General features: G+C 34.5%; 55 protein-coding genes and 2 tRNA genes (1 of these 57 running past the window's edge). 22 read left to right on the top strand and 35 right to left on the bottom strand.

The features are described 5' to 3' along the window. Positions 1–90 precede the first annotated feature (90 nt). From KO493_RS01335 to KO493_RS01345, 3 genes are all read right to left on the bottom strand, one after another. Positions 91–285, bottom strand: a complete 195-nt coding sequence (locus KO493_RS01335) for a hypothetical protein (protein WP_216066157.1) — start codon at positions 283–285, stop codon at positions 91–93. 323 nt (positions 286–608) lie between these two features. Next, on the bottom strand, positions 609–1409 hold the full coding sequence (locus KO493_RS01340; RefSeq protein ID WP_216066158.1) for a TIGR00266 family protein: 801 nt from the start codon (positions 1407–1409) through the stop codon (positions 609–611). A gap of 249 nt (positions 1410–1658) precedes the next feature. Further along, positions 1659–2114 carry a DUF4442 domain-containing protein gene (locus KO493_RS01345; RefSeq protein WP_216066159.1) on the bottom strand — a complete coding sequence of 152 codons (456 nt, stop codon included), beginning with the start codon at positions 2112–2114 and terminating at the stop codon, positions 1659–1661. A 147-nt stretch (positions 2115–2261) separates the two neighbouring features. Here KO493_RS01345 and KO493_RS01350 point away from each other — a divergent pair, with 147 nt between their 5' ends. From KO493_RS01350 to KO493_RS01365, 4 genes are all read left to right on the top strand, one after another. After that, on the top strand, positions 2262–2699 hold the full coding sequence (locus KO493_RS01350; protein ID WP_216066160.1) for a DUF4870 domain-containing protein: 438 nt from the start codon (positions 2262–2264) through the stop codon (positions 2697–2699). 141 nt (positions 2700–2840) lie between these two features. Beyond that, positions 2841–3185, top strand: a complete 345-nt coding sequence (locus KO493_RS01355; protein WP_216066161.1) for a PadR family transcriptional regulator — start codon at positions 2841–2843, stop codon at positions 3183–3185. Next, positions 3178–4911: a PspC domain-containing protein gene (locus KO493_RS01360; RefSeq protein ID WP_216066162.1), complete on the top strand. Its 1734-nt coding sequence runs from the start codon at positions 3178–3180 to the stop codon at positions 4909–4911. The genes KO493_RS01355 and KO493_RS01360 overlap by 8 nt, the downstream gene beginning before the upstream one ends. 111 nt (positions 4912–5022) lie before the next feature. Then, entirely contained in the window at positions 5023–5745 is a 723-nt protein-coding gene (locus tag KO493_RS01365; protein ID WP_216066163.1) for a head GIN domain-containing protein, read from the top strand. A gap of 110 nt (positions 5746–5855) precedes the next feature. Here the strand turns inward: KO493_RS01365 and KO493_RS01370 are convergent, their stop codons facing one another. The 11 genes from KO493_RS01370 to KO493_RS01450 form a co-directional block, all read right to left on the bottom strand. After that, positions 5856–6665, bottom strand: coding sequence for an HAD family hydrolase (locus tag KO493_RS01370; RefSeq protein ID WP_216066164.1), 810 nt, complete (start codon positions 6663–6665; stop codon positions 5856–5858). 269 nt (positions 6666–6934) lie between these two features. After that, positions 6935–9403, bottom strand: a complete 2469-nt coding sequence (locus KO493_RS15980; RefSeq protein ID WP_216066165.1) for an Ig-like domain-containing protein — start codon at positions 9401–9403, stop codon at positions 6935–6937. A gap of 321 nt (positions 9404–9724) precedes the next feature. Continuing rightward, positions 9725–14176, bottom strand: a complete 4452-nt coding sequence (locus KO493_RS15985) for a chondroitinase-B domain-containing protein (protein WP_289846504.1) — start codon at positions 14174–14176, stop codon at positions 9725–9727. Positions 14177–14676: 500 nt separating this feature from the next. Next, the gene (trxB, locus tag KO493_RS01415; RefSeq protein ID WP_216066166.1) at positions 14677–15657 is read right to left on the bottom strand and encodes a thioredoxin-disulfide reductase; all 981 of its coding nucleotides are present in this window, start codon (positions 15655–15657) and stop codon (positions 14677–14679) included. Positions 15658–15804: 147 nt separating this feature from the next. Beyond that, entirely contained in the window at positions 15805–17934 is a 2130-nt protein-coding gene (locus tag KO493_RS01420; RefSeq protein WP_216066167.1) for a peptidylprolyl isomerase, read from the bottom strand. 131 nt (positions 17935–18065) lie between these two features. Further along, positions 18066–19355: a hemolysin family protein gene (locus KO493_RS01425; RefSeq protein ID WP_216066168.1), complete on the bottom strand. Its 1290-nt coding sequence runs from the start codon at positions 19353–19355 to the stop codon at positions 18066–18068. Next, positions 19355–19549, bottom strand: a complete 195-nt coding sequence (locus tag KO493_RS01430) for a hypothetical protein (protein ID WP_216066169.1) — start codon at positions 19547–19549, stop codon at positions 19355–19357. Before KO493_RS01430 ends, KO493_RS01425 begins: the two co-directional genes overlap by 1 nt. A 64-nt stretch (positions 19550–19613) precedes the next feature. Beyond that, positions 19614–20165, bottom strand: a complete 552-nt coding sequence (gene lptC, locus KO493_RS01435; protein WP_252723129.1) for an LPS export ABC transporter periplasmic protein LptC — start codon at positions 20163–20165, stop codon at positions 19614–19616. Beyond that, positions 20165–21544, bottom strand: coding sequence for a hypothetical protein (locus KO493_RS01440; RefSeq protein WP_216066170.1), 1380 nt, complete (start codon positions 21542–21544; stop codon positions 20165–20167). The genes lptC and KO493_RS01440 overlap by 1 nt, the downstream gene beginning before the upstream one ends. A 16-nt stretch (positions 21545–21560) precedes the next feature. Then, positions 21561–22871, bottom strand: coding sequence for a hypothetical protein (locus KO493_RS01445; protein ID WP_216066171.1), 1311 nt, complete (start codon positions 22869–22871; stop codon positions 21561–21563). Further along, positions 22868–23599 (bottom strand): type III pantothenate kinase, encoded by a 732-nt coding sequence (locus tag KO493_RS01450; protein WP_216066172.1) that lies wholly within the window; start codon positions 23597–23599, stop codon positions 22868–22870. Before KO493_RS01450 ends, KO493_RS01445 begins: the two co-directional genes overlap by 4 nt. Before the next feature lie 180 nt (positions 23600–23779). On the opposite strand from KO493_RS01450, the gene KO493_RS01455 reads away from it, so the two are divergent. Beyond that, positions 23780–23852: transfer RNA gene (locus KO493_RS01455), tRNA-Phe, on the top strand. Between the two features lie 60 nt (positions 23853–23912). Here the strand turns inward: KO493_RS01455 and KO493_RS01460 are convergent. The 5 genes from KO493_RS01460 to KO493_RS01480 form a co-directional block, all read right to left on the bottom strand. After that, positions 23913–24884 (bottom strand): glycoside hydrolase family 25 protein, encoded by a 972-nt coding sequence (locus KO493_RS01460; RefSeq protein WP_216066173.1) that lies wholly within the window; start codon positions 24882–24884, stop codon positions 23913–23915. Positions 24885–25222: 338 nt separating this feature from the next. Continuing rightward, on the bottom strand, positions 25223–25660 hold the full coding sequence (locus KO493_RS01465) for a hemerythrin domain-containing protein (RefSeq protein ID WP_216066174.1): 438 nt from the start codon (positions 25658–25660) through the stop codon (positions 25223–25225). 69 nt (positions 25661–25729) lie between these two features. Continuing rightward, complete coding sequence (locus KO493_RS01470) at positions 25730–25930, bottom strand: hypothetical protein (protein ID WP_216066175.1); 201 nt, start codon at positions 25928–25930, stop codon at positions 25730–25732. Between the two features lies 1 nt (position 25931). After that, positions 25932–26279, bottom strand: a complete 348-nt coding sequence (locus KO493_RS01475) for a hypothetical protein (protein ID WP_216066176.1) — start codon at positions 26277–26279, stop codon at positions 25932–25934. 3 nt (positions 26280–26282) lie between these two features. Further along, positions 26283–26654 (bottom strand): YtxH domain-containing protein, encoded by a 372-nt coding sequence (locus KO493_RS01480; RefSeq protein WP_354667413.1) that lies wholly within the window; start codon positions 26652–26654, stop codon positions 26283–26285. A 204-nt stretch (positions 26655–26858) separates the two neighbouring features. On the opposite strand from KO493_RS01480, the gene KO493_RS01485 reads away from it, so the two are divergent. Both KO493_RS01485 and KO493_RS01490 read left to right on the top strand, forming a co-directional pair. Then, the gene (locus tag KO493_RS01485) at positions 26859–28220 is read left to right on the top strand and encodes an NAD-dependent succinate-semialdehyde dehydrogenase (RefSeq protein ID WP_216066177.1); all 1362 of its coding nucleotides are present in this window, start codon (positions 26859–26861) and stop codon (positions 28218–28220) included. Positions 28221–28259: 39 nt separating this feature from the next. Further along, a complete protein-coding gene (locus KO493_RS01490; protein ID WP_216066178.1) occupies positions 28260–29783 on the top strand; it encodes a GH3 family domain-containing protein in 1524 nt (507 codons plus the stop codon). On the opposite strand, the gene KO493_RS01495 is transcribed toward KO493_RS01490, so the two are convergent. Both KO493_RS01495 and KO493_RS16020 read right to left on the bottom strand, forming a co-directional pair. Beyond that, entirely contained in the window at positions 29780–30358 is a 579-nt protein-coding gene (locus tag KO493_RS01495; RefSeq protein WP_216066179.1) for a hypothetical protein, read from the bottom strand. The two genes, KO493_RS01490 and KO493_RS01495, sit on opposite strands and share 4 nt — an antisense overlap. A gap of 176 nt (positions 30359–30534) precedes the next feature. After that, entirely contained in the window at positions 30535–30612 is a 78-nt protein-coding gene (locus tag KO493_RS16020; protein ID WP_354667415.1) for a four-helix bundle copper-binding protein, read from the bottom strand. Positions 30613–30874: 262 nt separating this feature from the next. Here KO493_RS16020 and KO493_RS01500 point away from each other — a divergent pair, with 262 nt between their 5' ends. The 5 genes from KO493_RS01500 (at position 30875) to KO493_RS01520 (ending at position 36348) form a co-directional block, all read left to right on the top strand. Further along, complete coding sequence (locus KO493_RS01500; protein WP_216066180.1) at positions 30875–31018, top strand: hypothetical protein; 144 nt, start codon at positions 30875–30877, stop codon at positions 31016–31018. A 193-nt stretch (positions 31019–31211) separates the two neighbouring features. Next, the gene (locus tag KO493_RS01505; RefSeq protein ID WP_216066181.1) at positions 31212–31721 is read left to right on the top strand and encodes a peroxiredoxin-like family protein; all 510 of its coding nucleotides are present in this window, start codon (positions 31212–31214) and stop codon (positions 31719–31721) included. A 173-nt stretch (positions 31722–31894) separates the two neighbouring features. Then, the gene (locus KO493_RS01510; RefSeq protein ID WP_216066182.1) at positions 31895–32347 is read left to right on the top strand and encodes an arsenate reductase family protein; all 453 of its coding nucleotides are present in this window, start codon (positions 31895–31897) and stop codon (positions 32345–32347) included. Between the two features lie 451 nt (positions 32348–32798). Further along, complete coding sequence (locus KO493_RS01515) at positions 32799–33515, top strand: DUF547 domain-containing protein (RefSeq protein WP_216066183.1); 717 nt, start codon at positions 32799–32801, stop codon at positions 33513–33515. Between the two features lie 16 nt (positions 33516–33531). Next, a complete protein-coding gene (locus tag KO493_RS01520) occupies positions 33532–36348 on the top strand; it encodes a TonB-dependent receptor domain-containing protein (protein ID WP_216066184.1) in 2817 nt (938 codons plus the stop codon). A 144-nt stretch (positions 36349–36492) separates the two neighbouring features. Here the strand turns inward: KO493_RS01520 and KO493_RS01525 are convergent, their stop codons facing one another. The 10 genes from KO493_RS01525 to KO493_RS01570 all read right to left on the bottom strand — a co-directional run bounded on the left by KO493_RS01525 (position 36493) and on the right by KO493_RS01570 (position 45457). Continuing rightward, positions 36493–37521, bottom strand: coding sequence for a helix-turn-helix domain-containing protein (locus tag KO493_RS01525; protein ID WP_216066185.1), 1029 nt, complete (start codon positions 37519–37521; stop codon positions 36493–36495). A gap of 33 nt (positions 37522–37554) precedes the next feature. After that, positions 37555–37698: a lmo0937 family membrane protein gene (locus tag KO493_RS01530; RefSeq protein WP_216066186.1), complete on the bottom strand. Its 144-nt coding sequence runs from the start codon at positions 37696–37698 to the stop codon at positions 37555–37557. Between the two features lie 18 nt (positions 37699–37716). After that, positions 37717–37860, bottom strand: coding sequence for a hypothetical protein (locus tag KO493_RS01535; RefSeq protein WP_216066187.1), 144 nt, complete (start codon positions 37858–37860; stop codon positions 37717–37719). Between the two features lie 278 nt (positions 37861–38138). Next, on the bottom strand, positions 38139–40733 hold the full coding sequence (locus KO493_RS01540) for an ATP-binding protein (RefSeq protein WP_216066188.1): 2595 nt from the start codon (positions 40731–40733) through the stop codon (positions 38139–38141). Between the two features lie 5 nt (positions 40734–40738). Then, a complete protein-coding gene (locus KO493_RS01545) occupies positions 40739–41185 on the bottom strand; it encodes a response regulator (protein WP_216066189.1) in 447 nt (148 codons plus the stop codon). Between the two features lie 15 nt (positions 41186–41200). After that, a complete protein-coding gene (locus tag KO493_RS01550) occupies positions 41201–41725 on the bottom strand; it encodes a helix-turn-helix domain-containing protein (protein ID WP_252723130.1) in 525 nt (174 codons plus the stop codon). Between the two features lie 293 nt (positions 41726–42018). After that, positions 42019–42348, bottom strand: coding sequence for a hypothetical protein (locus KO493_RS01555; RefSeq protein ID WP_252723131.1), 330 nt, complete (start codon positions 42346–42348; stop codon positions 42019–42021). A gap of 112 nt (positions 42349–42460) precedes the next feature. Beyond that, positions 42461–43354: a mechanosensitive ion channel family protein gene (locus KO493_RS01560; RefSeq protein ID WP_216066191.1), complete on the bottom strand. Its 894-nt coding sequence runs from the start codon at positions 43352–43354 to the stop codon at positions 42461–42463. A gap of 247 nt (positions 43355–43601) precedes the next feature. Beyond that, a complete protein-coding gene (locus tag KO493_RS01565) occupies positions 43602–44243 on the bottom strand; it encodes an NADPH-dependent F420 reductase (RefSeq protein WP_216066192.1) in 642 nt (213 codons plus the stop codon). Between the two features lie 188 nt (positions 44244–44431). Beyond that, positions 44432–45457, bottom strand: a complete 1026-nt coding sequence (locus KO493_RS01570) for an AI-2E family transporter (RefSeq protein ID WP_216066193.1) — start codon at positions 45455–45457, stop codon at positions 44432–44434. 300 nt (positions 45458–45757) lie between these two features. Here KO493_RS01570 and KO493_RS01575 point away from each other — a divergent pair, with 300 nt between their 5' ends. Then, complete coding sequence (locus tag KO493_RS01575; RefSeq protein WP_216066194.1) at positions 45758–45943, top strand: CsbD family protein; 186 nt, start codon at positions 45758–45760, stop codon at positions 45941–45943. Positions 45944–46054: 111 nt separating this feature from the next. Here the strand turns inward: KO493_RS01575 and KO493_RS01580 are convergent, their stop codons facing one another. The 3 genes from KO493_RS01580 to KO493_RS01590 all read right to left on the bottom strand — a co-directional run bounded on the left by KO493_RS01580 (position 46055) and on the right by KO493_RS01590 (position 49275). After that, entirely contained in the window at positions 46055–46942 is an 888-nt protein-coding gene (locus KO493_RS01580; RefSeq protein WP_216066195.1) for a YihY/virulence factor BrkB family protein, read from the bottom strand. Beyond that, positions 46943–48286 carry a dihydrolipoyl dehydrogenase family protein gene (locus tag KO493_RS01585; RefSeq protein WP_216066196.1) on the bottom strand — a complete coding sequence of 448 codons (1344 nt, stop codon included), beginning with the start codon at positions 48284–48286 and terminating at the stop codon, positions 46943–46945. It abuts the gene before it with no gap. Positions 48287–48372: 86 nt separating this feature from the next. Continuing rightward, entirely contained in the window at positions 48373–49275 is a 903-nt protein-coding gene (locus tag KO493_RS01590) for a DUF4421 family protein (RefSeq protein ID WP_252723132.1), read from the bottom strand. A 457-nt stretch (positions 49276–49732) separates the two neighbouring features. Here KO493_RS01590 and KO493_RS01595 point away from each other — a divergent pair, with 457 nt between their 5' ends. Both KO493_RS01595 and KO493_RS01600 read left to right on the top strand, forming a co-directional pair. Next, a complete protein-coding gene (locus tag KO493_RS01595) occupies positions 49733–50737 on the top strand; it encodes a sugar kinase (protein WP_216066198.1) in 1005 nt (334 codons plus the stop codon). Between the two features lie 104 nt (positions 50738–50841). After that, complete coding sequence (locus tag KO493_RS01600; RefSeq protein WP_216066199.1) at positions 50842–51489, top strand: PliI family lysozyme inhibitor of I-type lysozyme; 648 nt, start codon at positions 50842–50844, stop codon at positions 51487–51489. A gap of 122 nt (positions 51490–51611) precedes the next feature. Here KO493_RS01600 and KO493_RS01605 read toward each other — a convergent pair. Then, a tRNA-Pro gene (locus KO493_RS01605) sits at positions 51612–51686 on the bottom strand. A gap of 190 nt (positions 51687–51876) precedes the next feature. Here KO493_RS01605 and KO493_RS01610 point away from each other — a divergent pair. The 7 genes from KO493_RS01610 to scpA form a co-directional block, all read left to right on the top strand. Next, positions 51877–52998 (top strand): PQQ-dependent sugar dehydrogenase, encoded by a 1122-nt coding sequence (locus KO493_RS01610; RefSeq protein ID WP_216066200.1) that lies wholly within the window; start codon positions 51877–51879, stop codon positions 52996–52998. Between the two features lie 8 nt (positions 52999–53006). After that, positions 53007–53408, top strand: coding sequence for a c-type cytochrome (locus KO493_RS01615; protein WP_216066201.1), 402 nt, complete (start codon positions 53007–53009; stop codon positions 53406–53408). Positions 53409–53475: 67 nt separating this feature from the next. Further along, complete coding sequence (udk, locus tag KO493_RS01620; RefSeq protein ID WP_216066202.1) at positions 53476–54081, top strand: uridine kinase; 606 nt, start codon at positions 53476–53478, stop codon at positions 54079–54081. 1 nt (position 54082) lies between these two features. Next, positions 54083–54406, top strand: coding sequence for an FtsB family cell division protein (locus tag KO493_RS01625; RefSeq protein WP_216066203.1), 324 nt, complete (start codon positions 54083–54085; stop codon positions 54404–54406). Then, positions 54399–55760, top strand: coding sequence for a methylmalonyl-CoA mutase subunit beta (locus KO493_RS01630; protein ID WP_216066204.1), 1362 nt, complete (start codon positions 54399–54401; stop codon positions 55758–55760). The genes KO493_RS01625 and KO493_RS01630 overlap by 8 nt, the downstream gene beginning before the upstream one ends. Beyond that, entirely contained in the window at positions 55750–56394 is a 645-nt protein-coding gene (locus tag KO493_RS01635; protein ID WP_216066205.1) for a hypothetical protein, read from the top strand. The genes KO493_RS01630 and KO493_RS01635 overlap by 11 nt, the downstream gene beginning before the upstream one ends. A 36-nt stretch (positions 56395–56430) precedes the next feature. After that, positions 56431–57671, top strand: the 5' portion of a protein-coding gene (gene scpA / locus KO493_RS01640) for a methylmalonyl-CoA mutase (RefSeq protein ID WP_216066206.1). 928 nt of this gene lie beyond the right edge of the window; the window shows 1241 of its 2169 coding nt (coding positions 1–1241); its start codon is at positions 56431–56433; the stop codon falls past the right edge of the window.

Consider the following 57671-nt stretch of genomic DNA (forward strand, 5'->3'; position numbering starts at 1 on the left):
AAGTTTTATGGTTGAGCCGTTTCTAGCTAGTCACAGTATAAATAGTATTTTTTTCTCCATAAAAAAAGCGACCAGATGGTCGCTTTTTTTTTATTTTAAATAAATTAAACATTGATTTAATTCTGGATTTTGAAGCACTAACGAATGAATGAATATTTTAAGCTCTTCTATTTCGTAAGGTAATAATCTTTGTAGTGCCTTTTGCACTTCTTTGCAAAATAGATTAGTATCAAAACTAACTTTATCGAGTACAATTTTCGTGTACTCCATCATTGCTCTAGCCATAATTGTTTTAAAAGTTTAGGTTGTGTAATAGTAAATTTGTTATATAGGCTTTGTAATTGTATTATTAAAAATAACATCTAAATTTAATAAAAAATTTATTACACAGCCCCTTTTAATCTTTTTTTAACATTAAGATAAAATGTAGCTAAAATACCGCCTAAACACACGCTGAATTTAAAAAAATCTAACTTACAAAAAATCACAACCCATAAACAACTGAAAGTCTTAGGTTTGCAAAAACCTTACAGCTTATTAGCCCAGTTAATCTTCTTTAAGTTTAGATTTTCACTCCTTCAAATTCAATCTAGTCTTTTAATTAAATTCTAAAAGCGATTATCACCATCAAGTAAATCGCCTAAACCACCTAAAACACTGCCTTCTCCCTTACTTTTCCCGCCAGTTTGTGGTGCAGAGGCCAAAACCCGGCCAGCTAAACGGCTAAATGGTAATGACTGAATATAAACGGTTCCTGGACCTTGTAACTTAGCAAAAAACAAACCTTCGCCTCCAAACACCGTATTCTTAATACCTCCAACAAATTCGATATCATAATCTATGGTATGATCAAAACCAATAATACAACCTGTATCAACACGTAAAACTTCGCCGGCTTTCAATTCTTTCATGGCCATGGTACCTCCCGCATGAACAAAGGCCATGCCGTCACCTTCCAGTTTTTGCATGATAAAACCTTCGCCTCCAAACAAACCACGCCCCAAACGCTTAGAAAACTCAATACCAATACTTACCCCTTTCGCAGCACATAAAAAAGCATCTTTTTGGCATATAAACTTCCCACCAAAGCGTGTTAAATCAAGGGGGATAATTTTACCTGGATATGGTGAAGCAAAAGATACTTTACGTTTTCCTACAAGATTATTATAAAAGGCGGTCATAAATAAACTTTCACCTGTTAGAATTCGTTTTCCTGCCCCTAATATTTGTCCTAAAAATCCAGAATCATTTTTAGACCCATCTCCAAAAATCGTTTCCATTTTAATCCCGTCTTCCATCATCATAAAGCTGCCTGCTTCGGCAACAACGCCTTCTTGTGGATCTAACTCAATTTCTACGTATTGCATTTCCTCACCGTAGATTCTATAATCAATTTCGTGTGCTATCATTTTATTAGATTTTTTGATTTTACTATATGTTGCTTAGTTTTAGTTTTTGTTACACTGTTATTACGCAGAGATTCGCCGAGGTTTCACTGAGACACACAGAGAGTTTCATTTAGACACTAATTTTCACGAATATTTACGTTATACATCTTTGCGTCCTTGCGACTCTGCGAGAGATTAATTTTAGTTGTTGGTTACTTACTCTTGTTAGTATTACACAGCGCTACTCAGAGGGTTCACAGAGATTCTGTGTTATAACTTCAGCTTCACACTCCACTCAAAATTAAAGGTCGAAACCACATCTCCAGCTTCATCAACACCAACAGACTGCATGCTTAAAGTTTCACCAGCTTCCGATTTAATCGCCTTTTCTAATAATTCATCTACAAGTAGTCCATCGTGGCAAGTAAACGTAATTTTCCCCGTTGCCTTTTTTGTATAGGTCGCGCTATTGGCTGTAACAAGCATGGATATTTTTTTACCCGTACTTTGTACTTTCGACATCATTAATGCCCCAGTTGTAAACTCTGCCGCCATGCCCTGCACTGCCCAAAACATAGACTTAAAAGGATTTTGATTAATCCAACTGTGTTTAACCGTAACAATACATTTTTCTGAATCAACATAACGTGTTCTCACACCACACAAATACGCCGACGGCAACTTAAAAATTATATAACTATTTAATTTACTAGGAGTTATAACCATGATATCCGATTTAAGGTTTCACTAAGTTAAAAAATAAATCGACAGTCTAAAATGTTAATATTATGTTAAACTTAGGTACTATGCGTAACATAATACCTTTCTAAAGACATATATTTGCATAAGAAACTATTATACGTTTGTAAAATCATGATAAATAATCATCAAAAAAACATAGCAACCTTTATTCATTTATCTACGTTTAGTAGGTTTATTATTCCTTTCGGAAATTTTATTGGGCCGGTCATATTATGGCTCGCAAATAAAGAAAAATCGGAATTCATAGACAAGAACGGTAAGCAGGTTATTAACTTCCAGATTAGCATATTACTTTATGCTGTTATTATCGCATGCATCGCGATTCCTTTCTTTCTATTAAATATTATTAGTGGTCTGGCTGTTAATAATTTCGAAGATTTTAACTTTAGCCTTAACCAACCGGCGGTGATTATATTTTCAGCATTAGGTTTAGGTGCTATAGCCATTTTGGGCTTCATCTTAGAGCTCGTTTTAATAATCATTGCGAGTTTAAACGCCAGGGACGGCAAAATCTATAATTACCCATTAACCATTCAATTTTTAAAATAACGCTGAATTATTTTTCAGCCATCATCAATAAATAACCAATCAAATCAAAAAACGAATTGTTTCATCATATTAAAAAAGCTTTGAATTCCTATTGAAATTAATCACCTCAGTTATTCTATTTAAAGCAAAAAAGTACAACACATGAAAATAGAAAACACAAAAGCCCAAATGCGTAAAGGCGTTTTAGAGTTTTGCATTCTATCGGTATTAAAAGATGAAGACGCCTATGTGGCTGAAATTTTAAGCACCCTAAAAGACGCAAAACTACTGGTAGTAGAAGGGACTATTTACCCATTACTTACCCGACTTAAAAATGCAGATCTATTAAGCTACCGTTGGGAAGAATCTACTTCCGGACCCCCAAGAAAATACTATAGTTTAACCGAAACGGGACACCTGTTTTTAACCGAACTAAGTAGCACCTGGAATGCACTACAAAACGCAGTAAACATCGTAACAAGCCAAAAAAACAACAAAAATGAATAAAACAGTCAATATAAATTTAGCAGGTATCTTTTTTCATATTGATGAAGACGCTTACTTAAAACTGCAAGGTTACTTAGAAGCCATAAAACGCTCCTTAGCAAACTCTCAGGGCAGCGATGAAATTATAGCTGACATTGAGGCCCGTATTGCCGAACTATTTAATGAACGTGTTCAAAACAACAAACAAGTTATTAGACTCAAGGAGGTTGATGAAGTGATTTCTATCATGGGACAACCTGAAGACTATGTCGTTGATGATGAAATTTTTGAAGATGAACCACATACCAATAGCAGTCAGAAAACCCATACTAAAAAGAAGTTATTCAGGGATGCTGATAATGCCTATATAAGTGGTGTTTCTTCTGGAGTCGCACATTATTTTGGTATTGATGCTATTTGGGTAAGATTGGCCTGGATTCTTCTAGTTTTTGGATTAGGAACAGGCGTTTTACTATATATTCTGTTGTGGATTTTGGTGCCTGAAGCTAAAACTACGGCCGAGAAAATTATGATGACTGGTGAGCCTGTGAACATTAGCAACATTGAAAAAAAAATAAAAGACGGCTTTGAAAACGTGTCTCAAGCAGCAAAGAATGTCAGTGATTCGGTTTCTCAAGCAGCAAAAAATGTAGATTTTAAAAAAAGCACTAATTCCATAAAATCAACGTCAAGAACATTTTTCGATAGTCTTGCCGATGCCGTGATGTTACTTTTTAAAATATTCTCCAAGTTTATTGGTATACTACTTATATTTATTGGAGCGGTAACATTAATTGCTCTTATTATTAGCCTATTTTCGGTTGGCGTAGCCGATATTATCCATATCCCTGGATTTGAAAATATCGATATATTAAATATTGGAAACACCCCTATTTGGTTAGTGTCGCTGTCTATATTTTTTGCGGTTGGTATCCCATTCTTTTTCTTATTCTATTTAGGGCTAAAAATATTAATCAATAACTTAAAATCTATAGGCAACATTGCAAAATTCACCCTTTTAGGTGTATGGATTATTTCCATAATTTGTTTAATTGTATTCGGAATTAGACAAGCTAGCGAGCATGCTTTTAATGAGAGTTATATTAAAAAGACGGCCTTACCCATTACGGCGAAGGACACCCTAATTGTAAAAATGGTACATAGCCATAAATTCAATTCAAAACGAAGACATAATGATTTTAAATTAACCCATGATGACCATGGAAACAAAGTATTGTACTCCTCTGATATTCGAGTTATGGTAAAATCTACCACCGATACCATCGCCACTTTATCAGTAATAAAAAATGCCGATGGCCGAAGTTTTGACGCCGCCATTGCACGCGCTAAAAACATCGATTATCATTATGCATTTACCAATGGTACTTTGCTTCTAGATTCCTACTTAACTACAAATGCTAAAAATAAATTTAGCGATCAAGAAGTAGATCTTGTTCTATATCTACCAGAAAATACCGTAGTATATTTTAATAGTAACACTAAAGATTTTATTCATTACAGAACGCATGATGACCATCTTGTTTCCAGCAAAAACACCAATCATTTTATAAAAATATTAGATAACAACTCGAAATGCTTAGACTGTCCAGATTGGGAAGAAGATGACATCAATATCGAGGTGAGCACCCCCGAAATTAAAATTGATAACAACGGCATAAAAGTAGATTCTGATGAGATAAAAATTAACATCAATAGCGAAGGCATCAACATCAAATCAAACCATTAACAATTCAGCATTAAAAATCAACAATTCAGATATTTAAGTTATTAATCAGCAAACATTTAAAGGATATTTGAATTATTAATTAATCCATTCATCATCAAAAAACGACCAATTATGAGCACATTAATCAAAATCATTGTAAGCACGATATTAAGCTTTATGCTATTATCATGTAATTTCTCTATCCATTCAGGTATTGAAGGTAATGGCAATGTTACGACAGAAGACCGCCCAATTAACGCCCCTTTTTCGACCATAAAAGCTTCTCAAGGCTTAGATGTTTATTTAACCCAAAGTCATGAAGAAGGTATTCGTGTTGAAACAGACGAAAATTTACAAGAACTTATTTTAACCGAAATTAGCGATGGGGTTTTAAATATTCACTTGAAGGAAAACATTGGTGGTTCAAAATCTAAAAAAATAACGGTGCGTTTTAAATCCATCTCAGAAGTTATATCCTCAAGCGGTAGTGATGTATACAGCACCAATACCATTTCTGTTGAAACATTACATTTAAAATCAAGCAGTGGTAGTGATATGGAATTGGACGTAAATACTCAGAAATTATCATGTAAATCTTCCAGCGGTAGTGATATAAAAGTTTCTGGAAAAACTATAAACCTCAGCGCAGAATCCTCAAGTGGAAGCGCTATAAAAGCGGCAGATTTATTTGCAGAATCTACCGAAGCCAAAGCTTCAAGCGGTTCGGACATCATTGTGAATACCTCGAAATCATTAATTGCAAAAGCTTCAAGTGGCGGCGATGTGAAATATTATGGAAACCCTGAAAAAGTAGAAAAAAGTAATAACCCATCTGGAACTATTAAGCAGAAATAACAACATGCGCGCTTGATTCGGCATCTCATTAAATCCAGTAATAGTCATGATGAGCCACTGAATCAAGTTCAGCTTGACGTAAAACTCACTTTAAAGTGAACACGATTTTTCTAACTTTCTTTAGAAACTAACAGTTTCTCTATAATGGTTTCTACGCCCTCTTCGGAATTACTTTTTGTTTCAAACCTAGCTACTTTTTTCACATCGGGGTGTGCATTCGCCATAGCGTAACTAAAGTAAGCCAGTTCTAACATTTGCAAATCATTGTTGTAATCTCCAAAAATTAAAGTTTCATCTTCCTTTATACCTAATCTATTTTGAAGCTTTGTTAATGCATAACTTTTATTAGCTTCTTTAGGAGAAATATCTAACCAATTTTGAGCAGAAACAGTCACTTGTAAATCTTTGGTGATGTCTTCAATATGTGGAAGCACACCTGTTTCTGAAGATTCAAAATGAAAAACGGCTATTTTCAAAAACGCATCATCAACCACTTTTGTAATATCTTCAACACGCTTATATGACGTATAATATTCACTAAATTTTGAAATAAAATTTTCATCTTGAGTTTCAACGTACGCGGCTTTATTACCACATAAAACAATGTTAGCTCCTTCAATATCCCGTAATTTTTCAATACATCTATTTATAGCATCTTGAGACAATTGTAATAACACCTCTAAAACATTATCGTGTCTCATAAAACCACCATTTTCGGCAATAACTGAAATCTCATTTTTAATAGGGTCTAGCTTATCAATGATACTATGATACTGTCTTCCGCTAGCGGCAACAAAATGAATATCATTGGCTTTAAACTTTTTAAACTGATTGAAAAAACGGGCACTCACTTCGTGATTTGGGTTGAGCAAGGTACCGTCCATATCGGATACAACTAACTTGACTTTTGAAAAATCCATAACATCTTTTTAATGCTAAAAGTACAATTTTATTGTGCCTTGATAAGCTTCGTATATGATTTTTAAATAGTTATGAAAACGTTACTATATATTTTGAAATATTATTAACTAAACACCTATAAGCTTCTAAAAATGACCATATACCCAAACAAGAAGTATGAATAAAGGCTATAAATAAGCTAGAAATTTTAACTTATAAATGAAATATAAGCAAAAAAAAGACAGGTGAAGAAAGCTCCACCTGTCTTAAAAGTTATTGATTATTGAGACTAATTTTTAATTATACGCTTTGTTACAGCATTATCTTTACCTGTAAGTCTGAATATATACATTCCAGACTTTAGGCTTGAAATATCAATTGAATCACCCTGTATCGCATGATTTAAAATAACCTTTCCAACTTGATCATAAACCGTTAACATATCATAACCATCGGCACCACTAATATTAACAGTATTAACCGCTGGGTTTGGCCATAATTTTACAGCAGCTGCGGCTTCGGCGCCATTTTTAGAGCTTCCTGATTTAGATGTTGCTGAACTTGCATATCCAAAAACTCTAAGTTCTTCAACACTTGTCCAGTCACCTGAATAACCATCGGCTCCAGTAATCGTAATTCTTACGTATCTGGCATCAATTTCACTAAATGAATCTGCAATTGGGTCTGAATTAGTTCCCGCTGTTGCGTTATTAGTACGATCTACGATTTCAGTATAGCTACTACCATCGGCTGAAGCTTCGATAGTATATTGGTAAGCACGGTCTTTAAAACAAATTACTTCAGTACTATTAATGGTATAAAGCCCTTCTAAATCGACAACTACCCATTCTGGAAACCCTTCAGCAGACCATCTTGAATCTGCATCACCATCTACTAAATTAGACGCAGGATTACTAGATTGTTCTTCAGAAGAAGACACTGATTTCTCTAAAGCTACATTTGTAGATTCTACTGGTTCTGAAGACCCACTTACTGTTACAGATGTAGTATCTGTATAATCGCCATCTTCGGTTGTTACCGTAATTGTCGCAGAACCTTCTGATATGGCTGTTACGACACCATTTGAATTTACGGTCGCTACAGAAGTATTACTACTGCTATAACTTACATCCTTATTTGAAGCATCACTTGGGCTTACAGATACAGAAAGTGCTTCTGTATTACCTGCATTTAAAGAAATGCTTGATGGTGATAATGATACTGAAGTTACATCAACCGTAGTTGGCGTTCCTGCTTCACCGAATACACGCAACTCTAATAAACTCACCCAGCTACCTGTGTATGAATCGGCGCCAGTAACTGTAATTTTCACATATCTCGCATTGACACTATCGAAGGCATCAATAATTGGACTTGAAGCCGTTCCAGGCGTTGAATTATTACTTCTATTTACAACCTCAGTATAGGACCCATTTTCCGAATTAGACACAGAAATGGTATATTGATAAGCACGATCACTGTAGCATACTAATTCTGTGCTTTCTAATGAAAACGCAGATCCTAAATCGATTGTAGCCGATTGAGGATAACCTGAAACAGACCATCGTGATCCTGTATCACCATCCACTAAATTCGAAACAACATTATCGCCATCGGCAGAACCGGTACCTGAAATCGTTTTATTCAAGGCTAAATTATCACCTGTAGAAGGCGCCACAACAGAAACTTCCATAGTATCCGTATAATTTCCATCTGCAGTGGTAACGGTAATGGTAGCCGTTCCTGCTGCGTTTCCTGATACTACACCTGTCGAACTTACAGATGCTACTGAAGCATTACTTGTACTGTAACTTACACTTTTATTTGATGCATCTGAAGGACTTACTGAAGCCGACAATTCTTGAGTACTTCCTAATGAAATACTTGCCGAACTAGGTGATAATGAAACTCCTGAAACAGCCACTGGATCTGGGTCTGGATCTACTACTCCACCACCATGCACCACAGCATAGTCATAAACGTAAACCTCACCATAATTATCTGGGTTATCAGTTTCGTCACCTTCTTTATCTGGATTACTTTGGGTATAGTTACCAACTTTAAAGTACGTTTCATCGTAACTTAAATCCATAAGCACCTCATTACCGTCATCTTTCACTAAATACTGAGAAGCGTTTCCGCTATTGTAGGCATCTAATAAGTTGCCATCTTCAGAATAGTAACAGTAATGTTTACCATCTTCAACTAAGAAAATAACTTCGTGTTTATCGCCTAAGTTATAATCAGATTTAATCGTAACATCGTCTCTTAATTTCCCACCGTTAAAGGATAAAAATAAGTGTGAACCTTCTAAACGCATCACCATAGAGTCATCGATACCATCATCCTTATTACCATGAATTTGTGTAGCCACTAAGTGTGACTTCACAATAGGTAAGTGTGTAATGGCCTGTTCTACATAAATCATGTGAGATCCATCGGTTGTCCAGTAAATATCTTTACTACCGTCTGCTTCTCTTTCACGTAGTTCAGAACGAATATAGCTTGAATTTGGAGTCGTACCATTGTCGCTACGAATAGGTGCAAAAAACACCAAGGCATCTCCGGCATCACTTACATGGAAGAATTCATTATTTGGTTCATCACAAAGTGTTTTGTCTTCTACACCATCTGGATACGTAATTTTCCATTGGTTACAGTTTGACATAAGATCTGAGGGGATTTGTGCCGAAGCGAACTGAAAAGCTCCTAAGAACACAGCGCTAAGCGCTAATCGGTTAAATAAAAAATGTTTCATTTAGTTTAATTTGTTAATTAATAAAATGGTTTAATTGGTAGATCACTTTGGTGTGTCAATCTGGTTAACCAAAATAATCGTACAGCAATGTATAAGAAATCTCACCAATTAACAACTGTAAATCAATAATTTAGATTAACTACACATGTTAAAATCGACGAAATACATGCGATAAACCATCGTTTAATATGGTTTAAAAAATACCCGAAGCTACCGGAAAGCTTTGCTACATCAACAAAAGACTGCCATAAACCTAATTATCGCATAAAAAAAGGCAGATGAATTTAATTCATCTGCCTTTAAATTATTTATAGTTAGTGACTACCTCTTGATAATACGCTTGGTCACTGCTTGTTCTTTTCCTGAAAGTCTGAAAATATACATTCCAGATTTAAAGTTAGAGATATCTACCGTTTCACCTTGAATAGGTTGATTTAAAATAACCTTACCTACTTGATCATATACGGTTAACATATCAAAACCACCAGCACCACTAATATTCACAGTATTTACTGCTGGGTTTGGCCATAACGATACGGCTTCCGCGACAGCGCTATTAACTTTTGAAGCACCTTCTTTTGAAGTTGATGAACTCTCGTATCCAAAAACTCTAAGTTCTTCAATACTTGCCCAGTCTCCTGAGTAATCATTAGCTCCAGTAATTGTAATTCTTACGTATCTGGCGTCTATCTCGCTAAAAGAATCTGCTATTGGCTCGGAATTAGATCCGGCTGTTGAATTACTTGTACGGTCTACGATTTCAGTATAATTACTACCATCAGTTGAAGCCTCAATAGTGTACTGATAAGCACGATCCTTAAAACAAATTACTTCAGTACTATTTATAGTATAAAGTCCTTCTAAATCTACCACAACCCACTCCGGATATCCTTCAGCAGACCATCTTGAATCTGCATCACCATCTACTAAATTAGACGCTGGATTACTAGATTGTTCTTCAGAAGAAGATACTGATTTCTCTAAAGCTATGTTTGTCGATTCTTGAGGCTCTGAGGTTCCATTAACTGTAACAGATGTTAAGTCGGTATGATTTCCGTCTTCAGTGGTAACTGTAATCGTAGCAGAGCCTTCTGATATTGCGCTTACTACGCCGTTAGAATTCACAGTCGCTACAGAAGTATTGCTACTGCTATAACTTACGTTTTGGTTGGTTGCATCACTAGGATTAATAGACACTGTTAGAGCTTCCGTTTCACCTTCATCTAACGAAATACTAGAAGGTGATAAAGCTACTGAACTCACATCTACGGTAGAAGGTGCACCTTCTCCTGCAAATACACTAAGTTCCAATAAACTTACCCAACTTCCTGTATATGAATCGGCGCCGGTAACTGTAATTTTCACATACCTAGCATTAACACTATCAAATGTGTCGATAATAGGGCTTGATGTAGAACCCGGTGTTGAATTATTACTTCTATCTACAACCTCGGTGTATGTTCCATTTTCAGAATCAGACACAGAAATAGTGTATTGGTAAGCGCGATCGCTGTAACATACTAATTCTGTACTTCCCAAGGTTAATTGTGCACCTAAATCAATAGTTGCCGACTGAGGAAAACCTGAAACAGACCACCTTGTACCAGTATTGCCATCAACTAAGTTTGCAACGACATTGTCGCCATCTGCAGAACCCGTTCCAGACACTGATTTGTTTAACGCTAAATTATCACCATCTGAAGGGTTTGACGCTTCTAAAACCGTAATTTCTACCGTATCGGTATAATTTCCATCTGAAGTAGAAACTGTAATTGTTGCAGTACCTTCAGAATTTGCTGTAACTACTCCGCTTGAGCTAACTGAAGCCACTGAAGCATTACTTGAACTATAATTTACACTTGTATTCGAAGCGTTTGAAGGACTAACTGTAGCCGACAATTCTTGAGTACCTCCTATAGAAAGGCTTGCTGAACTAGGTGAAATAGAAACACCAGTAACGGCTACAGGGTCTGTTCCCCCACCATCATTATCGCCGTGCTGTACAGTAAAATCATAAACTAAAACTTCACCGTAGTTATCAGGATCGTCTGTTTCATCGCCTTCTTTTTCAGGATTACTTTGTGTATAGTTACCAACTTTAAAGTAAGTTTCATCATAATTTAAATCCATCACATAATCATTCCCATCGGCTTGTACTAAATATGATGATGCATTACCACTGTTGTAAGCGTTTAATAAATTGCCATCTTCAGCATAGTAGCAATAGTGTTTACCATCGACAACAAGGAAAATAACTTCATGAATATCTCCTAAATTATAATCTGTTTTAATAGTAACATCATCTCTTAACTTACCACCATTAAATGATAAAAACAAGTGAGAATCTTCTAAACGCATCACCATAGAATCATCTATTCCATCATCTTTATTACCATGAATTTGTGTAGCAACTAGATGTGATTTCACAATGGGTAGGTGGGTAATGGCTTGCTTCACATATAACATATGAGATCCTTCTGTAGTCCAATAGATATCTGAATTACCATCTTCTGTTCTTTCTCTCAGTTCAGAACGAATATAATCCGAATTAGGCGTAGTTCCGTTATCACTTCTTACTGGCGCACGAAAAACAATGGCATCTTTGCTATCATTCACAAAGAAAAATTCGTTATCTTTTTCACATAACTGCTTTTCTTCTACACCATCTGGATAAGTAATTTTCCATTGGTCACAGTTTTCCATTAAATCTGAAGGATATTCTGCTGTACCACCACCGGTAGAACCACCTGTTACCGTTACCGAAATTGTATCGGTAAAAGAACCATCGTCGGTAGTTACCGTTACCGTTGCGCTTCCTGCAGCTTGAGCAGAAACCTCTCCATCACTATTAACGCTCGCTATGGCGTTGTTACTACTATTATAACTTACATCTTTATTAGTTGCATCTGAAGGACTTACCGTTGCATTCAATGATTCCGTTCCTCCAACAGTTAAGTTTATAGAACTAGTAGAGAATGAAACACCTGTTACGTCTATGTTTGCAGATGCCATACCTTCCTGGCTCACGTTAATCGTTTGATTTGAAACACCAGAACCACTTACTGTAACAGTTCCTGTTCGCTCTGACTCACTCGTGTTTTCTGAAACTGTAATTGAAATACTTCCATTTCCAGAACCAGAAGCTGGTGAAATAGAAATCCAAGATTGGTTATCTGTTACCGACCAACTTACATTAGACGTTACATTAACTGTTTTTGAAGATCCTTCTGAAGCGAAATCACTAACAGAAGATACCGTTAAATAATCTCCAGATGAATCATTTCCTGAGGCATCTAAAAAACTAGCTCCAACAGAAACGCCAACCATACCATTGGTATGTGGATAAAAAGTTGCTGAACCACTACCACCACTAACTTCATGAGCACCAGCATCCATGTTAGAATTTGGTCTTGTACGTCCTTCAACATCATTATTAACAGTAGTACTATAACCACTCCCTGCTGCATTTGCTGCTGGGCCCAAACCACTAGGTTTGAAGATTTCACCACTTGCAGAAAAATTGGCATTCGCCTCAGTAATTCCAGAATCCGAAATCCCTATTGAAGCACCTCCAAAAACATTCCCTTCATACGTCATACCTTGACCAGTACCAGAAATATCTCCACTAACAATATCAGAGCCTGTACTATATACCACGTTATGCGCTAAAACCCCTGTTGGGTCATAACTAGAACGATCATTATAATAAATTGGTGACTCAACATTATATAATGTATTAAATGCAACTACAATACCATCAACTTTTTGGTAACCATTAGTAATACCACCAGAAGTATCCGATCCACCAACTAAGGTAATTCCGTTGTTCCATTTATCACCCGAACTAATAACATCTTGAATGTAGTTATTCGTAATTACGTGGTAACTATCTGTGATTCTAATACCACCAGTACCTTCAATATTTTCACCTAAAAAATAATTTCCATCTACGGTAGCACGAGCACCATGTCGCATAACTAAAGACCCTCTACAGGCTCTAAAAGTATTGTTACGGTAGGTGTTATCTGCACTTTTGTTAGTTATAATTTCATTCTCACCATCAGCCTTGTAGAAATAGTTCCCTTCTACAGTAACACTAGCGCTTTTATCTTGAAATTCGCTAGTCCCCACACGAATGGTTTCACTATCACCAGAATGTGTTGTAGAGGGGTCACGTTTTATAAAATTGAAGAAATAATTATTTCTAATAATATGCCCAACTGGATTAAAGTCGTTATACTCTAACTCTACTAGTACTAAGGCACCAGGGCTATTTTTATTTAGGAATGAACAATTTTCAACCACATTGTTTGTACCATAAAGCACGATCCAACGGTGCTTGTCAGTTCCGCTAGGTGTTAAGTTGTTAAAACCGCAGTTTCTTATGGTCGAATTGTTCGCATAAGCGCTACTCTTTCTAAATTGAATGTGATTATTACTTCCTGGCCCACCGTTCCAGTAAAAGCCATCAATAATCACGTAGTCTCCAGAAACATCCATATTGGTTAATCCTGTAAAAATAACGCCACCAGGTGTTTCCGCTCTCAGAGTTATTGGGTTGGAAGCGGTTCCATTTGCGGTAAAGTTGATTCGTTGTTCACTACTGTATGAACCGTTGGTCCATGTTACCACATCTCCAGGAGAAAGGCTTAAATCGTTAAACTCATCGGCTGAGCTTACCGTATAATCTGCGCCAAAGGTTTGGAGGGCGCACAAAAACGTCATTACGCACATGGCCATACGGCTCATGCGTTTAAATAAAACATGTTTCATTTAGTTTAGTTTGTTAGTTTATAATATGGTTTAATTGGTAAATCACTTTGGTATATCAATCTGGTTAACCAAAATAATCTTAGGGCAATGTATAAGAAATACCACGAACTAACAACTGAAAATCAATATTTTAATAGAATCACTTGTGTTAAAATCGACGAAGTGCTGTCGATAAAACACCATTTTGTCAGGTTAAAATACGTGTGAAAACGCTGAAAACCGTTGCTATATCTGCAATTTTTATCCAATGAAAATGCTAAATACTCAAAAAACCAATCAAAAAATTAAACATATAAAATCAGTTAATTTTTAATTAAAATTGAAATAATATTCACTAATACCATTAAATCGGTATACCTAATCCATATCAATAAAAATAAAAGGGGTCAACTTACATTGAAAAAGTTTTATAAATAGGCAGAACAAACCAAATTAAAAAAAAGACATAAAAAAACCCGAAGCCTAAGCTTCGGGTTTTGTATATATTAAAATATATGTTATTAATTGTAAGTAGGAGTTGCCACTTCAAAATTAGCATCTTTAGAAGCTAAATAACGTTCGGCATCTAAAGCCGCCATACAACCAGTACCTGCAGCGGTAATGGCTTGTCTATACACATGATCGGCAGCATCACCAGATACAAATACACCTTCTACATTGGTTTTGGCTGTTCCTGGTACATTGATGATGTAACCGGTCTCATCTAAATCTAAGAAGCCTTTAAAGATATCGGTATTTGGTTTATGACCAATCGCTACAAAAAATCCAGTTGCAGGAATATCTTGTTTTTCTTTAGTCACTTTATTGTAAACACGCACCCCGTGTACCACTTGCCCATCACCTAAAACTTCATCAGTTTCAGTATTGAAAAGGATTTCGATGTTTTCGGTATTTTTAACACGTTGTGCCATAATTTTAGAAGCTCTAAACTCGTCTCTACGCACAAGCATAGTTACTTTTTTACAAAGTTTAGATAAGTAATGTGCTTCTTCACATGCAGAATCACCAGCCCCTACGATAACCACTTCTTGGTTTCTGTAGAAGAATCCATCACATACGGCACAAGCAGAAACACCACCTCCAAGTTTTAAATATTTTTGTTCAGAATCTAATCCTAAATATTTTGCAGAAGCCCCAGTTGAAATAATAACCGTATCGGCATGTATCTCCTTTTCTCCATTAACCCATACTTTATGCATATCTCCAGCAAAGTCAACTTTAGTAACCCACCCATCACGAACATCTGCCTCAAAGCGTTCGGCTTGTTTTTGCAATTCCATCATCATTTCTGGACCAGTTACGCCTTCAGGATAACCAGGGAAATTTTCAACTTCATTAGTTGTTGTTAATTGACCTCCAGGTTGTGTCCCTTGATATAAAACAGGACTCATATTGGCTCTTGCTGCATAAATCGCTGCCGTATACCCAGCAGGTCCAGAACCTATAATTAGGCATTTTACTCTTTCTATTGTATCAGACATAATCTTAACTTTTTAACATCACAAAAGTAGGTTTTTTGTTAGAAAACTTACAGTTAAGTTATCAACAGTTTTTATAAAGTCATAAAATAAAACTATAAAAAAAAGCCTCGACAACGAGGCTTTAATTTTAATCTATGCTTTTTAGGCTTATTGAACTTGCGTTGCAGCTCTATTATCTTCTATTTCTGCAGCTTCTTTTAAAGCATTATATAACCTAGCATTTACAATACCAGTTTTTTGTTGCTCTACACGATTAGCCGCAGCTTGGTAGTTATCTAATTTAACTGCAGGAGTTACCTTAGTAACTTGCACCACATACACACCTTTTACACCTTCTAATAAACCTGAAGTTTCACCCTCGTTTAAACCAAATGCAGCGCCCACAACATAAGGCTCTCTTCCTGCTCCTGAAATTGTTGGGTTTTTCATATTAACACCTGTAGCCGCTTTAACTGTAGTTTTTTCAGCCGCAGCAATATCATCTAAATTTTCAGAAGAAATTCTATCCTTAATCATTTCTGCTTTTTTCTCTCTTCTTAGAATTGGAAGTACCGATGCTGTAGCATCATCAACAGACATTAATCCTGCCTCATTTTGTGCGACTACTTGAGCAATGACATAACCGCCAGGAATATTAAAACGTTTAATATCTCCAACTTCAACTTGTTCTTCAAAAGCCCAACGTACAATTGGTCTTTGATTTCCAACTCCAGGAATACTTTCGTCTAAAACTTTAATTCCGTTTACCGGTCTTACCTTGAATTTATTTTCTTGCGCTACGGCTTCAAAATCACCCTCACCAGCTTTAATTTCAAAGTTAGATGCATCTCTAAACACTTTATCAGTTGTTGATTCAGATGGCTCAATTTTTCTAGCAATCGTTCCAACTTGAACTGCTTTTTTAGGTTCTGTAAGACCTTCGATTTCTATAATATGAAAACCGAATACTGTTTTAACCACACCTAAATCACCAACTTGACCTTCAAACTCAAAATCATTAAATTCTGGAACCATACTGTTGTATGGGTGCCAATCGTAACGACCTTCATTAGAAACGCTTCCTTGATCTGATGAGTATGCTGTAACAAAATCAGGAAATTTAGAACGATCTGATTTTAACACTGTCAATAAACTATCTGCAAGAACCTTAGCTTGTTCTTCTGTTTTACTTACTTCTGGCGTTGCACTTTGTGCTCCTAAATAAGGAATTAATATATGTCTTACTTTAGCAGAATCTGGAATTTGCTTTACCGCTATTACTTTAGAAATTTTAAAGAATCCAGCTTCTTTATAAGGCCCATAAACTTCACCTTCATTTAAGTTAAAAATATCATCTGCAAACTCAGTTGATAAACTACCTTTAAATAAGAAGTCATTATTGAATTTAATATCCGATGCGGCAACAGAGTTGATATAATCTTCATTATCTGTTGCTTGAGAAAATGCAGCAATAACGTTTTTTCTACCGTCTGCATCAACTAATTGACCGTTTTTATATCTATTTAATTCAGCTTTAATCGTTTTTTCGTCTTCTATAGAAGCTTCTTCTTTAAACTCTACAAAACGAATATCTCTTGATGCCTCAACTTCAAATTGATTTTGGTGGGCATTAATATAATCTGAAATATCAGATTTAGATACTTTAACAAGGCTATCTGAAATTGTAGAATATGCAATTTGTACATATTTAAGGTCAATTTTATTACCTTCTAAATTATGATCCAACTCACCTTCGGCTAATGTTCCAACTAATCCAGCTTTAACCATATTATAGTAATTTTGGTTAAGCGCATTTGCTGCGATTTGCTTTTCGTAGTTTACCCAACTTTGAAAACCAGATGGTGACGTTTCTTTTAGGTTAGCGATGTACTCGTTCAATTTATTTTCATCGAATATCCCAGCTTCATTTAAAAATTCTGGACTTGTAGCTAGAGAGGTTCTTAAAAGATCTCTCATTTGATCTTTCTCTACAGTAATCCCAAGTTCTTCAAATTGAGTTTCCATAATGGCTTGTCTTACTTCTTGTTCCCAAACACGGTTCATAACCTGAGTGTTAGTAGCAGAAGGTCCAGCTTGTCTTTGGGCTATTTCAACCTTTTGCAAAAAGGCATCACGCGTAATTTCTTTACCGTTAACCGTAGCTATAACGTTTTGGGATTTTGCTGTAAGTGCATCAGAGTTCTTGAACAAATCTGCCAATACAAAAGCAAAAAGCGCTAACGCAATAATTAATATTAAGAATAGTGAACGTTGTCTAATCTTGTTTAAAACTGCCATTTGTAAATTAAATTTTTAATATCCTTTTGGGGATTTCTAGTTAAGTTGCTGTCAATTACACACTAACTGACAAAAATATCGTGCGCGAAAATACCATTTTCCTTTTAATAATAAAAATAGAACTACGTATTTTAATCGTCATCTAACACAATAAGTTCGACCAAATCAATTTTAGTATTTGAGACCTCTAATATGGTGAATTGAAAGTTGTCTATTTTAACAATATCATTTTGAGCCGGAATTTCTTCGGTGCGATTTACTATTAAACCTCCAAGGGTTTCATAATTCTCACTATCAGGAAGTTCTAGTTTATAGGTTTCATTAATGTAATCGACTTCTAAACGTGCTGAAAACTTATACGTTTCATCGTCAAAAACATCTTCAATTAAATCTACCGAATCATGTTCATCTTCAATTTCTCCAAAAAGTTCTTCTACAATATCTTCTACAGTCATGATGCCTGAAGTTCCGCCATATTCATCTAAAACTACAGCAATACTACGTCGTTTTTTAGTGAGTACACTAAGTACATCTTTAACTAATACTGTTTCCGGCACAAATTCTACCGGTGTGATCATGGCCTTGATACTATTCGCTTTTTTAAACAGTTCGAAAGAATGGACATAACCAATCACATCGTCGATTGTTTCCTTATAAACAAGAATTTTGGTACGCCCAGTTTCGGTAAATAGAGCGTTTAGCGATTTTATAGAATCGTTAATTTCAACAGCAATAATTTCAGTACGAGGAATCATCACCTCCCGTGCTTTAACCTCTGAAAATTCTAATGCATTTTGGAAGATTTGAATTTCACTATCGACATCATCATGTGCTTCTACAGACTGCATTTGCTCACTGATATAGTTTCCCAATTCCACCTTAGTAAACGCTAATTGAATTTGATCACCTTCAGTCTTAAAAAACACTTTTAATAGAAAGTCCGAAATCCAAATCACAAAATCTGATACAAATGAAAAAAGGATATAAAAAAAGTATGCTGGAATCGCCAAAGCTTTAATCAAGCTATTCGCATAAATTTGAAAAAATACTTTAGGCAGAAATTCTGCTGTAATTAATATGACTATTGTTGAAATAACCGTTTGTGAGAGCAAACTTAATTCGGTTAATAGATAGTCTAAAAAAGTATAAGATGTTGGCACTAACGATTGAAACCAATCTACCAATAAATCGCCCATAAAAAACCCATAAATAACCAAGGCAATATTATTACCAATAAGCATGGTAGTAATAAATTTTGAGGGTTTTGCAGTAAGTTTACTTAGGGCTTTTGCGAGTAAACCATCTTGCTTTTTTTCAATTTCAATATGAATTTTATTGGAAGAGACATAAGCGATTTCCATTCCTGAAAAAAAAGCAGAAAGAATTAATGTAACTATTATAATAACAACAAAAACACTCATTAGTTTGAATGGTCTTTGTCTTGATATTTCTTTCTAAATTTTGTTCTAAAGAAATACATAAAAATGGCTAAACCTGCAAATGCCAAAGACATATAAGCCTGCCCCTGATCTTTATTCCATTTTGAAACGCCATCATATATAAACAATACTGCGAATACTAAATAAGCATAGTGAAAAATCTTAGAATATTTCATAGGAGTTGTTTAATTTATAAATGTAAAGGTAATTAAAATTGAGAAGTCGAATTTAATAATGAAATTATTCTTCAAGCGTAATAATTCCAGTAACTTCAAGAACTTCGGCGTTCGTAAATTTTGTGTTTGAATCAAAACCATGACCGTTGATAAGGTCTTGCTCAGATTTGAATGAAACGGCTTCATTCGTAAATAACCAATCATTTTTTTGATCGTAAAACAACTGATCGGTTTTTAAAACTTGGTTGTCATGCGTTGTGATCACGACATTACTTTGCATATCGATTAAGTCCGTTTCTGTATATATGATTGCGTAATCTGCAATTACAACACTTTTCTTATTGTCATCGAAGATATCCAATTCTACACCGTCTACAAATTCCCTGTAAGGAAAATCCCTGTTTGAATAATCTAACGCTTTGGTACTAATTAAATTAGCTGTTATTCGCCCAGAATCGGTATATTTTAAATTGAGGTTATAATCTACAGTGAAGGGTTCATTCTCAGAAATCCCGATCTTATGCACTTTATCAATATGATCACTACAAGAAAAAAACATAGCCACAGTAAAAACTGTGACTATGTTAAAAATTTTATATGCAATGTTCGTTTTCATTAGATACTTGGCACCTTAACAGAAGATCCAATCCAACAACCAATAGTAATAGTTTGACCCGCTCTTCCTGAACTAAAAATTTCAGCTTTTTGAGGCGCTTTATGCTTATAACTTGCAGCTGATTTTGCTGCGGCCTTAGACATTGTAGGATCTACACGTGCTGCTTTTTCAGCTTCTTGAGCTGCTAACCAGTACACGGCTCTTTTATCAAAAGTTGTTGTTCCACAATTATTTGCACTAGCGGCATACATAGCTGCAATAGCGATATAAGGTCTACCGTTTGATGGGTTAAGGCTAAGTGCTTTTCTATAATAATCTCTAGCCTTAGAATAACTATGTTTAGCTTTAAATTTGGTAGCTACTCTATAGTAAAGTTTAGACTTTTTAAATTTATCAGTTTCTAACCCAATAGCTTGCTCGTAAAACTTGATCGCTTCATTGGTTTTACCTTCCTTATCTTTTAAGATTCCTAAGTAATATGCCGAGTTCGCAGACGGACTAATGTCGTGATATGCATTTACTAATTTAAAGAATAATGGATCTGAAGTACATTCTTTCTCAGACATTTTCCCAGCAGCTCTTTGTAACCAAATCGCATTTGTTTTGTTAGCTTCAAAATCTTTAGTATATAAAGGAATTAGGTTTTCACAATTTGCTCTATCTCCTAATTTCTGATCGATACCTGAAGAAATTTGATCGTAAGCTTTTAAATAGCTCTCATAATACTTCTTGTATTTTTTTTCCTTTGAACTTAAAGCCGTTTTCGCTTCTTCTTTTTCGATAATTTTGTTTAAGTCTTCAGAGTAATTTTTAACTTCATCCTCAACTTTCTCAGCGATATCATCGTACTTATTAAATAAATCTGCAGATGGTTTTTTTCCAGCATCATATAAATCAACCATCAAAGAAAAATAAGTATATAAACTTTTTGGGTTTGTAAATGTTGCTTTATCTAAGTTATAAGCATCATCGAAACATTTGTATAAGTCATCATTCGTTTTCTTTAACACCACTTTATTATCATACATTAACTGACAAGCTTTTGCTGCATATTCACCTTTTGGAGTTTTAGAAGCAAAATGCAAAGCTCTTTCATCCCAAAGTTTAACAAGATCGTTAATAAAAGCAATCTGCTCTGCTCCAGTACTGTTATCAATCTTATGATTTAAGATTTTTTCTCCATCAATATAAATGGCATTACTGTATTTTGGACATTTGCTTCTTACTGCCATCCATGGCTCATAAGCCGCATCATAATTTTTAGCCTTTGTATACTCATGAAATATTGAAAGTTTTGAAATGCACTCTTCATCTTGCTGTGCAAAACCAAAATTCAATCCAATAAATAATAGTAATACTAATGTGATTTTTGTTTTCATAGTTAATTAATTCAGTTTAATCGTATTTTCTTTTCTGAAACCATCTATCGTTCAAAGATAGACTTATTTGGAAATTTATAAAATTCTCTTGTATCAAATTACTTTTTGTCGTGCCACGCTTACCAAACTCAAGGCCTAAATTCGCATTCGACAACAACCTAGCCTCTCCTACAGGTAGTCCAGCTCCAAAAGATATGCCAAACTCTTTTATCGACTGATCATTAATATTTAACCCTGTTTCTTCAAACCTCAAACCTCCTCGATAAACAACACGTTTATAATAGTCTGAATACGAATTATATTGAGGTATAAAAAACCCTCCTAAGGATAGCCTTGAACCATCTTCATATACCGTACCAGAACTTCTATATAAAGGATTTGAAAATTCGCTTGTATTTTGAGTCATGTATTCCGCTCCAAGAAACCAACTTCTAGGCTGACCAATACCTAGCCCAAAAGTAATTCTAGACGGAAGCGTTAATTCTGTTTCTTTTAATCCTGCCGCCTCTAAATCTGAGTCAACAGTATTAAATGCAGACTCCACATTTGTACTAGAATTGATTGTTATCGTAGAATAGCTACGCTCATTAATAGATGCCAAATTACTTTGTGCCGTATAAGTTAAACCAGAAACGACCTCTAACCTTTCGGTGATCATCTTTTTAAAAGAAGCCCCAACAGTCATACTAAAACCACTAAGATTAGACCGGTTATTTTCACGCGTTTGAAATTGTACAGGTGTATCACCGTCATATTGAAATTCAACAATACTACTTTGGATATTCCCGAAATTATATTGTAAATCTACGCCTATTGACAACGACTCTATAACCTGATAACCAGCACCAAGGAATACCTTATTCACACCACCTTCGCCTCTAAACCTATTTCCAACTTTGCCTTCGGTATTTAAATTATCTAATTTATAACCTACCGCTGTATAAGGCATGATCCCAAAACCAACCCCAAGTTTACCAATAGGAAAGGACATCGCTAGGTAATTAAATGTTGTAGCCGAAGTATTAGCTTCACTTTTTTCACTTTTCATATTGGTGTTTTGATAACCACCACCAACAGTATACTTTACAGGTCTACTTTCACCACCCCATGACGCTAAATTATTGCCACCATAAGATGCGGGGTTACGTAAATTAACATGAATACTATCGTTATAGATACTCAAACCTCCCATGCTCCTATTTTCAACAGTCCCCTTGAAATTTAAACTTCCAATACCATAATAAGAATATGGAGATGCTGTTGATTGCTGGCTATGACCTTCAATTGCAAAAATTACAATAAAAACTAATACAAGTTTTTTTATCATTCGTCTGAGTTAAGTTGTAAAATATAGTTTAATCCTTCTAATAAAAAATTAGAATTGGCAAATATGCTACTTTTTAATTGTTTAGACAAGAATTTAGCATCGCCTCCTGTTAAAATAACTGTTAAATCTGAAAATTTAGTTTTATACTGTACTATTATTCCATCTACTTCATTTATAACCCCGTTAACAACCCCTGAGTGAATGGAATTCGCTGTAGAGTTTCCAATTATGTTTTCTGGAACCGTCAATTCTAACAACGGTAATTTTGCTGTTAAATTATTTAATGACTTATAACGCATACTTAACCCGGGTGAAATCGCACCCCCTAAGTATTTGTTTTCTTTCGTAATAAAATCGTACGTAATACAGGTGCCTGCGTCAATAATTAAAACATTTTTGCTTGAAAATTGTTTAACCGAAGCACAAACCAAACCTATTCTATCGACACCCAAAGTTTGTGGTGTAGTATAACTGTTAATAAAAGGTAATTTAGTATTAGCGTCTAAAACTAATAGCTTGAACCCTTTTTTAATATTTTCAATTTGATTAATATTTAAATGCCCTACGGAAGAAATGATGGCATTTTTTAATAATGGAAATTCTGTTTTTAAAAGCGCTATGGCCTCTAAAAGTTTTTTTAGCTCTACAACTCTTCTTTCCTGAAGCTTATCTGCATTAAAAACAGCTAACTTTACAAAAGAATTTCCTACATCAACGACTAAATTCATCTATTTTTAAAAAAAGGATAAATTTACAAAAGAAGATGCAATAATAAAGCATTACCCTATTTAATTAACATTAAATTAGTTAGCTTTATATTTGAAAAAAAATTAAAAATATTTTATTTTTTTAGCCTTTAGATTTGGCAGAATCTAAAATAGGATATATATTTGCAACCGCTTTAGCGAGGTACCTTAGCTCAGTTGGTAGAGCAAAGGACTGAAAATCCTTGTGTCCCTGGTTCGATTCCTGGAGGTACCACACAAGTAAAAACCCTGAAAATTAATTTTCAGGGTTTTTTTTATGTATATAATTAGTGTTCTAGTGCTTATAATTTTTCCAATACTTTTTAGAATGATGGGTCTCACCAATACACATGCTTTGTAATTCTTTCATCGTCATATGAAAACTATTACCATCTACAGCCGTATCGATACCAGCAATTTCAACTTCTTCAGAGAATTGATGAAATGTCCACTCCACATCACTTACTCTACTTTTCCCTGAGTAAGCAGCAATCCATAATGGATAACCTTTTAAATACCCTTTTAAACGTGTATCATAAAAATGTTTCCCAGTATAAACTACGGGCTTCACCCCATATTTAGCTTCTGCTAATTTCAACCAGTTTAAAACACCTTCTCTTAACTTTTTATCACCAAATCTACTTGGCTCTTCAATATCAAGGATAGGAGGAAAATCGCCAGTTACTAAAGTTACCGTTGATGCGAAATTCTCGAATTGCTTGGTAGAATTCTCATTCGGACGATAATAATGGTAAGCACCTCTAATATAATCATGTTTTTTTGCATCGACCCAATTTGCATGATAGTGCGTATCTTTACCATCTACGCCCATAGTCGATCTAATAAAAACGAATTCAATCGGGTGGTCTGAAGCTTTTACTTCATCCCATTTTATTTCACCTTGATAATGGGAAATATCAATACCAAACAGGTAATGTTCATTTGTATGCGCTATATGCTCTAAGCTTTCAATCGCTTCAATCTCTTCAATACTTTTTATTCCTGCAGTATCCTCTAAACCATTCCCTTCATTAGAACCATTCAACTCTAAAGCAAAAACACCAGAAATTAGAGCTACTGCAATAATTAAGGTTGAATAAATTACGGTATTTGTCTTCCTAACGGCTACATGTCGATTGCTTAATTTCTTCCTTGTTTTTAATGTGAACAAAAACATTAAAAATACAAACATCAACACTATAAAAAACCACATTAAAAATTTAACAGGGTCTTCGACACCTATTAAACTACTCATTAAAACTTCCATGTCTTTATCATTTTACTTGAACAAAATTAGATCAAATAACATGTTTATATTATGACATATCATGTCTTGACTTTGCTAACAACCACCAAGACACTAATAAATAAGAACTTAAAAGTAGATCTCCCAAACAAAAGACAATTGCTTTAATACTTACGAACACCGTTTAAAAATCATAAATCAAAGAAAAACCCCGACTAAAACTAAAAAAAAGACCCCAGCTATAAGAAATATAGCCAAGGTCTTTAATACTAACCAACTAAGTCGAAGGTACCATATGTATATACATATTATGTTCTCAATACATTAAAAACTTAACTGTATTCATTTACTGTGAAAAATTAAATATTTTCAGCCATATAAGCTTGATATTCCTTTGCTAAATCTATTTTTTGTTTTTCTGTAAACACCTTCCCTGCTAATTGAAAAAAGGCATGTTCCTCATCTTCTAAATGATGCTCTACTTTATGCTGTAAATCTTTTGCCGTTTTTAACCAGGCAGAAGATGTATAATCTGTTTTTTCGAGAATTTCTATTAATTCATCAATCTCATGATGCTCTGCGATACCATGTCTCGCTTTCTCTTGCATCATATCACTAGTAATTAATGGTTTATAAAAGTGACGTTCTTCTGCGTTGGCATGCATATCAAGCTCGTGTTTTAATTGCTTAAAAATAACATCCCTCGATTCAGTATCGCCTGATGTCGCGACTAGGCGCTCTAATAAGTTACGCTGAGTATCATGATCTTTTCTTAAAGCTTCAAATATTGTGGTCATTTTTTGTTTTTTTAGTTAATAAATAAGATAAAAAAGGCTCCATAATTTGAAGCCTTTTGGAGTTAGTCACTACTTTATAATTTTCTTTAACAGCATCAAAACGCCATACTTACCAGCAAAATTTAATCCTGTTTGAATCCAGTGGGCAGGCTTAAGATCTTCCATGTATTCTTCTTTCAATCCTTTTATCTCTTCCCATGCAATTTGGCGTTCTAAATTAAATATTTTTAAATCACGCTCCACATCCTTCATATTCTTGTAAATCTTCATATTAATTGAAAAAAAGCTTAGACAATTTCTTAATTACCATATTGTTTATAACACCCCTAAAAAGGTAAGCTATAATTGATAACACCATAAAACCAACACCTACTAATAAAAAGCCTAAAGGATAATTCCCTGTGGATTCACCAATATAAAAGGCCAGCGCCACAGCACTAAGCATCGCACACATAAACCCTAAACCCCCAACAATTATTGTTTTAAAGAGTAAGCTAACAGATATTGAAAAATGCTTAAAAAACTTTAATCGGTAGAATTTATAAGACGAATCAAGGTAGCGCTCACTAACCTTCACCGCCTTTGTATTTGTTTTATTTACAGCGTCTAACAACCCCATATATTATGATGTTTTTTGCAACTTCTTATTCTTAACCCTTAATTCTGTTAGTTTCTTTTCTAAAGTACTAATCACATCATCAGCCTTATGACTTACATCCATCACAATGTCATCCAACTGCTCCTCAATAGTTTGTTTTTTTGAGACTGTATTCGACATCACTCGATCTTTCAAATCGATAGTTGTTTGGGTAATAATATCTTTTGCTGTGGCCATTTCAGACTCTAATTTGTTTTTAGCTAAAGTTGCTTCGTCTGCAATAATCTGCCTTGTTTTACTTCCTTTATAGGGAGCAAACAATAAGCCTACAGCAGCTCCTACTAATGTCCCTGCTATAATTCCTAATGCTGTACTTTCATTATTATTCATACTCATAATGTTATATTAATTTAAAATTAAACTTATTTTTTTTTGTTATCACAAAGTTAATCGCACACTACACCCTGCGTTGACTCAATACAACAGATTATTAGCTGTTATGAGAAAACTTGAAAACGCTCATGTTTTTAGTAATAGCATCAAACAGTGCTATTTCAAATAGTTATCTTTATAAATAATTTTCTGAATTAGAATTTTGCTATGAAAAAAGATATCACCACTACAAACCCATATTCCAATGAAGATTTAGAGTCTTATAATTATTTCACATCCAATGAAATTTCAGAAATATTATTACACGCTGATAAGACATTTCAAACTTGGAAAACTAAAGGCCTCTCCAAAAAGACGGGATTGGTAAAAAAAGTTGCCGACAACCTTTGGGATAACAGAGATAAATACGCGAAATTGATTTCTTCTGAAATGGGAAAACCTATCAAAGAAAGTTTAGCTGAAATTGATAAATGCATGTATTTATGTGATTTCTATGCTAAAACTTCATCAGACTTACTAGCTGATGCCCTTATTGAAACTGATGCTCAAGAAAGTTTTATTTCTTACGATCCATTAGGTGTTATTCTAGGTGTTATGCCATGGAACTACCCGTTTTGGCAGGTTTTAAGATTTGCCATCCCTACATTAACAGCAGGAAATTGCGTGGTTTTAAAACACGCATCAAATGTAACAGGTTGTGCTTTGGCTATTCAAGATGTCTTTGAAGATGCTGGCTACCCTATGGGCTGCTTTACGACGATAGTAGCCGATCATAGCGCAATTGAAAGCATAATAAAAAACGACATCGTTAAGGCTATATCCCTTACCGGTAGTGAAAAAGCTGGTCGGAAAATTGCAGAAATTGCAGGTTCACAATTAAAAAAACTTGTTCTCGAACTCGGTGGTAACAATGCCTGTATCGTGCTTAATGATGCCGATTTGGACTCCCATTTATCAACCATGGTAAACGCTCGCATGTTAAATACCGGACAAAGTTGTATAGCGGCCAAACGTTTTATTGTTGAAGCCGAAATATACGATACCTTCTTAGAACAGTTTACAAAAAAAGTGGCTGCCTTAAAATCGGGTGATCCACTTCTGGAAGACACCGAAATAGGTACACTAGCTAGACCAGATTTAGCAGATATATTAGAAGACCAAGTAAATCGCTCGGTCGAACAAGGTGCTCACATCCATTATGGAAACGCCCGCGATCATGCCTATTACCAACCCACAATCATAACTGAAGTTACTACAAACATGCCTGTATTTACAGAAGAAACTTTTGGACCAGTGGCCGCTATTATAAAAGTATCTAACAAAGAGGAAGCCTACAAACTTGCTAGTGACACGTCTTTCGGCTTAGGCACCATGATTTTTACAGAAAATATTGAAGACGCCAAACAAAACATTATTCATATTGAAGATGGCGCATTTTTCATCAACGAGATGGTGAAATCTGACCCCAGATTGCCTTTTGGAGGCACAAAAAACTCTGGCTATGGCCGAGAACTTTCCAAGGAAGGCTTATTAGCCTTTACAAACAAAAAAACAGTTTACATTAAATAACAATTGATACGCAACTTACATTAACAAAAATAACAATCCATGGCTATAATTGGTAATATTATAAAAGGCGTAATTAACATAAAAGACGCCATTACTTTTGAAACAAACCCTGTTGAGGAACAACAAAAAGTTTTAAAGAAACTACTCGAAAAAGCTAAAGATACCGCATTTGGTAAACACTATAATTTTCAAAACATTCTCGACAGTGAAAATCCAGATGAAGCTTTTGCCCAAAACATTCCATATCATGATTATGACAAGATGAGTGGCGAATGGTGGCACAAACTGTTAGACGGCGAAACAGATATCACGTGGCCAGGAAAACCAGATTATTTTGCTCTAAGCTCTGGAACTACTGGAAAAACAAGCAAACGCATTCCTGTAACGAACGCCATGGTAGAAGCCATTCAACAAGCAGGTATAAAACAAGTTTTCGCATTGAGCAACTTTGATTTACCTGCCGATTTTTTTGAAAAGGAAATTATGATGCTAGGAAGCTCTACCGATTTAGACCAAAATAAAGACCATTTAGAAGGTGAAATTAGCGGTATAAGCGCGAGTCAGATTCCACATTGGTTTAGAGGTTACTACAAACCAGGAGAAAAAATTGCAAAAATTGACGATTGGGATGAACGTGTAAAGCACATTGCTAAAAATGCTAAAAGTTGGGACATTGGAGCTTTAAGCGGAATCCCTTCTTGGCTAGAATTGATGCTTGCTGAAGTTATAAAATACCATGACGCAAAAACCATACATGACATATGGCCAAACCTACAAGTGTACACGTCTGGAGGTGTAGCTTTCGGTCCATATGAAAAGAGTTTTAATGCGTTACTGGAAAAACCAATTACTATTATTGACACCTATTTAGCTTCTGAAGGTTTTATAGCCTATCAAGAGCGCCCGGAAACGAAATCTATGAAACTTATTGTAGATAATGGCATCTATTTTGAATTTGTACCCTTCAATCCAGATTACATCAATCAAGATGGATCCATTAAAGAAAGTGCCCCCTGTCTAACTTTAGCAGATGTTGAGCTGGATCAAGATTACGTACTTATCATGTCTACCGTAAGCGGTGCTTGGCGCTATTTAATTGGCGACACCATTGTATTTACGGATCTCGAACGTGCCGAAATCAAAATTACAGGACGTACAAAGTTTTTCTTAAACACTGTAGGGTCGCAGCTTTCTGTAAATAAAATGGATGATGCCGTTCAATATTTAGAAGAAAAATTAGATGTGAAAATTCCAGAATACACCCTGGCAGCAAAACGATTTGACGACGAGTTTTACCACAGTTGGTACTTAGGATCTGATATAAAAAACGCGGATGCCGAGAAAATCGCAGACTTGCTAGACAACTTTCTAGCTGATGCCAATAAAAACTACAAAGTAGCCCGATCGAAAGCCTTAAAAGGCGTTAAAGTTGCCGTAATCGATCCATCAATTTTTCATGAATGGAGTGGGGCAAATAAAAAGAAAGGTGGCCAAGTTAAAATGGAACGTGTTATGAGCGAAGCGAAGTTTGAAGCATGGGAAACTTTTGTAAAGGAAAACTAACTGGCTTTATCTTGAGAATCCTTTTCATCTGCTTTTTCAACCATTTCCATGATTTCTTCTGGAGATAGGTAGTATTTTTTTATTCTTAATTTATATTTATTTTCAATATCGGCATGATTTAATATAAAGTTTTTAGTCGCTAAAATATATTCAGCCATGCCGTGAGAAACCGCAAAAGTATCTGCAGCTCTTTCAGCTTCTATAATATGATTATCAGACAATAGATAATTCACACCAAACCACATAAGTTCAGAATTACTCATTCGCTGGTAATCCATAACATGACCTAGCTCATGACCTATCCAACCAACCATAACATCTTCAGGCACATCTTCAGTTTTAAAGACACGATCGGCAATTTTTATTTTTTCACTAATGCGTATCACATAAGAACGGTTTCTTCTACTCTTAAAAAAACTACCAAATAACGGTTGGGCCTGCATGGTCGATTTTTTAATATTTGACTTAAATCGAAATTCTATAGATACATCACTAAGCTCAGGATAATATGATAAAGCCTTACTAACCTCTTTAGCGATACTGTTTGGTATAACGTGTTTAATATTTTGTGACATAGATTGGTTTGGAAGTAAACCTATAAAAATGATTGAGAGTTTTAAAATTATACTCTGAAAACTCCTCGGCGAACCGAAAAATAGCGCTTTCGAAAAAAACTTAAAAGTGTTCAACATTTTTACAATTTACATTTTAAAAGAAATAGATGCAATAAAGCTAATCATAATAAATACAATTAAACCATATGCACACGACATTCTTGAGCACATTTCACACAAGATTCAATACAACTTTCATAGCTACTTACAATAATTTTTAAGTTTTAATTCATACTCAATACATTCGTTTAATTTTTTATTCAAACGTATCTCAATATAGGCGCCAAACTTAACTTACTTTAACTCTAAAACCAAATTATTTAACACTTACAACATTAATTTACAACACATTAAGCCTATAACAAATGAGTCAACATTGTTTTTATAAGCGTTAATCCTAAGGCGTACCATTTTATACCTTGTACTCACATCAAAGCGATGTCTGAGAAACCTATTAACACTGTAAAACATAAAAAAATGGGAGATATTAATGATAAAAAGAAATTTAAATCAAAAATTGAACAAAAACATCCAATAAATCCTAATGGCAATACAGATGTTAAAAACAACACTTTTGACATTTATAAGAAAACCATTAAGGATCAGCAAAACAAAAAATAGAAATAGTTTATTTCACTAATAACTCGAGACGATCTACTAAAGTAAAACTTCCGTCAACATGAACTTGTTTCTGGTGATCATCCTACTCAATTATCATTAGAATGAAGTTCTAAAAACAAGTTTAGAGTGACCCAATTTCATGTTTTGTTTTAGAAAGTCTCTTCATTTATACAACATTTAAAGAAACAGAAAAATGATATTACCAAATACAGAAGTACCCGCATTAAGTTTACCTTTAACCGATGGATCTACTTGGGATCTTAAATCTCAAAAAAGTGAAGCCTTTACTATTTTAGTATTCTACAGAGGCTTACATTGCCCTGTATGTAAAAAACAATTACAAGAAATAGAGGAAATTCTCCCTAAGTTTAAGGATCGTGGCGTTGATATCATATCTATTAGTTGTGATACCGAAAAACGCGCAAATCTTTCAGCTGAAAAATGGGAGATTTCTAAATTACCTATAGCTTATAATTTGTCGATAGAAGAAGCTAGAAAATGGGGGTTATATGTTTCTGAAGCGATTTCAGACAAAGAACCAGAACAATTCTCTGAGCCTGGAATATTCATAATTCGACCTGATTTTTCACTTTATGCGAGCTCTATTCAAACCATGCCGTTTGCAAGACCTCAAATGGAAGACATTTTAAAAGCCCTCGATTTTGTTACTGAAAATGACTACCCAGCACGTGGTAGCAAATAACAATACCCCTTAAGAAGCTGTTTAAAAGCACCTCATTTTCGCTCCTGAACGTGTTTCAGGTTTTCACAACGATAAGTTATCCATGTGATGAAACTCTGAAATGAATTTTTTACTTTTTAAACAGCTTTTTTTTTAACCTGAAACATACACTCAAAAAATTAAAGTTTTAAACCATGAAAAATATGTCAATTTTAGCAAGAGATAAAAAACAACTCACCTATATATACAGTTCTAAATCACACCTTGGAAAACAAGTGCTTGGATACATTCAAGGCATTGATAAAAAAGTAGAAACCATAGACATAGACAAGGAAAAACTTGGCGATACCATTTGGGTGGAGATTTCAGACCAATTAAATGTAGCAATAAACAAGTTGTTTTCTATTGAAGGCGCCGATTATGGTAATACCGAAGACTTTGACACCGAAGACTGGCTTAAAATTCTAAACAAAAACACAGAACTATTACAAAAACCAATTGCCATCGTAGGCAAAGACGTAAAACAAATAGTAAACCGGTCGGAAATCCTTGAATTCTTTGGAGTAGATTCTGCAGGGTTTGAAAAAAAACCTAGCGGCGAATCACCAACGACTTCATCTACAACTGAGGATGAAAAATTTGTTTAATTAAGGTTTAAAACTTCAAAAAAGCCTCCTAAAATCATTACGGTTTTAGGAGGCTTTTTTATTCTAATAAACAAAATGACCTCAATAATAAGCGATCACCCTCTCGAGGCTAGTCATTATGTTAACATAACCTTAGACGTCTAAAACGCGTTTTACTCGATGAAACGCAAATTAAAGAAAGAGTAAACCTACATTACCAGCCAGCTCAAATCTTTTTTATCATATAAAAACAGGCTTATTTTGACTTACTGCTATATTTATCGGTTGATTACTTTCAACATGATAATTTTTTCCACTCAAAATTGAATCTTCTGTATAAATAATTATTGAATAGCTATGCATACATAGAATATATATTTTTGCGCCTTCTTTTTTTTAGAAGCCAAATAAAACACTAAAGAACCTACATGTTTATTAAAAAATTAACACAGAAAAAACCAAATTATTAACTATGAACTTAAGACGAAAATTAACAAGCCTCCTAATCATACTTATCTGCTGCTTGGGACATTCACAATCCATTGATAATTCTGAACTAAAGGTTTTCTTAAAGAAACATGTTTCGAATGAAGGGTTTATTAATTATGAAAAATTAGTAAGAAATAAGGAATCTCTAAGCGAAATTGTTCTAGGGTTATCCAAGTTAACACCTAACACGACTTGGTCTAAACCAGAAACTAAAGCTTATTGGATTAACGTGTATAATTTTAACATGCTCAAATTAGTATCGGACTACTATCCGTTTAAATCTATAAAATACATTCAAGCGCCTTTCAACATTGAATTCATTAATATTAATGGGCAAAAAGTTTCTTTAGACGATGTTGAAAATATCATAATAGAAGAAATTGGTGACCCACGAATGTATTTTGCACTAAACAACACAAGTATATCTGCTCCAGCATTAAGTAGAGAGCCTTACACTGCCGAAACACTAGACACTCAATTAGAATTTGCAGTTAAGAACTTTATAAATGACTCGAGCAAAAACTATTTTTCAAAAACTACTAATGAAGCCATCCTTTCTCCTTTATTCAAATGGCACGCTTCGCATTTTGAAGACTTAAGCGCATTCATTAACAAATATTTAGAAGGTAAACAAATAACAAACCAAACAAAAATCACTTATTCTAGCTTTGATTGGACCTTAAGCAAAGAATCATATTAACAACAACCTAGTCACTATGAAAATTAAAATCACCACCCTACTATTATTAGTGGGACTCTCAGCATTATCTCAAAATTTTATAAAAGGAAAAATAATAGGAACAGATGGAACTCCATTAATTGGAGTAGATGTATTTATTAACAATACACTCATGGCTTCATCCGACTTTACTGGTGAGTTTAGCATCGACTACATAGGGAGTTACCCTTTGGAAGTAACCTTTAATTATATTGAATATAATGAATTAACTAAGACTCTATTTGAACCAAAAAACGGACGTAATTTACTCGTTCAAATGTCTAAAGAAAAAATAACCGATTTAACACAAGTTGTAGTTTCGGCTTCTAGAACGACGGAAAAAAAAATTGAAACCCCTGTTACTATTGAAACACTTTCGAAAAAAGATATTTTAAATGGTACAAGTCAAAATTTTTATGATGAGCTTACCAATGTAAAAGAAGTTCAGTTTAATGCTACAAACTTGATTAGCAAGTCCATTAATACGCGTGGCTTCGGTCAAGCAACAAACACCAGGTTCCTTCAATTAACCGATGGCGCTGAAATGACAATTCCAGTATTCAACGCATCTATTGGGAATTCTTTAGGTATTAACCAATTAGATGTTGAAAACATTGAAATTCTTCCAGGGGCCTCATCTGCACTTTATGGAGCGAATGCTTTTAACGGCATCATGTTCATCAATAGTAAAAGCCCATTTGAAGACACTGGCATTTCTGTATACTACAACCATGGTTATACCGATCAAGAGGCTGCTGGTGTAAATGCTTTTAATGATTTAGGTATGAGATGGGCTCTAAAAATGAGCAACTCTACAGCATTAAAACTTAACCTAAGTTATTTCAATGGAACTGATTGGACAGCTAATAACACAAACAGTAAAACTACTGTAGATAGAGGGCTACCTCCTATCCAATACTTTGATGCCGTTAATATTTATGGTGATGAAATTGTTGGTAACAGTATGGCTGCTGGCGGCCCTGTAAGTAGAACAGGTTATAACGACAGTGACTTAAATGAAGGAAAAGTTGAAAACTTTAATGGTGATATCTCATTTCATATCAAGCCTAATGAAGATTCTGAAATTAAACTACAACAAAAAGTATCTTTCGGAACCACAAATTTTAGTGGTACGAACACACGAGTAACATTAAAGAACTTTTTAATTTTACAATCGAACCTTTCTTATACGACTAAAAATTTAACGTTCAGAACTTATTTTACCATGGATGACGCTGGTGATTCTTACGACATGGTAAGAACAGCCATCAACATCAATAACCAAGCTAAGAACAATGGACAGTGGTATACGGATTATGACAATTCATTAAGCATGTTCAGGTCTGACAATCCTAGTTTAGACAATAATACTTTATTAGCAATGGCTCGTGAGTTTGCAGATTACAGTACTGTTGATGGATATAACGGAAACTTACCTAATTCTGTAGGCGGCGTGCCTCACTTTGACCCAGAGACTAATGGATTTAAGCAAGCTTTTGATGCAGTTACAACTAGTACAGACCTAACAACAGGTTCTAGAATCCAGGATAATTCACACACCATACAAAGTGATATCAATTATAACTTTCAAGACATTGTAAAATTTGCAGAACTTCAATTAGGAGGGACTTTTAAAAGGTATGTACTTAATTCAAGTGGTACCGTGTTTAACGATGCAAATGAAAAAATTGATTATGATGTTTATGGTTTTTACGGACAACTTCAAAAAAAGCTGCTCAATGACCGTTTAAAATTGTCAGGATCTGTTCGCTATGATAAACTATCTGATCTAGAAGGTAACTTTTCTCCAAGATTATCTGTTAACTACGCTTTGGGAAGAAACAAAACACGTAATATTAGAGCTTCTTTTCAAACAGGTTTTAGAAACCCAACCTCAAGCGATTTATACAATGGTGCCAATTACGGATTTATAAGTTTAGTTGGTTCTGCTCAGGATAACTTAGACAACTATAGCAACCTTGTAACTTTTTCAACACCTTTGTTAGGCCCTGATGATCAAACAGTAGATCTTACAGGAAATTACATCTATGACAACTCGTTTTCTGTGGAGTCTGTACAATATTTTGTAAATAGCTTTGACCCTGGAAATAACCCACAAGCAGCTATAGATTTACTTAAGATTAAAAAAGTAGAGGCTGTAAGAGCTGAAAAAGTAGAATCTTTCGAGCTAGGTTATAGAGCTGATATCGCAAAATTCACTTTCGACATCAATGGATATTACAACAAGTACACTGATTTTATTTACACAAAAAAGGTAATCACTCCTTATTTTGTAAACCCTAACATCGCTCCAGAATACGGAGGGATTGGTGCTGCTATTTTAACGCAGAACTACTTAACACATCAAGTTTATACTAATGCCGAAGTGCCTATTGAAACTGTTGGTTTCGGTTTTGGAGTTGAGAGACGTTTTAAAAAGTTTTTTATAAATGGTGCTTATAATCACACCAAACTATTAGGCTATAACGAAGCTATAGATCCTGATTTCGTTCCTGAGTTCAACACACCAGAACACGCAGTGAAATTTGCGCTTGGAGCTAATGAATTGTTCAAAAATTTCGGATTTACAACTAAGGTAAGATATAATTCTGAATATGAATGGATTTCTCCTTTTGCCAACGGTACCATTGCTGAAGGTACAGTTTTAGATGCTCAAATTAGCTATGGAATTCCTTCAATTAAATCGACCATAAAAGCTTCTGCGAACAATTTATTTGGAGAAGAGTATATACAAGTTATCGGTTCAGGAAGCATAGGACAAACCTATTTCCTATCGTTAATCTTCAATCCATAAGCCGCTATTTACTTTTTAAGATAACGAAAAACCACAAAAAAGGTCGTCTCAATCCATTGAGACGACCTTTTTTTTGTCATTACGACCTAAAAATACAATCTTAAAATACTTATAATACCAATTTAACTGTATATGCTATAAACCTTATGCAGATATAGACAACTCACGTTGTGCCATTTTATATTCGCTTGGGCTACAGTTATAACTTTCTTTAAAAATCTTAGAAAAATAACTTCTGCTAGAAAAGCCAATACTGTACACCACTTCAGAAATATTCATATCGGTGTTTTTTAAGTAATTCTCTGCCTTTCGTACACGTACCGTTCTTAAATGATCGGTTACCGTTCTACCATGCATTAATTTAAATCCTTCCTGTAATTTCGATGGTGAAATTCCAAACTCTGAACATAATTGCGAGATCGAAATCTGAGTATCAAAATTATCATTTACATAAGTTGAAGCTTCTTTAATAGCTTTCATTTCTCTTATTGTCAAGCTTCCTAATTGGAATTCATTATTTTTTGAATCCTTTGAATGTTGCTCGATCTCCAAAGCTAAAATAACATGCACTAATCCTTGTAATAAAAGAGTTTTAACTAAACCTTCTTGCTTTATTGCATTGATTTGCTGCACTTTTTCAGCAATTTGTAAATTTTGAGACCCTACATATACAAAATTATTCAATGAATCATCTTTGAAGAACGTTTTGTATAGCTTTCCTTTTAAACCTTCTTTTTTAGAATTCTGAGCTTGCTTTGTGGTTTGCACTGTGATTATGGCCACTTTTAAACGTTCATCCTTCTTAAAATAAAGTACATTTTCATCTCCCGATGGACTGGCTATAATCCCAGTTTGAAAACGCTCTAATTCACTTTTAGCACCATCAACCCCAAAACTATGTCCCATGCTTCCCGCAGAACAGTAAGCAAAATAGATTGGACTTTTGTTTGGTATATTTATCGATAACGCAATATCTTCAGAGAATGTCATATCAAAATCAATATAAGAAATTCCTCCCGCAAGCGCGGTTCCCTGAATACGCCCTTCCCCTATTTCATTATTCATCTCTAAAATATATTCTTTAGAGTCTTTCACGACAGATCCTCCAAAATTACATTTTAACTGGTTAAACATCGCGCCGATTGTGTTTGTTTTTAGGTGTTTGGTTTTCATGAGATTATACTTTAAGTTTGATTTTTTTTGTTTTTAATTTTCAAGTACTTTTTTAGAAGCTACAATTACAGCTACAAGCAATAACAAATGAATGACCAGCCCTACACTAAAGACAAAAAATCCGATAGCCCAAGCGATTAAACATAAAATGATTATTAAACCTGTTGTTCTTAACATGGTAATTGTTTTAAATTCCTACTTCTCTTCTGAGGCAACTTGATTCCCTGTAACTTTCATTAAAAGATTCTTTAGAAAGTTAGTTTTTATAAATCCTGTACTAGGCCAGGATTTGCCTACTCGAGCAAATTGTTTTGTTGATGCTTTTATCGTCCTTTCCATAATCTTTTAGTTTTATCATTTATAGACTTGTATTAAATCTACAGGGCAAAGATCTATAGCAACACCACTTTTTATGTTATGCAACTTTGGGATTGTGTTATATAACTATTGGTTTTTGAGGATTTAGCTCTTAGAAGGCGTTAAAAATATCCTGCCTAGAGGTCGTTTTAATATAGGTATTGCAAAAAAACTAAAGTATAAGTAAGTTCTTCTCTTGCTAGCTCAATGTTGGCAGAATAATATCGGCAATTAAAACTTTAATATTTTTAAGGAGAAAATTAAGCAGGAAGGTAAATTATAAACTCAGCCCCCTTACCAGGATTTCCTTTAGCGCAGATATAACCATTATGGTTTTCAACTATTTTCTTGCAAATTGCCAAACCAATACCATTACCTGAATACTCGTTTTTTTGATGTAGACGCTGAAAAACTTCGAATATCTTTTCGGCATGTTGGGAATCAAAACCGATACCATTATCTTTAAAAGTAATTTTATGGTAGCGCATTTTTAGTGTAACAAATTTATCTGGCAGTTTAGTGGCATTTACTCTTTTGTAGCGAATTTCTACTTGTGGTTGCTTGTTAAGACTTTTATATTTAAGAGCATTCGATATTAAGTTAGCAAACAACTGCTCCATTTGAAAAACAACTCCTTTTATTTTTGGCAGCTTATCAGCGAGCACCTCAGCGTCTGAATCGTTTATACGCGTCGCCAAATCATCTTCAGTTTTAAAAAGTATATCGTTTAAATCGATTTTTTCAAAATCTGTTTTGCTGCTATCTATCCTGGAATATGCTAACAGGTTCTTTATCAACGACTGCATACGTTTTACGCCATTGGTCACTTTTTCAAAATACAATTTACCTTTTTCTGAAAACTGCTCGCCTTCCCGATCTTCAATTCTGGAAATAAACAATTGTATTTTTCGAAGTGGCTCTTGTAAATCGTGACTCGCTACGCGGTTAAACGATTCTAACTCGGCATTACTTTGTTTTAATCGCAAGTTGCTTTTTACCAGACGTTCTTCAGCTTCGATACTTTCGGTAACATCTTGCACCACGCCAATCATAACTTTTCTTGCGTTTTTAGTTACAAACTGGCCATTAGATTTAAAATGTTTCACCTTCCCTTGTTTTGTAATAATACGATAGGTGTGCTCGGCAGTTTCAGAATCGTCGAGAATACTAGCGCCTCTTTTCTCATAAAGTTCCAAATCATCAGGATGAACAAAATCTTTATATCGCTGCAAGGAGGATTTAAATTCGTTAGGTTTGCAACCTAACATGGCATAAAAATTATCGGAAAGCTCGGAAGTATCCGATTCCATATCCCAAACAAAGCTTCCAATTTTAGCTAAACTTTCAGCATCAGATAATATGGAGTTTTGAATGGTAAGATCTTCATTGAGCTTAATGAGTTCATCAGATTTTTTCTTTTCTTCGGTAACATCTCTAGCGGTCAATGTGACACCATCTCCTAATTTTATCGCGGTAGCCCTAAACCAATGCTGATTATTATTACTAAGGAAAGGCACTTCATATTGAACAGGCGTATTGTTTTCCACAGCATCTACCCATTTGTCAAAAACACCAATTTCAATCATTTCAGGGTAAGCTTCAGATATTTTTTTATGCTTTAAATCCTGCGGAAGATCACCTGTAACTGGGCTAATTCTTTCATTCGCAAAAAGAATTTCAAAATCTATAATTTTACCGTTGTCGTCTCTAATACTTTTAAAATGCATCACAATATGAGAAATACTTTTAAAAATATTCCCTAAAAATGCACGGCTATCTAACAACTCTAAGTTCTGATTCTCTAAACGCTTTTTAAAAACTTGTTGCGCCGCGTTCGATTCTTTCTCTAAAGTTGTGTTTCGAGCTGTTAATAATACGCCTTCAGTTAATGGTGTGGCTAGGCAATTGAACCACATTTTTTTACCATCAATAACGACTTCTTTTTCAAAATCTACTTTAGTTTGATCGTTATATGCGTTTGCAAGCTCTTTAAACTCACCATCAACCATCAAAAAGGGAAAAGTTTCAGACACTAATTGCCCTGTAATAACGTCTGGATCTAACCCTAAATAATCACGATTACAATCGTTAGCATAAACAATTTTAAAATCTACAATGGCTTCATTAGCATCAAAAATTGGCTCAAAATAATTTATAATGTTATCTGTAGTTGCTAATATATTCCTTAAAAATGCCTCAGACTGCTTTAGTCTTAATTTGTTTTTATAAACCCGCAAAAAAGACAACACACAAATAAACAGCGCTAAAAAGGCTAAAAACAATGAGGTAATTGGTGCAAGGAATTTATAAGACGCATAATTTGCTTGCCTTTCTTGCATGAGGTATTTCTCGTTAGCAAGCATTTGATTTTTAAGGACACGTATATTTTCAATAGTTTTATCTATTTTATTTTTCTGAACTTCCTCCGTTTCAAAAAACTCTTGATCGTTTTCAAAATTAAGTGTGTCTAATACATGAAGCTGATTGTTCATTTTATTCAACAAGGACTCAAGTGGTTCTAAACGGGCTTGTTGCAAGTGATTATCTAAGGTGAGTACTTTTAAACTATCTAATACTATTTTCCCTTCTATTTTGTAATTTTTAAGGGCGTGACTTAAATAAGAATCCTCTAGGAGCTCGGACCTAAATTCTTCCGAATCTGCTCGGGTATAGTGTTCCGTTAAGCTGCCTATAACATTATAAACATGCAGGGTTTGGGCAACCGTTTCGGCCGATTCTTGCATGCGTATAATCTGCTTATACGCCATACTTGCTATAAATAAAAGCAGAGCAAGTGCTGCTATCAATAAAATGATATAAGTTTTTGTGGAAGTGTATACTTTTTTAAAATCCATAAAAATTAAATACGAAACAGAAAGGTGTCTTTATTTAAATTAGAGGTGTGATATTGCCAATTAAGTTGTAGCACCTTCTCTACCGACTCTCGCAATTTACTATAGTTATTGGGCTTATTCACATAAATGTTTGCCCCATTTAAAAATGTTTCTTCAATATCAACCTCTGATGAGGATGTAGAATAAATTGCCACGCACAAATCCTTCAACACCGGATTACTGCGTATTTCTTTTAAACATTGGAGCCCATTTTTTATAGGCATATTAAGGTCTAAAAAAATTAAATTAGGAAGTATGACCTCTGCAGAGGTAAGATAATCCATAAGCTCTTGACCATGATTAAATAACATTAATTTTGTTTGAATAGCAATCTCGTCTATTGCCTCGCTGAATAACATTCTGTCGTCATCATCATCATCAGCCAGAACAATATTTAAAGGAAATTTACTCATTTACTCTTGTCGTATTTAATTCGTTTGGGAATGGATTATTTTCTTTTTCATGATACGTTGAAACGCACTAGGTGTTAGCCCGGTGGTTTTTTTAAACTGTCCAGATAAATGTGCGACGCTACTATAATTTAACTTAAACGCTATTTCTGTTAAGGTTAAATTGGTATTACACAAATACTCCTTTACAATATCTACGCGCCTAAGGATGGCGTAATTCTCTATGGAAGTATATGTGTTTTCGGAAAAAACAGCCGATAAATGCGCATAAGAATAATGCAAGGTGTCTGCTAAATAAGCTGAAAGTTTCACAGAAGTATTGGCTTGATCACGCAACATACTATCTACAGCATTTTTAATACGGTCTACTATAGTTGATGTCTGGTTGACCTCAAATTCAATACCATATTTCCTTAAAGCCTTAGTTAAAGTGCTTTGCTTTTCTGAAGATAATTCATCGGTAATTGTAATTGCGTTGGCACTATTTAATGTGTATGAAATATCTAAAGCATTAAGCTGCTCTTCTAATAAAGTCTTAGACATGATATTGAAATCATATTTCACAAAAAACGTCATTTAAACCAAGCCCTTTTCACGTTACACTTAAGCCCACGAAAGATATACCAAAATATTTTAAAAATTAATATTTTTAGCCAGAATAAGTTTTCTGCCATTCGCATTTAGTGGTTTTAAAATTGTTAGTAAAAAAACATTTATGCGCTCTTTGGGTAAAAACCAAAAAACTCACCTTATTTCTCTTTAAAAGAAACAAGATGAGCATACTGTTAGACCTGCTATTAATCTAGAACTCATGAAAACTCTAAAATATATCTAACTTAGTTATTAATATTCTTGCTATTTGTAATGTTTGATTTAGGCACTTTATTAAAGAATTCTGCGACTTCTGTCTCTGCATTTGGACCATAAGCCATTAAAAAAGTTCCTTTTTCTTCTTTATTTGCTTCAATAATATAAAGCATAGACATATCTGAGGGATTACTCATCCCCTCATACCGATGCATGGCAACAATTTGAATTTCTTCGGGGCTAAACACGTTTTTAGTATCGCTGCTTATCAGTTTTTCATTTTGAATACGAAAGTTAGACTTATAGCCCTTTTCTTCATAAATTCTTATATAATCCTTTTCATTCTTTGCTAATCCCATTTCTATATATTATCTAATATATACCCAACTCTATACTAAGCAAGCTACATTAAAGGACTTATATAGATTAACTTAACCCATTTTTTGATTAACGCTATCGCTAAAAATAGTATTATTCATCATTTAGGGTTCTGCTAACTTGAAGATTATTTTTACCAAAATCCAAAGTACGTATTGGGAAAGGAATATTAATTCCATGATCGTTAAACTTAGATTTAATCAATTTGATGGCTTTATGTTTGCCTTCATACGCTTCTTTAACCTTTACCATATCAATCCAAAAACGGGTTATAAAATTTATGGAACTGTCTCCAAATTCCGTAAAGAAAAACTCAACAGACTCTCCTGGTTTTTGATCAAAATTTTCAGAAACAACTTGGACAACTAGATCTTCAACCTCCTGAAGATCACTTTCATAGCCAACACCACAACTTACACTAATTCGACTACGCTTACTTAAAGAATAATTGGTAAAGGCATTATCAACAAATTTAGAATTGGGAACCACTGTATAGTTATTATCCGGTCTTCGTAAGACGATGCTTCTTAAGCTTATTTCTGAAACAAAACCTTTAGCTTCATTGGTTTCTATATAATCATTAATACGGATTTTATGCATAAACGAAAGCACTAAACCACCAACGGTATTACTTAAAGTACCTTGAAGTGCCAAACCTACAGCAAGACCTACCACACCAGCACCAGCAAGAATACTAGTCAAAACTTTATTGAGTTCTAAAACCCCTAATGCGATAAAAAAACCAATTAAAATAACGGTTACAAAAACCATTTTTGCAATGATATCCTGAATGGATTTTTGACTTATTCTACGGAGTAGAAACTTTCGCAATAAATTTCTAATGCCACGCGCTATAAAATAAAATGCGAACATTATTAAAATAGCTAATATAAAATTTGGCAATCTTAAAATGATAGCATCCATCCAACCATCAAGCTTATCCCATAATTTATTGATCGCTTCGCTTATTTTGAATTTTTGTTCCATAATTAAAATTTAAAACATGTTTGTAAGTAAAAAGGTTGTGAATTCCATATTTTTACCCATTAATTATACCATTTTCCCACCATCGCAATAACCAAAATCATGAGGGCCCAAACTGCGATAATCTCTTCATTTGATACTCCATTAACACATTCTTATGTCGTGATTTACACCAATAGAAGCAGGAATTAATAATGCTATTTATCAACAGAAAAAAAACTTTTTTATAAGGCCATATATTTTTGATGGTTTAAAAGGATCGAGTAGAATCGATTAAGCTTTTTAAGGCATCATGCTCTAACGACTTTCTATAAATAGCTTGATTTGGGTCCATAATATTTGAATCGCTTAAATCGCCTACATACAAAGCTTCAAAACCTATATCTATAATCAGTTTCTTGACAATTTTTTTGCTTTCTAAATCTTGTGACGCATAAGGAATTGCTAATTTATGTTGACTTTTGAAGGCTTTATTTTCCAAGTGTTCGGGCGCTATGGTATTAAAGGCTTTGACAGTTTTTGCTGTAGAAAATTTTATTGCGGTATATTCTGAAGCATTGTAATTCGCTTTTAAAACATCCTTTGCAATCTCACCGTCTCTTTCAGGAACCGGATTTGTAGCATCAATCACAACTTTATTATCATACGCACCGGCATATAATTCGGCTAATTCATCAATTCTTTTAAAAGGCATCGCTAACAAATAAACATCTGCATTTACCTCAAAAACACGATTTAAATTTAATGCAACTGCATCTCCCCCTACTTCTAACGATACGGCCATAAAACCCCCAGGTTCTTTAGCCCCAAACAGAACTTTATGGCCAGCTATAGTCCAAAGTTTACCTAAGCTTTCTGCAATTTTACCGCTTCCAATAATTCCTATTATCATGATTATTTGTCCTTAATTTCAATAGCACAGAAGTCACTTGATTTAATTTTATAATTTCTTGTAGTTACTAAACCAGTTAAAACCCCGAACCCCTATTCCTTCTTGATTAAAGTACCCTATTAAAACCTCAGGCGTTAACTTGATTCATTAAAATTTTAATTCAAAAAATTATGCATTGAAAAAAACACCTATAAAGCTTGATCTTCACCTCTACTGTATTCCTTTTTATAAATACGCACGATGATTAAAAACAAACTAATAAGTAGTGGTCCAAATATTAAGCCAACAAACCCGAATAAAGGTAAGCCCACAATAACACCCAAAAGCGTGATTAACGGGTGCACATCATCCAATTTTCGAAGTACAAATAATCGAATAATATTATCGGTAGATCCCACAATTACAAGACCGTAAACTAAAACCCCCCACGCTTGAAATGTGTTTCCTTGAGATAACATTAAAATAAAAACAGGAATGGTACCCAACATACTACCAACAAATGGAATCATGGAACCAAAAGTTACTATAGCAGACCAAAAAAAAGGATCTTCAACACCAAAAATTAAAAATCCAATTAATGCAACAATCCCCTGAGCTATAGCCACCAAAGGAATTCCTAAAGCATTTGCACGAACCATTTGTCGTGTTTCTGTACCTATAATTTTCAAACTTGGTTCACTTATGGGAATGTAATCAAATAAAGATTCTTTCAATTGCTTGCGGTTGGTAAGCATATAATAGAGTAAAAAATACATGATAGAAATTGTTATAAAGGTGGTAAAAGTACCTCCTACCAAACCTTGTAAATTCTCAGAAACCCAACCAGAAAAAGCTTCTGTGTCTAATTGCGAGGTTAAATCATACCCAAACCGTTTTTCAAAATAATCAAGTTTAGACTGTACAGCACTCATCACCTTTTCAGAATTATCAACGGCGATTCCTATTTTATTCCCTAACATCATCACGATCCCTGCAATTGGTAATAAAATAACTATAAAGGACATAAACATTAATAGTCCAGCCGCCCAATTTGGAGACCAGCCGTTCTCTTTCACTAATTTGGACATGAGTTTTCTTAAAAGCACATGCATAATTATGGCGCCAAGTACTCCGGACAAATAAGGTGCCATTTCTTTAAAAATTAGACCACCAATAAGCCCTATTAAAAGCAAAATAAAGATTTGACGTATAATTTTTGGATCGATTGTTTTCATAGGGGTTTTGTTATGTATTTCTTTAAGTTATTTCTTAATACGGCTATAAGTTCGGATTTATTCATTTTAGACAGCCTCATATTGTGCTTCACTTTTTATAACAGCTGCCATTATTTTAATATTTAATTACAAATATTAAAATAATGGCCTAAGAAGCTTAACCTAATAACACAAATTATTAACTAAGGTCAACAATTTGTTAATTAATTGATTACATCAATATATTGTTTTTTTGAGCTAACACATCGCTCACATCTTATGTAACTTAGTAACAGAAATAAATATTAAACTTTAAAAACTATGAACAAAGATCAATTAGAAGGTAAATGGAAACAAGTAAAAGGTAGTTTCAAACAGAAATATGGCGAACTTACCGATAATGATATCACGTATGCTGAAGGTAAATTTGATGAAATGTTAGGTAAACTTCAAGAGAAAACAGGAAAAAAAAGAGAAGAATTGGAGCAGGAAATCTCTGATTGGTAGTCCTCTCAAAACATAGTGCAAATTAATTAATCCATGCCCTCAATGTCATATTGGGGGTATTTTTGTTGAAATTAATTAGAACACGCACTAAAGAAGGGTTCAACTAACAACCTATTTACTCTCAGGGATTCCTAACCCATACCTCTTTGCATAAACATAGGTAAACTCTGCACCAAAGAACAATATTAAACAGGAATATGATACCCAAAGTAAAATCAACACAATAGTTCCAGCGGCACCATATGTAGAACCAGGATTGGTTTTACCCAAATAAACACCTAATAGAAATTCGCCAAAAACAAACAATATAGAAGTTATTAAACCTCCTACCCATACTGTTTTCCATCTAATTCTTACATCGGGCAAGTATCTATATATTAGTGCAAATAACACCGTAATAATCGAAATAGAAAGTATCACATCAAACACAAAAGCGATATATACTACAAAATCGGGCACTATGCTTTTTATAGAAGTATTTAAAGTTGCTATAGCTGTTGTTACTAAAAAACTAACGAGTAAAAGAAAACCGATAACCAAAATAAAAGCAAAGCTTCGGGTACGATCTAACAACATTTTTGAAAAACCAGAGTTGGTTTTAGGGGTAATATTCCAAATTTGATTTAGTGATAATTGCAAATGATAAAATACTCCAGTAGCACCGAAAAGCAAAGTAGCTACCCCCATTATAGTGGCGAAAGTGCTTTTTTCTTTATTTTGTGTTTCCATCATCATGGATCTAATAGAATCTGCTGCATCATTACCCAAGGCATTTGAAATTTCATTGGTTAATTGACCTTGCACAATATCGGCACCCCATACGGAACCTACCGAATTTACAATAATCACTAAAAGTCCGGGCATTGAAAGCACTGCATAGTAAGCCACTACGGCACTTAATCTAAAAGGGTCATCGGCACTCCAGTTCTTATACGTCTCTACAATAAGCGAAGGTAAATCCTTAATTTTAAAAGTTTTGGTTTGATTAGTATTTGACATTTAATACAACATACGTTTTACATCATTAGACCATGAAGGATAGATAAAAATCATTTTTTTCACAGCCTCGGTGGTTAATTTTAAATTAATAGCCAGGGTAAATAAATTAATGGTTTCAGACGCATGAGGCCCTAGAATATGCGCTCCAATAATTTCATTAGTACGCTTATTAATAATAATCTTATATCCATAAGCCTTTTCGTTACTGCGTTTCACATTATACCATTTTGAAGGAAATTCATGTTTCACAATAACGTTTTTATATCTTTTTTTAGCTTCCGCTTCAGATAAACCAACCATGGCTAGATTAGGAATTGTGAAAACTGCTGAAGGCACAAGTGGTACATCTATTTCTTCCTTATTACCAGAAATAATATTTTCTGAAACCACTTTTGCTTCGATACCTGATAAAGGCGTTAATGGCACACTATGACTAGAAACATCGCCACAAGCATAAACATCTTCATTTGAAGTATTTTGAAGGTATTTATTAACGGTCACACCTTTTTCTGAAAATGTCACCTCTCCTTTATCTAGGTTTAATGCATCAATTGCCGGTACTCTTCCGGCGGTATTAAAAATTAAGCGCGCCTTTATTTTCTCATTATTGTTTCCTTGTTTATAATTGACACGGTAATTTTCACTAAGCTTCTCAATATTTTTTATTTCTGAATTGAAAATAAATTTGATTCCCATTTCTTCTGAAACTCTAACAAGTTCTGAAGCTAAATCGGCATCAAAAGCATCTAAAGCTCGCTCCCCGCGATCTACAACGGTAACTTTACAACCATATCTGGTAGCCATATGTGCAAATTCCAGACCTACATAGCCTGCTCCAATAAAAATCATGCTTTTAGGCATTTTTTTCAGCTTTAGGAAATCATCACTAGTTCGAAGAAACTTAGCGCCATCCAAATCCAACGACCTCGGAATTTGTCCCGTAGCAATCACTATTTTTTTCGCTTTAATCGTTTTCCCTTCTACCAAAAGCGTGTTTTTATCAAGAAACTTGGGCGATTGATGATATAATGTAACCCCTAGATCCTTTAATTTGTTCTCGATTCCAGGTGGCACTTTATCGGTAAATCTCTTCTTAAATTTCTGATTTTTTTTCCAACTTAATTTGGGTAACTTGGCTACACCTTTGCCCTCTAGATTATCGGCAAGATCGTAAACCTCAGTAGGCCCCATCACTATTTTTTTAGGATCACAACCCCTGTTGGCACAGGTGCCTCCATATTCGCGATTATCGGCAATAGCTACTGTTAATCCAGCTTGCGCACAAGTTTTAGCAACATAGCGTCCAGCTACCCCACTACCAATTATAAAAACATCATATTCCATAATTTAAAGGTAATACGTGCTGCCATTAGCGCTTAACGCATACACATTTAAATCTAACTTGATAAGTTGTTGCGCGAAAATTTAAATCAATCGAATGGAAACTTCAGCTTTTTATTTGTATTTATGCGATACCCTAAAGCAATCTTAGCCTTAGTATTACCAAAAAGATAATTAAGCCCATCATTTAAACGGGTTGTGTAGAGTCCATTGCCGTAAGCAAGAGTGATATAAAATCGCTTATAAGAATAACCAATACCGGCATTATAATCTAATTTGTAAAGCATAGGGTTAGTAACTTTCTGTTTACCTGAACTGTTATATGCCGACTTAACCATCAAGCCTATACCTGGAGTCACATCTACATTTATAAAAAAGTTAGCCGGAAGCACAAAAACGGAAATAATACCTCCAGAAACACCAACCCCCAAGCCTTTAAATTTATTAAGATTGGTGTTTTCTTTAAAATCACTATGAACAGGCACCACAGTGTCGTCGCCCGAAAACTTATCATAAACCAGAAAACCACCTACACCAAAAGTTATAAAATGCTTTTTTTCAGATTTCATAAGGCCGGCTCTTAAAGTAGCTGTAGAAAAAGAAAGTTCTTCAAAGGCGTATAAGTAATTAACTCCCGTAGAAAATGACTCAATATCCTCTCTAAAAAATTCTGGCTTATCAAAATTATTTTCAATATTAAATCCTGAATAATACTGAATATAGAGTCCAACTAAATTATGATTTCCAAGTATAAAAGCACTCTGTACATCAAAACGTTCGGTAGGGTTTTCTTCTTCCTTAGTTAGATTAATAGCGAGATCTAAAATAACCTTACTAGTGCCTAAACCTACCCCTATTCCCGCACTATTATTAGGTCTAAATGACAATCTATAGTCATTATCAACTAAATTAAAACTTTGTCCCTTATAGTTAGTAATTAACCTAAGAGACCAGTTATTGATATCCCTATCAATTAGTAAGGTATCAATCATCTGGGTGGGACTTAAAGAATCTAAAAGCCTAGTTCTTTGCGCATAGACCGTAGCACCAAAAAATAATAAACATACAAGAAAACAGTTTTTTTTAATCATGTAATTTTAAATTACAATTTGGTTTTGGACTAAAATAAACCCAAATTTATGATAATTCCATTTTAATCTACAAAATTAAAGGTAACGCATTCTAAACCCTTCCTCTATCGATTTTTTTTATAACAAATTAACTGGCATCTTGATTAAAGAGCTTCAACAAATAAATATCGTATTATGTATCTTGTGCCTAAATTAATAGTACTAGAATAATGGTTTGCTTAATATGTTGTATTTTTATTATTAATTGAGATTCATCGTTTTTGACTTGAAAATTAAGACAGCAATACAAACAGGCTCTAAAAAAAAGCATATAAATATTATAGCATAACACTAAATACAATAAAAATAAATTAAAAACATGGCTAAAAAACTGGTAACATTTGGAGAAGTAATGATGCGTTTATCACCTCCTGGATATTTAAAGTTTTCACAAGCTAATTCTTTTGAATTAGTTTATGGTGGTGGCGAGGCTAACGTTGCCATTTCATGTGCATACTTAGGAATGAAAGCGGCGCATATGACACGTTTTCCAGACAATGCGCTAGGTAAAGCGGCTACCCAATTTTTACGTAAAAATTGGCTAAGTAGCGATCAAATTATTTATGGCGACAACAAACTAGGCATTTATTTTCTTGAAAAAGGAGCTGTGCATAGACCAAGTGTCGTGGTTTATGAAAGAGAAGGCTCTGCATTTTCCAAAATACAACCAGAAATGATAGATTGGGAAGATGTCCTAAAAGATGCCGATTGGTTTCACTGGACCGGAATTACCCCAGCCGTTTCAGAAGGAGCTGCGTTATCTTGCTTAGAAGCTATTAAAACAGCCAACAAAATGGGCATTATGGTTTCTGGGGATATCAATTCACGAAAAAACATGTGGAAATATGGACAAACCATGCAAGAAGTGATGCCTAAATTAGTAGCGCACTGCGATATCGTTATTACGAGTCCGCGTGGTATAAATGAAATGTTCGGACTGGGAGAAGTTGGAGGAAAACTTAAAGACTCTGCCCAAGAACTAATGAAAGCATACCCACGAATTAAAAAGGTTGTTGGTAAGAAAAGAAAATCTGTAAGTGCTTCAGAACAGGAAATTCAAGGAAGAATTTGGACAGGAACCCAATACATTAAAACAGAAACGCTTAATATTTCTCATGTCATAGACCGTGTAGGAACTGGTGATGCCTTTGCTGCTGGTTTAATTTATGGTTTATTACATTATGATAATGACATTCAAGCCCTAGATTTTGCTACTGCTGCTTGCGCCTTAAAACATACCGTTATGGGCGATGTAAATATGGTATCTTTAGAAAACATTATCAGTTTGATGGAAGGAAACACTTCGGGTGCTTTGAAGCGTTAGGAGTAAATTTACTCCCTTGTGAAACAAAACCCAAGAACACTAAATAATTGTATAAACTAATCGAGTCTATTTTTTTTGAAATCGGGCTCAAATAATTAAAAATCATGAAAAAATCACAAACAATCTTACTCGCACTTTTTGGAACATTAACCATAATTGCATGTAAAAACGAACAAAGAAAAACTAGCGATACACAAATAGAAAATAGCGATGCCTCTCAAAAAGAAATACCCGTTGAAACTGAAATTAAAACGATATTTCAAAAAACTTTAACGCTACAAAATATATCTTTTAACGTAAAAAATACGGGGGAAGGTTCAATTTCTGAACTGTCAATTCAGCCAAAAGGATTGGAAATAGATAATCAAGAAATAATAACAGAATTAGACGGGCAAGTTGTAAATGCAGAAATAGAGGATTTAAATTCTGATGGCTTTCCAGAAATCTTAATTTATACCGTTTCAGCTGGAAGTGGGGCCTACGGGAATGTAATAGCCTATTCTGTGAATAACGGTAAATCTATTAGTCAAATTTCATTTCCAGCATTTTCAGAAGGCGATGAAGCTAGTGTTGGATACATGGGCCATGATGAATTTGCCATTGTAGAGACAAGTTTAGTGAGACGATTTCCAATTTACAAAGCTGGCGACTCGAATAACGCCCCAACAGGAGGCACACGTCAAATTCAATATAAACTAATAGATGGTGAAGCCTCTAGAGTGTTTGTAATAGACAAAACCAGCACATACTAAACAACTTTTATAAAAAACACACTAAGCAAAAAGCCTTGTAAATCTTACGATTTACAAGGCTTTTTTTTATCAAAACAAATAAAAAAGCCTAAAAAATCTATGATTTTTTAGGCTTTAAAAAGTCGGGGTGGCAGGATTCGAACCTGCGACCTCCGCGTCCCAAACGCGGCGCGATAACCGGGCTACGCTACACCCCGAATAATAGGTTATCTGTAACGGGATGCAAATATACCCTTTTTATTCATTATGCAAATGTTTTTTTATAAATATTTCACGTTTAATCATTTTATAATGCAACTATTATTTCATGAGCTGTTCTATGCCCAAAATTTCTCAGAATTATTTTAGTAAATTGCTTCTTATTCCATTCATAAAATTCAAATAGAAATGAAAAATCTATACATCTCCCTTGCTATAATTTTCGTAACCCTTGCGACTTTCTCCCAACAAAAAGAATCTATTCCCGCAACACCATCAAACTATAATTATAAAACCGAATTAATTGTTCCCGGTTTAAACATCCCTTGGGGTATGGCTTTTCTCCCCGATGGAAGCATCTTAATTACAGAAAAATCTGGAGAACTTATACTTTTTAAGAACGGTAAAAAACACTCGATTTCGAACCTTCCCGAGGTTTATGTCCGTGGCCAAGGCGGCTTGTTAGACATCGCCTTGCATCCCAACTATGAAGAAACAGAATGGATTTATTTCACATACGCTTCCGCGGAAGGCGAAGAAAAAGGAGGAAACACAGCCATCATGCGCGCGCAATTAGACAACCAGAAACTTATAAATAAGGAGCGCCTCTACAAAGCAGAACCAAACACCAGAAGCGGAAACCATTGGGGGTCACGCATTACTTTTGATAATGAAGGTTTTTTATATTTCTCTATTGGCGATCGTTATAGCAGAGATGTCAATCCGCAAGATATCACTAGAGACTGTGGAAAAATCTACAGATTACATGACGACGGTCGCATCCCGAAAGACAACCCTTTTGTTGATACAAAAAACGCAAAAAAAGCGATTTTCAGTTACGGCCATCGCAATCCGCAAGGCCTTATTAAAAACCCAAAAACCGGACAAATTTGGGCGCATGAACATGGACCACAGGGCGGCGATGAAATTAATATCATTAAAAAAGGCAAGAATTACGGCTGGCCAATAATATCTTATGGTGTTAATTATGGAGGCAGTACATTAACCGCCTTAACCCATAAATCGGGTATGGAACAACCTTTCTTTTACTGGACACCTTCTATTGCGCCAAGCGGCATGACTTATGTGACTTCTAATAAATACCCAGAATGGCAAAATAATTTACTTGTAGGCGCTTTAAAATTTCAATATTTAGAACATCTAGTCCTAAAAAACAACAAGGTGGTAAAACGCGAAAAATTATTTGAAGGTATCGGCCGTTTAAGAAATGTCGTTCAAGCGCCAGATGGCTACATTTATATTGCTGTAGAAGGCAAAGGTATTTACAAAATCGTTTCTAAAACCAAATAATTCAGCCTATGAAACTACTTCTATTAAGCATTATATGCGTCACATCTTGCATAATTTTCAATACAAAACCGCAAGATCCTTTAGTTGAAAGTATAGATCGTGGCGAGGCTATTTATAACGATTTTTGTGTGACTTGTCACCTACCAAACGGTGCGGGTGTAAAAAACGTTTATCCGCCATTAGCAAAATCCGATTACCTTATTAAAAAAAGAAACGCCAGCATACATTTGTTAAAATACGGCATCAATAAACCTATAGTCGTGAATGGTATAACCTATAATGGAAACATGCCAGCCATGGGCTTAGATGATGATGAAATTGCCGATGTTATGAACTACATTACAAACCAATGGGGCAATACCAATAAAAACATAATTACAGAAAAAGAAGTGGCGTCTATTAAAAAATAAACATTTACTCGAAATCACTTTTACATTTAACTAACTTTGCAGAAGCGTTCAATAAAACAATAAAACCATGCTTATTATAGGAATTGCCGGCGGCACAGGTTGTGGAAAAACAACCGTTGTCAATAAAATACTTAACGAACTTCCGGAAGGCGAAGTTGGCGTTATTTCGCAAGACTCTTATTATATGGATACCACGCATTTAAGTTATGATGAACGTATAAAAATAAATTTCGACCACCCCAGATCCATTGATTTTGAATTACTAACAGCACATTTAAAGGATTTAAAAAATAACAAAATTATAGAACAGCCTGTGTATTCCTTTGTAAAACACAACAGAACAGGTGATATTATATTAACGCATCCGCGGAAAGTGATGATTGTTGAAGGTATTCTAATTCTAACAAACCCCGAACTTCGAGATTTATGTGATATTAAAATTTATGTTCACGCCGATAGTGATGAGCGCTTAATAAGACGATTAAAACGTGACATTGCAGAACGTGGTCGAGATTTAGATGAAGTTTTAACCCGTTACCAAAACACATTAAAACCAATGCACACCCAATTTATTGAACCTACCAAAGAGTATGCTGATATTATAATCCCTAATAACAAACACAATGTTGTGGCCGTGGATATTATAAAAAATATTATTGCTCAAAAATTATAACATGAAATTCAAAAAGAATAAATATTTAAAACCTTTTAAGAACATATTTCTGCCCATTGGCGCTGGATTTATCGTTTGGATGCTTTTTTTTGATGCCAACTCATGGATTATTCACAGCGAATTAAACGGTGAAATTGACGCTCTTGAAAATGAAAAAGAATACTATAGAAAGGAAATTCTTAAAGATAAAAAAGACCTTAAAAAACTAGAAACTAATGACGGTTTAGAAAAATTTGCTCGTGAAAAGTATTACATGAAATACCCCGATGAGGAAATTTATATTATTGAATACGAAGACAGCCTAAAAACGGATGTAAATGACTAAAGGTCTATTTAGCGAATTCAACCCCGTTTCCTCAAAACAGTGGAAACAAAAAATACAGTACGATTTACAAGGTGCTAACTATAACCATGCGCTTATTTGGAATTCCAATGAAGCTATTGCCGTTAAACCATTTTATCACGCCGACGATTTTAATGCAAACCCCAAAACTTCAAACACCGAAGCAACACAATGGAAAATTTGTCAAACTATTTTTGTTGCCGATGTTGAAAAATCCAATCAACACGCCATTAATGTTTTAAATCGTGGTGCAGAAAGCATTAAATTTGTTTTACCTTCTGAAGCCATTTCAATTGAAAAATTAGTCGAAAACATTGCCCTTGAAAACCACCAATTCATTTTCGAACTTCAGTGTCTTTCAGAAATACTAATTCAAAATATATTACAACATATCCCGAAGGCTATTATTGATATTGATATTATTCACCAGCTTGCAAAAACAGGAAATTGGTTTAACAACATCCATACAGACTTTAAAAGCTACGAAAGCATAACCTCTGAAACGTCCACAATTACAGTTCATGTGTCGTTATATCAAAATGCCGGAGCGACCATGGTACAGCAATTAGCCTATGCGCTTGCCCACCTCAATGAATACGTAAATGCTTTAAATAATCGTTCGGTAAAACTAGCAGAATACCAAGTTGTATTTAATGTAACTGTGGGGTCAAATTATTTTTTTGAAATTGCTAAACTAAAAGCCTTACGCCTACTTTGGGAAACTTTAGCTGCTGAATATGGCATGAACACCAACTGCCAAATTACAGCAACACCAACAAAACGCAATAAAACCATTTTCGATGCGCATACCAACATGCTTAGAAGTACAACGGAATGCATGAGCGCAATTCTTGGTGGTGCCAATACGATTTGTAATCGGGCGTACGACAGCATTTTTAAGAAAACCAATGCCTTTAGCGAACGTATTGCTAGGAATCAATTGCTTATTCTAAAACATGAAAGTTATTTTGATAAGGTGAATAATCCTTCAGACGGGTCATATTACGTTGAGAGTTTGACCCAGCAACTTTCGGAAAAAGCGCTAGAATTATTTAAAGATATCGAACGAAATGGTGGTTTCTTAAAACAACTGAAAGCGGGCATTATTCAAAGAAAAATTAAGGAAAGTGCTCAGAAAGAATCACAACAGTTTGAAAACGGTGATACTATCCTAATAGGCACCAACAAGCATCAAAACCCAGATGATCTCATGAAAGATCAATTGGACCTCTATCCATTTGTAAAAACAAATCCGCGTAAAACATTAATAGAACCTATAATAGAAAAACGATTAGCTGAATCTCAAGAACAAAAACGATTAAAAAATGAACACTAAAAAACTCTTAAAATTCACCTTTATAGCCCTCTTATTAACGGTAACTTTGAGTTGTAAAAAAGAAAGCACTTTTACCAATTTTAAGTATAGCGACAAACCCGATGCCTTAATTTGCGAAGGTCTCAACAATCAATTACTAAAAGAGGCTGTTTATAGTTTTGAAGCCGATATATTTATTTATTATAAAAAAAACAGACCACAAAATAGACTAAACCAAGCTTATAATTTATTCATTAGAAATGCAGCCTACGACCGGGTAAAATTCGAAGAAATTGTTTCACCTCATACTATTGAAGTTTTTGAAGCCTTAAAAAACGAAAACGACCTATGGGATGCTAATAACCCCAATAGTCATTTAAATTACAATGGTGCTTTTATAAAATGCATTTCAAATAGTATAAAGGATCAAGCATTAAAAACAACATTTAATGCCCTATTATCTACCAACAGTTTAAGTCCGAAACTATTTAGCGCGGCCTTATCAAACAAATACATGAGTTTATTAAAAGATAAAAACCTCGCTACATACGTGGCATTAGACCTATTTTACTCAAAATTATTCGACGTCGACTTAACAAAAGCTAAGCAAGAAACACCTGAGCAAAAAGTCGATTTCAACAAAATACCAAAATAAACAAAGCACTAATTTTATTATTGAAAGTAAACCGATTTGAGAAAAAACCTTCAACATATCACCGTTAAGAAAAATGCACCGAGCAAAAGCTTAGGCACAGGAGATTCTTTTTTAACCCCTGAAGGTCTTGATATTAAATCAAATTACTCAAAGGCAGATACAGATCATTTAGAGCATTTAAATTTCGCTGCTGGTATTTCACCATACCTTCGTGGTCCATACAGCACAATGTATGTACATAAGCCTTGGACCATAAGACAATATGCTGGTTTTTCAACTGCTGAAGAAAGCAATGCCTTTTACAGACGAAATTTAAAATCTGGTCAAAAAGGACTTTCGGTGGCTTTCGATTTAGCAACACATAGAGGTTACGATTCCGATCATGAACGTGTTGTTGGCGACGTTGGCAAGGCAGGGGTAGCTATCGATTCTGTTGAAGACATGAAATTACTTTTCAACAAAATACCATTAGATAAAATGTCGGTTTCCATGACTATGAATGGCGCCGTACTTCCAATTATGGCCTTTTTTATTGTTGCCGCACAAGAACAAGGCGTTAAGCTAGAACAACTTGAAGGCACCATTCAAAACGACATATTAAAGGAGTTTATGGTTAGGAACACCTATATCTATCCGCCAGAACCTTCCATGAAAATTATTTCAGATATTTTTGAATTTACGAGTAAACACATGCCTAAATTCAACAGTATCAGCATTTCTGGTTATCACATTCAAGAAGCAGGAGCCACTTGCGACATTGAATTGGCCTACACCCTTGCTGATGGTTTAGAGTACGTTCGAACAGGTTTAGCCACGGGCATGGATATTGATACTTTTGCCCCACGCCTATCTTTTTTCTGGGGTATCGGTTTAAATCATTTTATGGAAATTGCAAAAATGCGCGCTGCAAGAATGTTATGGGCGAAATTGATGAAACCATTCAACCCTAAAAACCCAAAATCATCCATGCTGCGTACGCATTGTCAAACTTCTGGTTGGAGTTTAACCGAGCAAGATCCTTTTAATAATGTCACCAGAACAACTATTGAAGCGACTTCTGCGATTTTTGGAGGCACCCAAAGTTTACACACTAACGCCTTGGATGAAGCTATAGCCTTACCAACCGATTTTTCGGCTAGAATAGCAAGAAATACACAATTGTACTTACAAGACGAAACACAAATTACAAAAACCGTCGATCCCTGGGCTGGCAGTTATTTTATAGAAAAACTAACCCACGACATCGCCAATAAAGCTTGGAAACACATACAGGAAAT

Origin of the sequence: Pseudotamlana agarivorans, from assembly GCF_018860245.1 — a bacterium.
Classification (GTDB): Bacteria; Bacteroidota; Bacteroidia; order Flavobacteriales; family Flavobacteriaceae; genus Pseudotamlana; species Pseudotamlana agarivorans_A.

Excerpts from the sequence above, each read along its gene's own strand:
- KO493_RS01525 (WP_216066185.1), bottom strand. The coding sequence starts at position 37,521 with ATGAAAACCAAACACCTAAAAACAAACACAATCGGCGCGATGTTTAAC.
- KO493_RS01370 (WP_216066164.1), bottom strand. The coding sequence starts at position 6,665 with ATGGATTTTTCAAAAGTCAAGTTAGTTGTATCCGATATGGACGGTACC.
- KO493_RS01345 (WP_216066159.1), bottom strand. The coding sequence starts at position 2,114 with ATGGTTATAACTCCTAGTAAATTAAATAGTTATATAATTTTTAAGTTG.
- KO493_RS01535 (WP_216066187.1), bottom strand. The coding sequence starts at position 37,860 with ATGGAAAGGACGATAAAAGCATCAACAAAACAATTTGCTCGAGTAGGC.
- KO493_RS01610 (WP_216066200.1), top strand. The coding sequence starts at position 51,877 with ATGAAAAATCTATACATCTCCCTTGCTATAATTTTCGTAACCCTTGCG.
- KO493_RS01625 (WP_216066203.1), top strand. The coding sequence starts at position 54,083 with ATGAAATTCAAAAAGAATAAATATTTAAAACCTTTTAAGAACATATTT.
- KO493_RS01505 (WP_216066181.1), top strand. The coding sequence starts at position 31,212 with ATGATATTACCAAATACAGAAGTACCCGCATTAAGTTTACCTTTAACC.
- KO493_RS01635 (WP_216066205.1), top strand. The coding sequence starts at position 55,750 with ATGAACACTAAAAAACTCTTAAAATTCACCTTTATAGCCCTCTTATTA.
- KO493_RS01630 (WP_216066204.1), top strand. The coding sequence starts at position 54,399 with ATGACTAAAGGTCTATTTAGCGAATTCAACCCCGTTTCCTCAAAACAG.
- KO493_RS01485 (WP_216066177.1), top strand. The coding sequence starts at position 26,859 with ATGAAAAAAGATATCACCACTACAAACCCATATTCCAATGAAGATTTA.
- KO493_RS01355 (WP_216066161.1), top strand. The coding sequence starts at position 2,841 with ATGAAAATAGAAAACACAAAAGCCCAAATGCGTAAAGGCGTTTTAGAG.
- KO493_RS15985 (WP_289846504.1), bottom strand. The coding sequence starts at position 14,176 with ATGAAACATGTTTTATTTAAACGCATGAGCCGTATGGCCATGTGCGTA.
- KO493_RS01580 (WP_216066195.1), bottom strand. The coding sequence starts at position 46,942 with ATGTCAAATACTAATCAAACCAAAACTTTTAAAATTAAGGATTTACCT.
- KO493_RS01555 (WP_252723131.1), bottom strand. The coding sequence starts at position 42,348 with ATGGGATTAGCAAAGAATGAAAAGGATTATATAAGAATTTATGAAGAA.
- KO493_RS01365 (WP_216066163.1), top strand. The coding sequence starts at position 5,023 with ATGAGCACATTAATCAAAATCATTGTAAGCACGATATTAAGCTTTATG.
- KO493_RS01515 (WP_216066183.1), top strand. The coding sequence starts at position 32,799 with ATGAACTTAAGACGAAAATTAACAAGCCTCCTAATCATACTTATCTGC.
- KO493_RS01520 (WP_216066184.1), top strand. The coding sequence starts at position 33,532 with ATGAAAATTAAAATCACCACCCTACTATTATTAGTGGGACTCTCAGCA.
- KO493_RS01540 (WP_216066188.1), bottom strand. The coding sequence starts at position 40,733 with ATGGATTTTAAAAAAGTATACACTTCCACAAAAACTTATATCATTTTA.
- udk (WP_216066202.1), top strand. The coding sequence starts at position 53,476 with ATGCTTATTATAGGAATTGCCGGCGGCACAGGTTGTGGAAAAACAACC.
- KO493_RS01600 (WP_216066199.1), top strand. The coding sequence starts at position 50,842 with ATGAAAAAATCACAAACAATCTTACTCGCACTTTTTGGAACATTAACC.
- lptC (WP_252723129.1), bottom strand. The coding sequence starts at position 20,165 with ATGAAAACGAACATTGCATATAAAATTTTTAACATAGTCACAGTTTTT.
- KO493_RS01470 (WP_216066175.1), bottom strand. The coding sequence starts at position 25,930 with ATGAAGATTTACAAGAATATGAAGGATGTGGAGCGTGATTTAAAAATA.
- KO493_RS01460 (WP_216066173.1), bottom strand. The coding sequence starts at position 24,884 with ATGGAAGTTTTAATGAGTAGTTTAATAGGTGTCGAAGACCCTGTTAAA.
- KO493_RS01430 (WP_216066169.1), bottom strand. The coding sequence starts at position 19,549 with ATGAAATATTCTAAGATTTTTCACTATGCTTATTTAGTATTCGCAGTA.
- KO493_RS01575 (WP_216066194.1), top strand. The coding sequence starts at position 45,758 with ATGAACAAAGATCAATTAGAAGGTAAATGGAAACAAGTAAAAGGTAGT.
- KO493_RS01510 (WP_216066182.1), top strand. The coding sequence starts at position 31,895 with ATGAAAAATATGTCAATTTTAGCAAGAGATAAAAAACAACTCACCTAT.
- KO493_RS01475 (WP_216066176.1), bottom strand. The coding sequence starts at position 26,279 with ATGGGGTTGTTAGACGCTGTAAATAAAACAAATACAAAGGCGGTGAAG.
- KO493_RS01440 (WP_216066170.1), bottom strand. The coding sequence starts at position 21,544 with ATGAAAACAAAAATCACATTAGTATTACTATTATTTATTGGATTGAAT.
- KO493_RS01550 (WP_252723130.1), bottom strand. The coding sequence starts at position 41,725 with ATGTCTAAGACTTTATTAGAAGAGCAGCTTAATGCTTTAGATATTTCA.
- KO493_RS01465 (WP_216066174.1), bottom strand. The coding sequence starts at position 25,660 with ATGACCACAATATTTGAAGCTTTAAGAAAAGATCATGATACTCAGCGT.
- KO493_RS01500 (WP_216066180.1), top strand. The coding sequence starts at position 30,875 with ATGGGAGATATTAATGATAAAAAGAAATTTAAATCAAAAATTGAACAA.
- KO493_RS01420 (WP_216066167.1), bottom strand. The coding sequence starts at position 17,934 with ATGGCAGTTTTAAACAAGATTAGACAACGTTCACTATTCTTAATATTA.
- KO493_RS01480 (WP_354667413.1), bottom strand. The coding sequence starts at position 26,654 with ATGAGTATGAATAATAATGAAAGTACAGCATTAGGAATTATAGCAGGG.
- KO493_RS01340 (WP_216066158.1), bottom strand. The coding sequence starts at position 1,409 with ATGATAGCACACGAAATTGATTATAGAATCTACGGTGAGGAAATGCAA.
- KO493_RS01445 (WP_216066171.1), bottom strand. The coding sequence starts at position 22,871 with ATGATAAAAAAACTTGTATTAGTTTTTATTGTAATTTTTGCAATTGAA.
- KO493_RS01450 (WP_216066172.1), bottom strand. The coding sequence starts at position 23,599 with ATGAATTTAGTCGTTGATGTAGGAAATTCTTTTGTAAAGTTAGCTGTT.
- KO493_RS15980 (WP_216066165.1), bottom strand. The coding sequence starts at position 9,403 with ATGAAACATTTTTTATTTAACCGATTAGCGCTTAGCGCTGTGTTCTTA.
- KO493_RS01490 (WP_216066178.1), top strand. The coding sequence starts at position 28,260 with ATGGCTATAATTGGTAATATTATAAAAGGCGTAATTAACATAAAAGAC.
- KO493_RS01560 (WP_216066191.1), bottom strand. The coding sequence starts at position 43,354 with ATGGAACAAAAATTCAAAATAAGCGAAGCGATCAATAAATTATGGGAT.
- KO493_RS01590 (WP_252723132.1), bottom strand. The coding sequence starts at position 49,275 with ATGATTGATACCTTACTAATTGATAGGGATATCAATAACTGGTCTCTT.
- KO493_RS01585 (WP_216066196.1), bottom strand. The coding sequence starts at position 48,286 with ATGGAATATGATGTTTTTATAATTGGTAGTGGGGTAGCTGGACGCTAT.
- KO493_RS01545 (WP_216066189.1), bottom strand. The coding sequence starts at position 41,185 with ATGAGTAAATTTCCTTTAAATATTGTTCTGGCTGATGATGATGATGAC.
- KO493_RS01570 (WP_216066193.1), bottom strand. The coding sequence starts at position 45,457 with ATGAAAACAATCGATCCAAAAATTATACGTCAAATCTTTATTTTGCTT.
- KO493_RS01530 (WP_216066186.1), bottom strand. The coding sequence starts at position 37,698 with ATGTTAAGAACAACAGGTTTAATAATCATTTTATGTTTAATCGCTTGG.
- KO493_RS01335 (WP_216066157.1), bottom strand. The coding sequence starts at position 285 with ATGGCTAGAGCAATGATGGAGTACACGAAAATTGTACTCGATAAAGTT.
- KO493_RS01350 (WP_216066160.1), top strand. The coding sequence starts at position 2,262 with ATGATAAATAATCATCAAAAAAACATAGCAACCTTTATTCATTTATCT.
- KO493_RS01565 (WP_216066192.1), bottom strand. The coding sequence starts at position 44,243 with ATGATAATAGGAATTATTGGAAGCGGTAAAATTGCAGAAAGCTTAGGT.
- KO493_RS01425 (WP_216066168.1), bottom strand. The coding sequence starts at position 19,355 with ATGAGTGTTTTTGTTGTTATTATAATAGTTACATTAATTCTTTCTGCT.
- trxB (WP_216066166.1), bottom strand. The coding sequence starts at position 15,657 with ATGTCTGATACAATAGAAAGAGTAAAATGCCTAATTATAGGTTCTGGA.
- KO493_RS01495 (WP_216066179.1), bottom strand. The coding sequence starts at position 30,358 with ATGTCACAAAATATTAAACACGTTATACCAAACAGTATCGCTAAAGAG.
- KO493_RS01595 (WP_216066198.1), top strand. The coding sequence starts at position 49,733 with ATGGCTAAAAAACTGGTAACATTTGGAGAAGTAATGATGCGTTTATCA.
- KO493_RS01615 (WP_216066201.1), top strand. The coding sequence starts at position 53,007 with ATGAAACTACTTCTATTAAGCATTATATGCGTCACATCTTGCATAATT.
- KO493_RS01360 (WP_216066162.1), top strand. The coding sequence starts at position 3,178 with ATGAATAAAACAGTCAATATAAATTTAGCAGGTATCTTTTTTCATATT.